Below are 54,391 nucleotides of genomic sequence, written 5' to 3'. Positions count from 1 at the left end.
CTCTACCGGCCGGTGGCGCAGACCCTCGGCGGATGGGATCGAGTTGTTCGATCTGCGGGCGGTATCGGTGAGGCGTTACCGCTATCGGGGTTACTCGATCCGCGGCCCCTGGACTTTGTCCGGCCCCGCCTGACGGCAGATGCCGTGGAGAGCCCGGTGCTCAGAGATGGGCACGCCGGGTTCGGCGAGCGGTCTGGGGAAACGGACCGGCGGCAACGCCGGCACCGCGCCCCAGGCCGACTCAACGACGCCCGACCAGCGGGCTTACCTGACCGCCATTGAGACCACCTACCCCGGGTGGCACATCGTCGTGGAGCGGGGGTGGTGGTGGGCCACCAAGCACACCCCGCCGACGCGGGAGCAGAAGGCCGCCGGAGTGCTCACCCAGTTCGCCCGCCCCGGGCCGCACGAGATGGTGGCCGCGCTCAACGTGCAACTCGGCATCCTCGCCCGCATGGGCGCGGCCTGACCCGCACGAGGAGGGCGGCGCAGAACACCACCCCGTTAGTTACCGATCAGCATGGAGTCGACATGACCACCCCGGCCACCGGGCCCGAGTACATCGCATCTCCCCGGAGCACGCCGCCGCCCGCGCCTTGGCAGGCGTGAGGCCCGGGGATGTGGAGCCTGATGCCGTCGTTCCGTCCCAGGAGGGGGGAACGCCGGTGGTGGCGCTCCGGTAACCCGCATGACAGGCTCATGGGCGCTTGCCATGATGGAATGACGCCGAGAGCTGGAGAAACACTGATGAGCACCGGTCTGGGCGCCCGCCCGAGCGCGACCACCTATGACGTGGAGAGACTGGTCGGCATGGCCTGGCAGGGCCAGATTCGGGTTCCGCACTTCCAGCGCGAACTGCGCTGGGGGCGTGAGGATGTCATCCGGTTGTTCGACAGCCTGGTCAAGGGCTATCCCATCGGCAGCCTTCTGCTCTGGGTGCGGCCTGCCGCCCCGCAGACCATCACCTTGGGGGCGCTTGAGATCAATGCCCCTAAGCTGGACCAATCGCTCTGGGTGGTCGATGGCCAGCAGCGGGTCACGAGCCTGGCCAATGCCCTGCACGAGGACGCCGCGCGGGACTCTCGTTTCGCCCTCGCCTACGACCTACGTGCGGAGGAGTTCGTCCCGCGTCCGGTGATCATGGCCTCACACGTGATTCCGCTGCCCACGTTGTTCGACCTGCGCCGTGTACTGACCTGGTTCGCGAAGAATCCCGAAGTCGCCGAGCTGCAGGATCGCGCGTTTCATTTGACCACGATCATTCGGCAGTATCCGGTCCCTGCTTACCAGGTCGAGCAGGAGGACACCGAAGTCCTGCGGGACATCTTCGACCGGATGAACAACTACGGGAAGCGGCTCAGCCGTGCGGAGATCTTTTCTGCGCTCAACGCCGGGCCGGAGGGCGGAAAGAGCCTCACCTTGGGTGAGATATCCGAGCATATCGATGAGGACCTGTCCTTCGGGCGAATCGACAATGACACGATCCTGTATGCGATCCTCGCCCGCCGCGGTCACGACGTACAGCGGGAGATCCGCCTGGAGTTCGACGATGAAAAGCGGCGCGGGGTCAGCGATTTTCCCGGCGAGGACCGTGATGCGGCCTTCAACGCGGGGGAGGAAGCCCTGCGAAGGGCCGTCACCTTCCTGCAGGAGGAGGCAGGGGTTCCGCATTTCACGCTGCTGCCGTTCCGCTATCTCCTGGTCGTTCTGGCTCGGGTCTTCGCGCACTTTCCGGAGCCGGATCCCACCAGTAGGCGGTTGCTGCGCCGCTGGTTCTGGCGCGCCGCGCTGGTCGGTCCGGAGATCTTTCGAGGCAGCGTAACCGGTGCCGTCCGAACACTATGCGCCAAGATCCATCCAGGCGATCTCATCGGATCGGTCCAGGATCTGCTGGATGCTGTGGACAGGCAGGCACCGCCGCCGCTCCCAGAGTTGCGCAGGTTCAAGACCAACGAAGCAGCGGGGAAGATCACCCTCTGTTCCTGGTGGGCGCTGGAGCCTCGGGACCCGACCACCGGCGAACTCATGGACATCGCTGATCTCGCCGAATGCCTCATCGATCGGCCCACTCCGGCCGATGCGGTGCGTTATATGGTTCCCCCCCGGCAGGTCGATGTGAAACAGCGGCTTTGGGCGGCCAACCGGGCCCTGGTGCCGGTGGTGAGACACGAATCGGGCAAGGAGATCGGCCACCTGCTGCTGCACCCGGCGCTGACTGTTGAAGGACGCGAGCTTGAAAAGACCTGGCTCGCCATCCTTGACTCTCACCTGGTCACGCTGGAGATGGTAGAGCTGCTTCGGAGCGGTGAAGTCGAGCGGTTCCTGATGGCCCGGCAGGAGGTACTGCTCGGCACCCTTGAGTCCTTCCTGAGTCGGATGTGCGAATGGGACTTCGAGGACACCCCACCGCTCGCCGGTCTGCTGCTAGAGGATCTCCCCGATGACGAGCCCGCTCTCTCCGACGAGGATGCGCATGGCCCTGCCTGAGACTCGGTTCGCGGTCCTCCTCGGCCCTCGGCGGGTTGGGACGTTGCTGCAGCGCGGGGATTACACGCGCTTCGCCTTCGTCGAGGAGTATCTACACGATCCGGGGCGGGCCATTCTGGGACTCCGGTTCGAAGAGGACTTGACCGGACGGCATGCGGCAGCGCTGCGGTTGCCGCCATGGTTCTCGAATCTCCTCCCCGAGGGTGTTCTGCGTGAGTGGATCGCCACCGATCGCGGGGTGTCGGCCGAACGCGAAATGGAACTCCTGATCCAGGTCGGTCACGACCTGCCCGGTGCCGTACGGGTGCTGCCCTGCACAGATGATGAAGACAGCGCCGAGCCGTACGCGCTCGACTGGGCCGATCTTTCGCCGGAGCGGGCCGATCGTGACAGCGGCCATCTGGAATTGCGATTCTCGCTGGCCGGAGTGGCGCTCAAGTTCTCCATGCTGGCGGAGGATCACCGTCTGACGCTGCCGGCGTTCGGAAGGGGCGGTGACTGGATCGTGAAACTGCCGGACCGCGCCTACCCGCACGTGCCGCTCAACGAGTACGCGATGATGCGCCTGGCCGGGATGGCCGGGATCGAGGTGCCGGAGGTCCGGCTCTATCGGCGTGAGGAACTGGACACCCTGCCTCCGGGCGTATGGCCGGGAAGCGAGGTGTTCGCCTACGCGGTACGGCGATTCGACCGCGACGATCGACGGGACGCCATTCACATTGAGGACCTTGCACAGGTACGCGGGGTCTATCCGAGGGAGAAATACCTCGGGAACTACGAGACGGTGGCAGCGCTGATCTACCGGCGCCGGGATACGGCATCGCTCAGGGAGTTCGCCAGGCGACTGGCCTTCAATGTGCTCATTTCCAACGGGGACGCACACCTGAAGAACTGGTCGCTCATCTACCGTGACCCGAGGGCGCCCACTCTGTCCCCTGCCTATGACCTGGTCTCCACCGGGGTGTACATGGGCGACGGTGAGACGCTGGGCCTGAAGTTCGCCGGCACCACGAGGTTCGACCGGATCACGGTACGGACGTTCGAAAGGCTGGAGCGTCGGCTCGGAGCGGCCGGTGCCGGGCTGGGTGATGTTGTCGCGGAGTTGGTGACGAGAGTTCATCGGATGTGGCCTGAGTGCGCTGAGCTGCTGAGCGGTACGCCCGGCATTCTGAAGGCCGTGAATGCCGGTATCGAGGCGCGCAGGCGTACTTTGCTGGCAACTCGATAGAGGCTTTTTATGCGCCGGTTGTGTATTCGTAGAGGTCGTAGGCGACCATTACCAGGCGGCCGGGGTCGGGGGCGTAGCCGAGGGTTGAGCCGAGGGGGCTGGTGACCTCTTGGTAGCCGATGATGTTGATGCCGGAGGTGGGGTCGATGGTGCCCATCCAGAGGGCGCCTTCTTCGGTGGAGGCGAACCAGCAGGGGCCGTCGGAGTAGGCGGCCCAGATGGTGGCGAAGTTGAACGCCTGCGGGCGGTTGGTGTCGACGATCAGGTTGGCCTGGCCGCGTAAGGTGATCTGCCAGGTCGTCGGGTCGATCGAGAAGTACCACAGGTTGTGGTCGCTGGAGCCGACCGAGCAATTGGCGACCAGCAGTTTGTCCCCGGTCACCGAAACGCTGTTGATGCCGCGTTGTGCCTGTGGATTGAAGACCGTCTGCGAGAGAATGCCGCCCGAGGGAATTTCGACGATCGACACGTAACCGTCTTCGGAGCCCGCCAGAATGCGGGCCTTGGTGGGCGAATCCGAGACGATCGCGATCGAATGCACGTCGTGCAGGCCCCATGGGTTGACCGGGGCGGGATTGCGTACGTCCACGGCTCGCAGGAAGCGCAGGCGCCGGCGGATGGGGTCGTGGTCCCAGATGGACAGGTGGCCGGAGGTGTGGCCGACGACCAGGGTGCTCGTGCCGGCCTGGACGGCGCGGGCGCCGGTGGCGACGCCGAGGGACGGGTCGTAGTCATAGGTGCCGCCGGGGCGGAGGTCGGGCCAGCCGCCGTCGCCCGCGTACCACAGGGCGATGGAACTTTCGTTGTTGGAACTGGCGAACGAGTGTCGGGGCAGCCGGGCGAGCATGCGTACGCCCTGGAAGGCGGGGCTGGCCACCGACTCGCTGATCAGCGGGCCCGAGACGGCCGAGTCGACGAACTTGAAGATGCTCATCGAACCGTCCCAGCGGCCTACCACGAAGTGGTCGGCGTCGAGCCAGGTGAGCTGCTGGGCCATTTCGTACGTGACGCCGTCGGCGGAGATGGGCAGCGCGGTCGTGGCCAGCGGCGGGCTGGGGAACGCGATCCCCCGCTCGATAAGCTCCTGCCGGGAACGGATCGCCGGAGGAACGGCTCGGTTCACCGCCACGGTCTTTTCCCATCGTTCGGCTTCGGCGCTCAACACAGAATCGGGGCAGCCGGTTACTGCCCGATCGGCACTCACGATAATCCTGGAAACCGGGAGCATCTCATGGGACCGGAACTCGCGGGTTCGCCGTTCTTCTGCTCGTGGAGCGGCGGAAAGGACTCCGCGCTGGCTATTCACCGCGCGGTACGGCAGGGCGGCGTTCCCGGGGCATTGATCACGATGATGACCGAAAAGGGGGTGCGTTCGCGTTCGCACGGTCTGCACCGGGACGTACTGGCCCGGCAGGCGGCGGCGATCGGCGTGCCGATCCGGTTCGTCGCCACCACCTGGGACGATTATGAGGACAAGTTCTGTGCCGAGGTGCGGAGTGTGGTGGCGGACGGGATCGGCCGTGGGGTGTTCGGTGACATCGACACGGAAAGCCACCGGGAATGGGAGCTTTCCGTATGTGCCCGGGCGGGCGCGACGGCCCATCTGCCGCTGTGGCGGACCGAACGCCCGGCCCTGATGCGCGAGCTCCTCGACAGCGGATTCCGGGCGGCCGTCGTCGCGGTCCGGGACGGACTCCTGCCGCCCGGCATTCTCGGCAAGGTCATCGACGCGGAAATGCTCGGGCTTTTCACGGATGCGGGCGTGGACATCGCCGGTGAGAACGGTGAATATCACACGGTGGTCATCGACGGCCCGATCTTCCGGACCCCGCTCCGGCTCGTCTTCGGTGAGACCGTCCTCCGGGACGGTGTCTGGTTCATTGACGCGGAGGCGGATGCCGGGTGAGGGGGGCGTCAGTTCTCATAGACCGGGTTCTTCGCCATCCGCTGCTCCGACACCAGCAGCCGGACCGTCCCCTCCTGCGCCGACTCCGCCGCCCACACGATCCAGTGGTCGCGTACGTCCGTCGCGCGGTCGTTGGGGTCTGCTGAGAAGCCGCCCTGGTCGGAGAGCCTGATGATCTGGTACTCCACGGCCAGGCCCCGCCGCCGCGCCTCGGCGGCCACCTCGCCCACCGTGCGCTCGATCGGGTCGTAGCCCTCCAGCATCTCGCCCTTCGCCTCGGCCGCCGCGTGGGCCCCGTACCGCTCGCCGGGCCTCGCCGGACGGCCGATGTAGACGACCCCCTTGCCGCCGAAGCCCTTGGAGACCGTCACGGTCAGCGCGCAGCCGGGGGTGCCGGGGGTGCCGGGGGTGCAGCCCTTGGGGGACAGGCCGCCGCCCAGTTTGTCCGCCTCGGTGGTGCCGGAGAATCCGTACCGGACGATGTCGCCCACCCGGCTCGGGGAGACGGGGATCAGTTGCAGGCCGACTTCGAGCCCCAGGGCCTTGAAGCCCTCGGAGTACTGGGTGTGGTCGGCGAACGGGTCCTTGATCGTGACCACGTACTCGTCGCCGTTCAGCCGGATGTCGATGGCGGCGTTGGCGTAGGAGGTCGCGGTGCCGGCGCGGTCCTGGACCAGGATGAGGCCGGTGACAGCGGCGGCGGGCGGCGGCGGCGCTCACGCGTTCGTCGCTGCGTTCGGTGAAGGGGGCCGTGACGGGGTCGGTTCCGGTGCGTTCGAGGATGCGCAGCTGCTGGACCTCGGTGCGTACGTACCGGCCGATCAGGTTGGAGGCGATCCCGTACAGCCACGGGCGCGCGTTCGGCCGGGCCAGGTCGTAGCCGCCGCGCCGGCGGAACGCCGTCAGGAAGGTCTCCCCGACGACGTCGTCGGCGGCGTCGCTACCGAGCCTGCGCCTGACATAGCGGGCGATGTCGGGCGCATGCCGCCGGAAGATCTCCGCGAACGCGTCGGGCTCGCGCCGGGACCGCTCGATGAGGGACGCGTCATCGTCCTCCACCCGGCCGCTCTCACTCATTGTGCGCCTTTCGGCTCTGCGTCAGGTCACCCGTTGTTGCCGCCAACGCCCGAAACGGTTCCATTGCCCGATGTGCGGCGGGGTGGCCGAGTGGCAGGTCTCCAAGATGTACGGCAGGGCCACCTAACCCCGCAGGCGGTCACCCCCGCGCCCTCTGCCCGGCGTTTCGCGGGTGTCGTGGCCGCTCGCCGTTCCGGCACCGGCTGTTCAGGGGAGGGGAGGGCCAGGGCGGCGGCGTCGGCAGTGGGGTGGCGGCGGCGTGGAGGGGGAACATGAGGGCGAGAGGGATGTCGCCGAGCCGAGGGGGAACGGGTTGTCCACCGACGAGGTTCCGCCCACGAATCCCGCCCCCGGCGAGGCGCGGGCGGCGAATCCCGGCCGTCGCGGGGTGCGGGTCACGAATCCTGGTCCTGGTGGGATCTTGTCTCCGGGTACTGGATCTGGCGAGGGGCTGTCCGTGGGCCTTGGTTCTGCCGAGGATGTGCCGGTGAGTCCCGGTTCTGGTGAGGTCGTGCGGGTGAATGCCAGTGCGGAGGAGGTGTCGGCCGTGGGCCCTGACTTTGGGGAGTCGTTGCCTGCCGGGCCCGAGTTCGTGGCGGACCCCTATGGTTTCTACGCCGAGTTGCGCCGTTCGCGGCCCGCGCATTTCGTGCGGCTAAAGAACGGCCTCTACGCCTGGCTCATCACCCGCTACGCCGATGCCCGGCTGGTGCTTTCCGATCCCCGTTTCAGCAAGGACCCCGGCCGTGCGCCCGCCGACTGGCAGGAGGCCGGGCGGGGCAAGCCGCTTGAGGATCGTTCGGGGTTGGGGGCGCATCTTCTGACGTTCGATCCGCCCGAGCACACTCGCCTACGGTCCGTCGTTTCCGGGTTCTTCCACCGGCGCAGGCTGGCGGCGAAACTCGGCGGCGTCATCGAGGAAACGGTGGAAACGCTGCTACAGCGGCTGGCCACCACCGACGAAGCCGACCTGATCGAGAGTTTCGCCGCCCCCATGCAGGCCACGGTGATCTGCGAAATCCTCGGCATTCCGGCCGCGCATCGCGCGGACTTCGGGCGGTGGTGTGATGATGTCGTGCTCTCCCGGGGGACCGGTGGTGCGGCGCGCGCCGCGGCGATGGGCAACCTGCTTGAGTACATCACCGGCATCGTCGCGGAGAAGGCCGCGGCGCCCGGGGACGACGTGATCAGCACGTTGGCCGACCCGGACGGCGAGCTGAGCCTGGACGAGGTCGTTCCGATGATCTTCCTGCTGCTCGTGGCCGGGTACGAGACCACGATCAACCTGGTCGGCAACGGAATGCTCGCGCTCATGGCGGACCCCGGCCAGCGGTCGCTGCTGCGCGACCGGCCCGACCTCCTTACGTCCGCCATTGAGGAACTGCTGCGTTATGACAGCGCCACCGAGTTCTCCACCTGGCGGTTCACGCTGGAGCCGGTCCAGATCGCCGATACCGTGATTCCCGCGGGGCAACCCGTGCTCGTCGCCCTGGCCGCCGCCAATCGTGACCCGGAGGCGTTCGCGGACCCCGACCGGCTCGACCTTCAGCGCGCCGACAATGCTCACCTGAGTTTCGGGCACGGCGTCCATTACTGCGTCGGCGCTTCCCTGGCCCGGCTGGAAGGGCGGATCGCCATCGGCGGGCTGATCCGCGCGTTTCCCGAAATGGCGCTCGCCGTCCGTCCGGAGGAAGTGGAGTGGAAATCGAGCCTGACGGTCCGGGGCCCGGTACGGCTGCCGGTTCGCCTTCGCCCCCGCTGAAGACGACCTGAAGACGACCTGAAGACGACCCGGAGACGACCCGGAGACGACCTGAAGGCGACCTGACGGTCAGGCGTACTGCGCCGCGAATTCGGGCGAGGGCGGGATCGGCGTGATGACGTCGATGAGCACTCCGTCAGGGGCGGCGACGATGAAATGCCGCTGGCCGAAGTCCTCACTGCGCAGCGGCAGTTTCGGTATCAGGCCCGCGTCGGCGACCAGGCGCTCCCATTCGGCGTCCACGTCGGCGACCTCGAAGTTCAGCAGCAGGCCCTGCACCGGCCGCCGGTACTCCTCGGGGATCGTGGGGTGGGTGTGGTCGAGAAGCGCCAGTTCGTAGGCGGGGTCGCCGGGGCGGCGCAGGCTCACGTACCAGTCCGCCTCGAAGATCGGCTCGAAGCCGAACAGGCCCGTGTAGAAGTCGCGTGACTCCGCGATGGCGCTCGTGCAGATCACCGGATAGAAGCCGGTCAGTCGCATGGTTCGTCCCCCTGTCGATAGTTCACATACCATCGGTATGTCACGCTACCGTAGGAACATACCAGCGGTATGTCAACCAGGGACGGCACGATCATGGGACCCACGAGCCGGGCGCACCAGCGTGAGCAGACGATCCGCACGCTGGTCACCGAGGCCAGGCGGCTGTTCGCCGGACGCGGGTACGGCGCGGTCGGGCTGGCCGAGATCGTCACCGCCGCCGGGGTGACCAAGGGCGCGCTCTACCACCACTTCGACGGCAAGGCGGGGCTGTTCCGCGCCGTCCTGGAACAGGTGCAGCAGGAGGTGGCCGCGCGGGTCGCGGCGGAGGCAGAGCGGCACGACGACCCGTGGGAGCAGTTGACGGCGGGCTGCCGGGCCTTCCTGGCCGCCGGTTCAGATCCGGAGGTCCAGCAGATCATGCTGGTGGACGGCCCGGCCGTACTGGGGTGGAGCGAGTGGCGGGCGATGGACGAGGCGGCCTCCGCGCGGCACCTGGGCGAGGTCCTGCAAGCGCTCATCGACGACGGGACCATCGCCTTCCGGCGCGTCGAACCGCTCACTCACCTGCTGTCCGGCGCGATGAACGAGGCCGTCCTGTGGCTCGCCCGCCCCGGCGGGCCACAGGACCGCCCCCGCGAACCAGGCGACCGCCCCCGCGACCTCGCCGACACCACGGCCGCCCTGACCCGCATGCTGGAAGCCCTGCGGGCCTGACCGGCGGTCAGCGGGCGAGCACCCCGGCTCCGGCCAGGGATTCGACAGGTGCCGGGCCGTCGGCCGCGCCGGGGTCGGGACGCCAGAGGGCGGGGCTGACCAGGCCGGGCGGCAGCGGCTCGAAGCCGGTGAACAGCTTCTCGATCTCCTGCCGGGTGCGGGCGGTGACGGGGGTGGCGGTCCGCCGGTAGACGGACGTGCCGGTGGTGACCTCGCCGGCGGGCATGGTGTCGGTGCAGGCGTGCGTCAGTACGAACCACGAGCCGGGGGCGCACGCGTCGCGCAGGGTCGCGACGATCCGCGAGGGGTCGTCGGCCCGGTCGATGAAGTGCAGCACCGCCACGGCCAGGATCGCCACCGGGCGGCCGAAGTCCAGCAGGTCGCGGACCTGTGGGTGGGCGAGTACGGCGGCCGGGTCGCGCAGGTCGCCGGGTACGGTGGCCAGCCCCTCGCCGCGCAGCGCCTCCTCGCCGTGCGCGATGACGTGCGGGTCGTTGTCGACGTAGACGACGCGGGCGGCGGGCCGGGAGCGGCGGGCGACCTCGTGCGTGTTGGGGGTCAGCGGCAGCCCGCACCCGAGGTCCAGGAACTGGTCGATCCCGGCCTCCGCCGCATGCCGTACGGCGCGCAGCCCGAACGCGCGGTTCGCGACCGCCGCCTGACGGACGGTGGGGTACTTGGACTCCAGTAGCGCGGCGGCGGCGCGATCGGCGGCGAAGTTGATGTCGCCGCCGAGTAACGCGTTGTAGATGCGCGCCGCGCTCGCCTGGTGGCCGTCGTCGGGGGCCTCGGTCACGGGCTGGTCCGTTCTGTCGGTGGCCGGGGGGAAGCGCCACCATGCTACTGAGCGGATCAGTCGTCGCCGGTGGTGATGATCAGACGGTACTTGGCGGAGGAGCCGTTCGCGCTGAAGGTGATCACGTACAGGCCCGCAGCGGCCGAGGGCGAGACGTAGAACACGACGTAGATGGGGTCGGGGTTGGACAGGCCCATCGTCACCCCGGGCGGGGCGCCGGAGACGGTGAGGAGGCCCACCGGCTCGTCGGAGTGCAGGGTCGTCTTGGTCGAGCCGCCCGGTGAGACGGTGCCCGAGGTGGGGGTGAGCCAGATTCCAGGGTGCGCGGCGGTGCGGGCGGGCGTCGCCGCGTCGGCGGTCGTGGTGGTGAGGCCAAGGCCGAGTACCAAGGCCGCGATCGTGGCCACATTGCGGAGAACTCGCATGTGAGGTACCTCCGTTGGCGCCGAATGTGCGTACGGACGCACTCACGATGACACCGGGCGGCGGCACCGCCTACCCCACGATCGCCCCATAACCGGCGGCTATGGCAGCACCTTCGAGCGACCTCTCCGCGCGGCCCCTCAGGCAACGTTGTCCACATTGTTGACGATGTTCTCAACTGCCAACTAACATCGTCTCTACCGAAGACGACGGAAGAACAGGTGTGCCATGACCGAGTCCTACCTTGGCGTGCTCGGCATCGCCGACGCGCTCGGGGTGAGCCGGCACGCGGTGCACAAGTGGCGCTCGCGCTATCCGGGCGATTCCAGCCACCCGTTCCCCACCCCCGACGTCGAGGTGGACGGGGCCCCCGGCTGGCGGCCGGCGCGGCTCGACGAGATCGTCCAGTGGCGCAACGGCCTGCCAGGACGCGGTACGGGCGGCGGCCGGCCCCCCGCCGCGCGCCAGGAGTACCTGCGGGCGGCGGCCGAACGCGGCCTGGAGCGCGATGAGGCGATCCGCGCGCTGGTGACGTTCACCGAGGAGTTCCCGGAGATGACCGAGCCGGAGATCTGCGGCTGGCTCGTCGACCACTGGCGCAACTGACCGATCTTGCAACACCTGAACCTAAGGCGATGACGCATGCCCGAAATCGGCGGGGAGACCGCACCGGGATTCGAAGGAGTGCGGGAGGCGTTCGCGGCCAACCTGGCCGGCGGACAGGAGATCGGCGCCGCCGTCGGCGTCTACCTGCACGGCGAGAAGGTGGTGGACCTGTGGGGCGGCGTGGCCGATCCCGGTACCGGGCGCCGCTGGGAGCGCGACACCCTCGCGGTCGTGTTCTCCACCACCAAGGGGGTCACGGCGGGGTGCGCGCACCTGCTGGCCCAGCGCGGCGAACTCGATCTCGACGCGCCGGTGGCGGAGTACTGGCCGGAGTTCGCGGCGAACGGCAAGGGACGCGTCCCGGTCCGCTGGCTGCTCACCCACCAGGCGGGGCTGCCGGTGATCGACCGGCCGATCACCCCGGCCCAGGCCATGGCCTGGGAACCGATGGTGACCGCGCTGGCCGCGCAGCGTCCGGTCTGGGAGCCGGGCACCGCGCACGGGTACCACGCGCACACGTACGGCTGGCTCGTCGGCGAGGTCGTGCGCCGGGTGAGCGGGCGCAGTATCGGCAGGTTCCTCGCCGAGGAGATCGCCGCACCGCTCGGCCTGGACCTGTGGATCGGGCTGCCCCAATCGGAACAGGACCGGGTCGCCCGGATCGTCGTGCCGCCGCCCACCCCTCTTGGAACCGGCCTGGACTCCGTCCCGGAGTCCGCCCGCGAGATGATCGCGGCCTTCACCGATCCGGCGTCGCTGAGCCTGCGGGCCATGTCCGTGGTCACGCCCATGCTGAACCACGACGACCCCGCCGAACAGCGGGCCGAGTTCCCCGCCACCAACGGCATCTGCACCGCCCGCGCCCTGGCCCGCTACTACGCCGCGCTGATCGGCGAGGTGGACGGGCACCGCGTCCTCACCCCCGGGACGCTGGCGGCGGCGACGGCCCTCCAGGCGAGCGGCAAGGACGAGATCCTGCGCACGCCTGTCCGCATCGCCACCGGTTTCGGCCTGCCGATGCCCGGCCTGTTCTGGCACGGCCCGGCCGCTTTCGGGTTCGGGGGGTACGGCGGGTCGCTCGGTTTCGCCGACCCGGCGACGGGGCTGGCCTTCGGATACGTCATGAACCACATCCAGGAGGGCGTGCCTGACCGCCGCGCCGCCGGCCTTCTGGCCGCCGTCCGGCGGGCGATCGCGACCCGGGCATAACGGTTGCCATCGCCGCCCGGCGTTGTCAATACTCGGCTGCCTGATAAGAAATAGACAATTTTCTTACCTGGCGGCCTGCATTTTCGCATGATGCGGATCAGAACTGTACGCCGAGCCATACCGAATGCTGAGAACGGGGTTGACTGACTTCGGGGCCCACGTAAAACTCTCAGCATGGGGCTAACGCAGATATGGCGCAAAGACTGGACGACCGGGTGGACGACGCTCGCACCCTTCAAACTGTACGGCGGATATTATCTGCTGTCGTACAAGAGCGGGGCGGGAAACGCCGATCTCAGTAAGTTCCGCAAGGACGGCGAGTACGACGAGGTGTGGCAGGCGGGCTGGACGACGGGCTGGACGACGCTCACCCCGTTCGAGCTGTACGGCGAGTACTACCTGCTCTCCTACAAGTCGGGGGCGGGAAATGCGGACCTGAGCAAGTGGAATAAGGACGGCTCCTACAGCGGCGTCTGGCAGCACACCTGGACCACCGGCTGGACCACGCTGACCCCGTTCGAGCTGTACGGCGAGTATTACCTGCTGTCCTATAAGAACGGATCGGGCGAGGCGAGCCTGGACAAGTTCGGTAAGGACGGTTCCTACGCGAATGTGTGGCGGCACGGGTGGAGCACGGGCTGGACGACGCTCGCCCCCTTCGAGCTGTACGGTGAGTATTACCTGCTGTCCTACAAGAGCGGGACGGGCGAGGCCAGCCTTGACAAATTCGGTAAGGACGGCTCCTATAGCAATGTGTGGAAGCAGGGCTGGACGACCGGCTGGACGAACGTCGTCCCGTTCAGGGCGGACGGCGAGTACTACCTGCTGTCCTACAAGAACGGCTCGGGCGAGGCGGACCTGAGCAAGTTCCACAAGGACGGCTCCTGGACCGGCGTCTGGCAGCAGGGCTGGACGACCGGCTGGACCACGCTGGCCCCGTTCGAGCTGTACGGCGAGCCCTACCTGCTTTCTTACAAGAAGGACGCCGGAACGGCCGAGCTGGACCGCTTCGACTTCTGACCTGCACCCCTGCATCAAGCTGCATCAAGGGCCCGGACCAGCCTTCAGCGGCCGGCCGGGCCCTTGGCGGTGAACAGGTAGTTGCGGTGGGCCGGGGACACGCCGGAGACCCGCTCCCAGGCGCCGTGCCGCCAGGCGCGCATGGCGTAGCCGTGGTCGGCGAGCCAGGACAGCAGGTCGGCGGTGTCGGTGCCGAATCTCGACAGGTTCACAAAATCCACCTGGCCGATCCCGGCGCTTTCGCACGATCCGTCGAGCGTGCGCATCGCCACCACGACCTCGATGTGCTCGCCGAACGCCCGATTCTGGCCGAGCCCAAATGCGGAGGGTGATCCGGGTTCAGCGCGGGGCGTCGCGGCGTTCCAGCTCCGAGGCGAAGTTCTGGAGGGAGGCGGCGCACTTGCGGGCCGCGTCGGCGACCGTGGTCGCGCAGTGCGTCGGTACGTTGGCCGCGAGTTTGTCCCACTCGGCCGACTCAAGGGCGTGCACGTCGAGCAGGGTGAGCACCCGCCGGCCCATCTCGCTCTGCCGCAGCGCGGGGTCGCGTTTGAGGGTCTGGACGATCGGCCGCAGCTCGGCGTCGATCTCGTCGCGGTCCGGCCTTCTGCAGGGAGGGGTGGGAGCGGGGGCGGCCCGGGGCGCGCCGCGCTGGCGGGGCGGCAGCGGGTCCTGGCCGCTGCGCACCCGCTCGCGTACGTCCTTGGCGGTGGACAGCGAGATCCCGGCCCTGGCGGCGATCTCGCGCAGCGAGGCCCCGGGCCGCTCGGCGAGCACCGCGCCCGCCCGCCTGCGACCCACGGCGGGATCGACCGCCCGGACCCTGCCGTCCCGGCCCACCCGGGCGTTCGAGTGCGGAACCTCCCCGGTCGAACGGCGCCGCAGCGCGCCCACCGTCTTGGCGGAGACACCCGCGACCGAGGCGATGGCCCGGTCCGACCAGTGCCAGTGGGTGGTGATGATCCGCTCCGCGGCGGCGTTGCGGTCGGCCTGGGTGAGCGGCAGGCCGTGCGCGGAGTTGAGGCCGACGGAGAGGACGAACGCGTCGTCCCGCGGCCCGTCGAAGAACACCGCCTCGATCTCCCGCTCGCCGCGCAGCGCGGCGGCCCTGAGCCGGTGCATGCCGTCGATCACCCGCATGGTCGGGCGGTGGACCACGATGGGGGGCAGCGGCGCGTCCTGCTCGGCGAGCAGCCGGACGTGCTCGGCGTCCTCACCGCCGCGGCGCGGCGAGTCGGCCGCGCGCAGCGAGGCGATCGGCAGCCTGCGCGGCTCGGAAAAGCGCTCGCCGATTATTCCGGATAACTGATTTCGGGAATTCGCCACGCGTGCCGGGGTTTCCGGCGGTGGAATTTGTGGTGACCTGGCCAACGAGTCTTTCGACATGTCTCCTCGCCTGTCGCGGAGGTAACGCAGTCGCCATCGTTGTGCGGGTCGCGGGGGTGTGACGCTGGATGTGACGCTGGGTGTGCGAAAGATCACTTATAAGGATGCTATGCCCGGGTCAGGAGTGGTGTCAACCGGGGTAATGGCGGTGCGCAGATGAATTCTTCCCCCGGATCGCGGAATAATCCGGTGGCCGCGCGCGGCTACGCCTCCTTGGTGGGCGCGGTCTGGAGTGCGGTGAGGATCGCGGCTTACGGTGGGCGGGAAATCGGACCCATTGGGAGGGCGAGATGAAAGAGGTTCCGGCGCGCGCGATCGATGGCGAGGCGTTCCGGGGTGCGCTCCGGCTGCACGCCGCGGGCGTGGTCGTGATCACCGCCGAGTCCGACGGCGTGCCGGTGGGCCTCACCGTGACCACGTTCACCTCGGCCAGCCTGAGCCCTCCTCTGGTGTCCTTCTACATCGACCGCCGGTCCGCCAGCGCGCCGGGCCTGAGTACGTCCGCGCATTTCGCGGCCAACATTCTCGCGGGCGGCCAGAGCGAACTGGCCACGCGGTTCTCCCGCAAAGGGGTGGACCGTTTCGCCGCCCCCACCAGATGGCACCTCGGGCCGCGCGGATTACCGCTGCTGGACGACGTCTCCGCGCGGCTGATCTGCTCGCAGCACGCGGCCACCGAGATCGGCGATCACATTCTGCTGGTGGGCCTGGTGATGGACGTTTCGGTCGATCCGGAAAGCCACCCGCTGGTGTACCACGGCCGCCGGTTCGGCGGCTTCCTCCCGCACCCGTCGCCGAACGGCACTTCCCGCCCCGCCGAGCAGAAGGCGTAGTAGAAAGTGGACTGAACATGGGCACCGAATCGGTCTGGTACGGGCCGGTGAGGTGACAGAGGATGCGCGCGTATGAGAACCGGGTCCGCCGAATGGCGTGATCCGGGGACGCCATCCTGGGGAGTGCCAATTGAGAAGATCATTATGCGCGAGCCTGATCGCGAGCCTGATCGCCGGTTTGGGGATCGTGATCGCCGTGGCCACGCCCGCCCACGCCGAGCCGCCGCCGCCGGAGATCAAGGAGAACGCCAGCGTCGCGAACCTCCGGTTCCAGCCCGCCATGGACTATGACGAGGACGGCTGTTACGCGTCCGTGGCCATCGGCCCCGACGGGACCCTGACCCCGGGTCTGCCCCTCGGCGGGGCGCTGAACGGCGCCTGCCGCGACGCGTCCGACCTGGACAACAGCAACATGTACGCGCGTTCCCGGTGTAACACCAACGGGTGGTGCGCGCACATGTACGACCTGTACTTCCAGAAGGACCAGACCACACAACCCGGCTGCGACGTCTGCGGGCACACGCACGACTGGGAGCACACCATCGTCTGGACCAAGGACGACAAGGCCGAGTACGTCGCCACTTCCCTCCACGGCGACTACGACATCAAGAAGGCCGCCGACGTCGAGTTCCTCGATGGCACCCACCCGAAGATCGTCTACCACAAGGACGGGGGGTTCACGCACGGGTTCCGCTTCGCCGATGCGAATCATCCATTGCAGAACCACTACCGCAGATGGCACCTCCCGGATCTGGTGAGCTGGGAGGGCTACCCCTCGACCAGAGTGCGGGACACCCTCGCCGGGCACAACTGGGGCAAGGCCACCTTCGGACTCAAAGACCAGGACGACACCTTCCGGAAGAACGTCGAAGAGGCCCACAAGGATCTGCCGTTCGACTTCAACCCCGGCGAACACCGCCTGCCGGCGGGCATGCCCGACCCGAACCTGCCGCCCGACGATGATGACGACGAGGAGAGGAAGGGCGCGGAGGAGCTGAAGAAGCGGGATCTGCGGATCATGCCGCTGGGCGACTCCATCACCTACGGCATCGGCAGCTCCACCCAGTCCAGCTACCGCGCCGACCTGTGGAACAAGCTCGACGGCAAGACCAAGAGCCTCGACTTCGTCGGCTCGATGCGGTCCGGGCGGCTGTCCGACCCCGACAACGAGGGCCACTCCGGCGCGATGATCGGCCAGATCGCGAACTCGGCCGACACGGCGGTCCCGCTGTGGCGGCCCAACGTGGTGCTGGTGCACGCCGGTACCAACGACATGGACCGCGGCGACGCCGGCGCGGCCCCGGACGCGCTGAAGGTCCTGGTCGACCAGGTCTTCGAGGACGCCCCGACGGCGCTGATCGTGGTGGCCAACCTGGTGCCGTCCAAGGATTCCCGGGTCCAGGGCAGGATCGACGCCTTCAACAAGGAGATCCCCGCGATCGTCGAGAAGCGGGTGGGGATGGGCCGGATGATCGCCCTGGCCGACATGAGCATGGTGACGTCCGGCGACCTCGTGGACTCCCTGCACCCGAACGACAACGGCTACCGCAAGATGGCCGACGCCTTCCACAAGGCCCTGCTCCGTGCGGCGGCCAAGGGCTGGATCAGCGACTCGCCTGGCACACCGCTGTGCAGCGACGCCCAGAACCGCTGGATTCCGCGCGGCCAGATCGCCTCCGGTGTCGAGTACGGCGCGGACGAGCGGGTCACCTTCGCCGACATCGACGGCGACCGGCGGGACGACTACCTGGTGGTCAACGACAAGACCGGCGCGGTACGGGCGTGGATGAACGCGGGCGGCGACCGGGACGGGCAGCCCGGCTGGGTGCCGCGCGGTCAGATCGCCTCCGGCGTCGGGCACGGCGACGAAGAGGTGATCGACTTCGCCGACATCGACGGTGACAAACGGGACGACTACCTGGTGGTCAACGTCAGGACGAAGGCCGTGCGCGCCTGGATGGACGCGGGCGGCGACCGGGACGGGCAGCCCGGCTGGGTGCCGCGCGGGCAGATCGCGTCCGGAGTCGAGGGCGAGGCCGGGCCCGCGTTCGCCGACATCAACGGCGACGCACGGGACGACTACCTGGTCGTGACCGATGTCAGCAGCGGCGCGGTGAGCGCTTGGACGAACATCGGCGGCGACCGGGACGGCAAGCCAGGCTGGATCCCGCGCGGGCAGATCGCCTCGGGCGTCCTTGAGCCGGGCGACGGGCTCCGCTTCGCCAACGTGGACTGCGACACGCGCGCCGACTACGTGGTGACCAAGTACCCCAGCGGTCGCGCGACCGCCTGGCTGAACCGCGGCGGCGACCGGGACGGCACGCCCGGCTGGGCGCCGCGCGGGCAGATCGCCTCGGGCGTCGGGATCGCGGAGAATGAGGGCCTGGCCTTCGCCGACATCGACGGCGACCAGCGCGACGACTACCTGATCTGGGACCTGCGCACGGGCAGCGTCCAGGCGTGGATCAACAACGGCGGCGACCCCGCCTGATCGGCCCTTCACAAGAATGCCTCGGCCCTCGGTGCGTTTCCGCACCGAGGGCCGATTCGGACAGGGATCAGGGGTGGAAGGTGCGGAAGTAGTCGGCGGGGAGCTTGTTGAGCCAGGCGGTGACCTGGCCGTTGGAGGTCATTCGGGCGAAGTCGGCCTTGCCGTCCCCGTTGATGTCCGGGAAGTGGACGTCGAAGCGGGCGGCGCCGGAGTCCTCGGCGATCTTGCCGATGTCCCGGAAGCTGGAGAAGAGTTCCCCGCGTACGCTGATCCAGGCTCTGGCGCCACCGCCGGGGGTGACCAGGATCCGGTCGTCCAGGCCGTCGCCGTTGAGGTCGGCGTGCCTGATCTCGCGGTCGCCATCACCGCCGTCGAAGATGCGCATGGGCTCGAACCAGGCCAGCTCGCCGTTGTTCTGGAAGTTCTGGTTGATCCAGACGGTGGTGGTGCCGTCCGGCCGGATGATCAGATAGTCGTCCCGGCCCCTGTTGGTGATGTCCGCGAAGCGGACCTTCGACCCTGGCGGGGGTGTCAGCTTGCCTCCTGTCTTGCCCTCGTTGTAGACGTTGGCGTCGCCGTCGTAGGGGATGGCGCACATGCGTTGGCCCATCGGTTTGGACCAGTCCCACCGGTAGACCTTCATGGTGCCGTCCGGTTCGACGAAGGCGCAGTCGGGGTGCCCGTCGCCGTCCAGGTCGGGGAACCGCAGCTTGTCACCGTCGGCTCCGGCGGGCGGCCGGAAGGGGTGCTCGCCTTCGGTGAACGCCTTCCAGCCCTGTCCGTCCGGACCGTTGTTCCAGTAGAACTGGAAGGAACCGTCCGCTTTGACCACCACCTGCTCGGCCTTGCGGTCCCGGTTGATGTCCGCCCACCACAGCTTGACCGCGTCGGAGCGAACGTCGGGCTGGATGAGGCCGAGCGGCTCCCAGCTCGGGCCCAGCTTGCGCGGCTCGTGTACCGGCTGACCCGGCCCGTGGAAGCTGTCGAAGTAGTCGTCCGGCAGCTTGTTGATCCACGCGGAGATCCTGCCGTTGGAGGTGATGCGGGCGAAGTCCGCCTTGCCGTCGCCATCGATGTCGGGGAAGTGGACGTCGTAGCGGGCGATGCCGGAGTCTTCGGCGATCTTGCCGATGTCACGGTAACGGCTGAATCCTCCCCGGGGGCCTTCGTTGATCCAGGCCCTGGCGCCGCCGCCGGGGGTGACCAGGATCCGGTCGTCGCGGTTGTCGCCGTTGAGGTCGGCGTTCCTGATCTCGCTGGGCTCGCCGCGGCTCGCGGCGACCCGGTTGAGCTTCTGCCAGTCCAGGTACGGCATGGTCCGGTCGGTCTTGAAGTTCTCGTTGAACCACGCGGTGGTGGTGCCGTCCGGCCTGATGATCAGGAAGTCGTCCCGGCCGCCGCCGGTGACGTCGGCGAAGCGGACCTTCACCCCGGCCGGGGGCGTCAGCTTGCCTCCTGTCTTGCCGTCGTTGTAGACGTGCGGGTCGCCCACGTACTGGATGGCGCACATCCGTTCGCCCATCGGCTTGGACCAGTCCCACCGATAGACCGTCAGGGTGCCGTCCGGTTGGACGAAGGCGCAGTCGGGGTGCCCGTCGCCGTCCAGATCGGCGAAGCGGAGCAGGTCGCCATCGGCGCCGGCGTGCGGCTGGAAGGGGTGCTTGCCCAGCGTGAACGGCTTCCAGCCGTTCCCGTCGGGGCCGTCGTTCCAGTAGAAGTCGAAGGAACCGTCCTTCCTGACCACGATCTGCTCGGCCTTGCGGTCCCGGTTGATGTCCGCCATCCACAGCTTGACCGCGCCGGGACGTCCCTCGGGCTGGATGACGCCGCGGCCCTCCCAGTACTGGCCCAGGTCGTGCGGGTCGTCCTCCGGATCGCCTCCACCGTCGTCTCTGGAGCCACAGGGGTTGGAGCCGGCGTCCGGTGCCTGGGGATTGGGGGGCCGGATCCACTTTCGGTCCCACGCCTTGGCCGCGGCCTCGACGAACGCCTCGCCGATCTTCGCGTAGCCCTGGTCGTTGGGGTGGACGCCGTCAGAGCCGATGTCGGCGTCGCCCAGCCGGGTGATGTCGGTGTACACCACCCGCAGGCCACGTCCCACCAGCCGGTTCACCAGGCCGGGGATCTGGGCGGTGAAAGCCTCGCCGCGCTCGTCGGTGGCGGCGTCGTGGTAGTGCTGGATTCCGGCCACCAGCACGGTGGTGCCGGGGGCGTCGCGGCCGACCTGTTCGATCAATGACTCAAGCCGGCCGATGGCGCCGCCCATCTCGTAGTTCTGGGTGACGTCGTTGCCGCCGGCGATCAACGTGATGACGTTGGGCTGGTAGGTCTCTACGGCGCAGTCCGCCTTGCCGGCGATCTCGTGGATCCGGAAGCCTCGCCACCCCTCCACGTCCCGGTCGGCCATGGTGCCGACCTTCACCGAGCCGACCCAGTCCACAGGAGGAGAGGAGCCGATCGGCGTGCTGCCGTCGAGCAGGGTCTGAAGCCCCCGACCGGCGACGTCCCGGTAACCGTTGCCGTGTGAACTGCCCTGACCCCAGGTGGTGGACGACCCCAGAGCCATGGGACGGAGCCGCATGCCCGGTCCGTCCGGCCTCCCGGCGCACGAGAGGTGTCGCTGATTCGAGGTCGCCATCCTCTGGACGGCGTCGGTGAGGCAGTCGCTGAGGACCTTCTGGCCGAACGCGTTCGGGTGGATGGCCTCCACCCAGTCGCCCGCGGAGGTGTAGCCCTGGACGAACCGGACCCACTCGGCCTCGGCCATCGGAATGGGATTGGCCAGCGATTCGCTGGACTTCGCCTGCCGGGTGGACTTCGAGCACAGCTCGTGCCCGGCGAACGCGTCTTTCAGGTCGAGAAAGGCCGCGCCCGTCTCATCGGCCGCCCCTCGCAGCATGTCTCCGATGCCTTTCATGGCACCGTCGTGCGTCCAATTCAGGTCGTCGTCGTAGAAGGGGCAGCCGCCCTGGATGTACCGGTCATAGTGGTCGCCCGGGTACCTCACCTCCTCGGCGGAGGGCAATGGAGACGGGTAGGACTGGATGATGAGCCGGTAGCTGGTCTCGTCCTGCCCGGCCTCGGCCATGGTGTCGCGAATGGTGGAAAGGACACGGGCGACGTCCCTGCCCACGTTGGGGAGCCGCTCCTTGAGAATCCTGTCGGCGGCGAGGTAGCAGGACCCGAAGAACTTCATGAACTGGTTGCCACACGACTCCACGATCTTGGCGAACCCGAGGTCGTTACCGCCGATGGACACCACGATCGTGTTCGCCTGGAACTCCCCGGCGAGGTCGGTGAGCTGCTCGATCTGCGGCCTCTCCCCCTTGAAGGACTCCGAGAGCAGGTGCTTGGTCTCGGCGCCCGAGCACGCGATGTTGAACATGCGGCTCTTCGGTACTCCGGCGATCTCGGCGCCCTTGATCTCCGCGACGTCCGAGCGGTGACACGCGTCGCTGCCGTCGCCGTTCTTCTCATAGACCTGTGTGCCGTCGGCGGCCCGGTCAGTGCCATAGGAATCGCCCCTGTCGGGGGCATTGGCATTGCCCTGCCAGCGCCCTGCCTCGCCGGAGATGTAGCTGTCCCCCATCGAGACGGCCATGGCCGGCACGTCGTCGATGGGACAGGCCTCCTCGGCGGCTGCGCGCACCGCGTCCGCCGGTGACGGTGACGGTGACGGTGACGGGCCGCCCACGCAGGTGCCGGGATTGCTGGCCGGGCCGAAGAAGACCGGATAGTGGTCGGACTTGTGCGTCGATTTCGCCCGGCTGGCGTGGTAGTTGTCGCCTGCGCCCTTGGCCACCATGTAATCGAGTTGGGCTCCGCCCTCGTAGGTCTTCGCGCCCTGCGAAATGATGCGCTCGCCGGGATCGAGGTCGGTGGCGACGCTCAATGCCATCTGGCTTACCGAAAAGCTGGTCAGCGCGTCACCTCTGAGGTTTCTCGTCGCCGCCCGCCAGGCAGTCCCATCTTCGGTGGGGTATCTGTTCCAGTCGCCCATCACGGCCCAGTCGCTGTCGAAGCCGGGCTGCCCGTGCAGGGTGGCGATGTCCTCAAGCAGCAGGTCCGCGTTGTTGTTGGCGCGTTTCGGCTGTGTGGTGGCGTGGATGGAGTAGTACCAGGCATCCCCCACCTTTACTCCCAGGGCGGGAAATGCCGTTTTGTCTTTCCGGTCCTTCTGTATGTTGAGGACGTGTACGTTCGCCGTCACGTTGGCGATGTTGTCAGTGGTGACGACCGCGAGACCTCGGTTGTTGGAATGGGTCCTGATCACAAAGGCGGTCGCGTTGATGTCGTTGGCAATGGTGTACTGCTCGACCCGCCATCGCTGCGGGGTCGAGGGTTTCCCGTCTCGGTTGAGGTAGGGCACGTCGTGATTCGTGGGAGTGAGGCCCATGAAATTCCCGTTGGCCACTTCCTGGAGAGCGGCGACGGTGACCCTGTTGTCACGCATCAGGGCGGGCACCGTGCGGGGGGTGTCCCCGCCTCCGGCCAGGTTCCAGGTCATCGCGACCTTCGTGACGGCCGCCTGGGCGGACGGTGTGGTCGGTACGATGACGAGCAGTCCGGCGACCAGCGTCAAAGCCAGCAGGTCGGCCGTTCGGCGTCGCCATCGTCCTAATAATCCAGACATTTGTCCCTTTCCGGGTAACGCGTTATGACAGCGTGGTTCTGGACTGGCGATGACGACGGGGAATCGCCCAGGCGCCGGCCCAAGCGGCGGGCACGGGCACAGAGCATGCTGGGAATGGGTGGGGTGGCGACGGGCTCCGCGCTGGAAGTGGGTCGCCGGGGCGTTCGGTCTGGCATCGCCGGCGGCCGGAGTGTTCGCGATCACCCTGCCGCTGATCGCAGCGTAATTCGGCCGGTATCCAGTCGACAGTCCACTTTCTGTCCACTTACGCCCGCGTGTCGTTATCATCTCGTGACATGGAAAGGCCGCGACCGGTTTCCGGCCGCGGCCTTACAAAGCGTCCTCGACGACAGGGATCACTGAGATTCCTGCATGGGGTAGATGCGCAGCCAGTCCACCTCCATCCAGGCGTCGCCGCGGTCCTTGCCGTCGGGGAACCAGTCGAGCTGGAGGCAGGCCGCCATCGGGCTCTGCGTGGAGTTGGCGGAGCGGAACCACTCCTGGCCGTCGATGTACCCGACCACGCCCTCGGGCGTGTTCTCCACCGCGTACGTGTGGTAAGCGGTCATGTCGAGTTCGCCGCTGACGCCCTCCTTGCCGCCCTCGGGGGTCTTCATGAACAGGTTCGGGCGCTGCCGTTCCGGGTCGTCGATGACCTCAAGGAAGGCGATCTCCTCGCCGGTCGCGCTGTCCACCCCGCCGCCGCCCTGCTGCGGCCACAGCAGTGCCACCGGATGGTAGGAACCGGCTCCCGCATAGAGCCGGATCCTGGCCTCCCAGCGGCCGTGGGACTGGACGTAGCGGGTGGCGAGCCCCGCGGTGGTGCCCTTGGCGGTGCCGTACAGGTAGAGCGCGCCGTCCCCGATGAACGCCTGGCCGGGGGAACGCCGGCCCTTGCCCGCGTGGCCCGCCGAGTCGTAGACGAACCAGTTCTCGCGGTCGAGCTGGGACTCGAAGTCCTCACACCAGATGGGCGCGCCCCAGTCGGGGTTCGCGCCCTCCGGGGTGGCGGTGCAGTCCGCCCGTCGTACGGCGGTGTCGCCCCGGGCGGCGGTGAGGCCGCCGAGGGCGAGGGTGACCGCCATGCCCACCACGGCGGCCCGCAGCACCGGGCGGGCGATCACGACGGCGGGTCCTGGGCGCGGGCGCACTGCGAGGAGATGCTGAACGTCCAGCACCCGGCCGGACGCGGCGGCACGGGGGCCGACGCGGTGCCGTCGGACACGGACGTGTCCTGCGATCCGTTACCGGAACGGGCGGCGGGCGCCGCGATCGGGGGAGCGAACGCCCAGCGCGGCGCGTTCGCGGCCTCGGCCTGCCGCTTGGGCAGCGCCAGCGGCGAACCGGAGTCGCCCAGGCCGGACGAGCCGCCCTGGTCGGCCCCGCTGGTGGTACGGCCGCGCCAGGGCGCGAGGCTCCAGCAGTTCGCGTCCTTGAACGGCACGCAGGCGCCATCCGGGCGGGCGGGCTTGGCCAGCGGCGGCAGCGGGAGGACCGGCCTGGTCCGCCGGTTCTTCTGCTGCGGGGCCGCGAGCTGCCGCGAGTCCGGCTGCTTGACGGGCGGCGCCTCGCCCACCTCGCCGGTCGGCGACGGCTTGGGGGCCGGGGGCTTCGCCGGCTCCTTCGTCGGCTCCTTGGCGGGCGGCTTGGCGGGCTCCTTGGGGGGTTCCTGCGTGGGCTTCTGGGGCGGCTTGGGCTTGTCCGTCGGACGTGGCTTGTCGGTGGGCTTCGGCTTGTCCGTGGGCTTCTCGTCGGGCTTTTCCGGCTTCTCGGGCTTCTCGGGTTTGTCGGTCTTTGAGGGGTCCGGCTTCGGGTCGGGGTCCGGCTTCTTGGTGGGCTGCTGCGTCGGACCCGGGTTGGGCTGGGCCGACACCGACGGCTTCGGCTCCTTGTCCTTGTCCTTCTCGTCGTCCGCGGTCGGCTCCGGCTTGGACGGCTCACTCGGCCTGGGCTGCGGCTTCGGCTGCTGCCGCTGCCGGGGGGCCTTGCGCTCGGGCGTGGCGTCGGGGTCGGGCGCGGCCTCCTCCGGCGTCTCCTCCGGGTCGGGTTCGCCGTCGTCGGTCACCTCGGGCTCGGGCTCTGGTTCCGGCTTGGGCTTGGGCTCCGGTTTGGGCTCGGGTTTGGGCTCCGGCTTCGGCTCGGGCTTGCGCTCCTCGAACGGCGGCGGCATCTTCTCCACGTCGATCGGGTCGTTCGGTGGAGGTTCGCCCGGTATGAGGGAGGCCGCGGCCTCCGGTACCGGCTGCGCCATGGCGACCCACGGATGCGTGATCACCGCGCCCGTGGTCGCCGAGAGCCCGGTCAGGACGAGCCCGGAGACCAGGGTGACGCGCTTTGAGGGACTGCGTTGGGCCATATAGCGTCCTCCTCGATCTGCGGATTCAGTGCGGTTCACCGGGTTCCCGCGATGGGCTTCCAGCCCGCCGCGCGGAACTCGGGGGTGCCGGGGGCGGCGACCTTCGGCACGACGACCTGCTGCGGATCAGGGATGTTGACCCAGTCACCGCGGGTGCCACCGCGTGCGTCCGGCCGCCATGCCATGAGCAGGCTCATGGCGTAGGGGCTTGAGTAGGCCGGGGCGTTCTGCCCGGCCTCCTTGGTGGCGGTCACCTGTACCAGTACGGAGACCTCCACCTGGTCCGCGGCGCGCGAGCGCCACTGGACGCCGATGGTGGTGGTGCGCATGCTCGCGCCGGGCGGGAGTGCGCCCTCCTCGGGCAGCCCGAGCGTCTTACGCCATTCGCGTACCACCGCCGCCGCCCCGTCGCGGGCGGCCTCCTGCTGGTCCGGCGGCGCGTACAGGACCGCGGCCTGCTCGGCCTGGTCCGGGTCGAGGGTCCAGGCCGCCTCCAGCGCGGCGGCGGCGGCCGAGGCCGCGCCCAGTTCGGATTTGGGGAAGCCGATCGGATAACCGCCCTCGCCGTGGAACCCGGACGGCTTCGCCAGCATGATCCCCGCGGGCTCGGTGCGCGCGGTCGCCGCCTGGGTCGGCGCCGGGTCGGACCGGAACAGGATCCACACCACGAACCCCGCGGCCACCGCCGCGACCAGGGCGATGAGCACCCAGCGCAGCGTGTGGCGGGGCGGGCCCAGTCCCCAGTCCAGTACCGGATCTTCGGTGATCTTCACTAACGACCCCGGCTCCCCTTGGAGAAGCCCAGCCCCACCGCGGCCGACAGGCGCAGGTACGCGGCCCTGGTCGCCGGACGCAGCCGTACCAGATCGACCTCCGCGCCCTCCTTCAGGTGCGGGTCGTACGGCACGCGGATCACCGCGCGGCAGCGCGAGGTGAAGTGGCGCTCCAGCAGTTCGATGTCCACGTCGGTCTTGCGCTCCACGGCGTTCAGCACCACGATCGCGTTCTTGACCAGGTCGGCGTGCCCGTGCGCGGTCAGCCAGTCGAGCGTGGCCGCCGCCGAGCTGGCGCCGTCCACCGCGACCATGGTGACCAGGACGACCTGGTCGGCGAGTTCGAGGGTCGCGCCCATCGCGCCGTGCAGCAGGCCGGTGCCGCAGTCGGTGATGCAGATCGAGTAGTAGCGCTCGATCAGCTTGGTGACCGTGCGGTAGTCCTCGGCGTTGAAGGCCTCACTGACCGCCGGGTCGGCGTCGGAGGCCAGTACCTCCAGCCGGGCCGCCGACTGCGAGGTGAACGCGCGGGCGTCGGCGTAGCGGGCGATGTGCGGGGCCTCGGCGAGGAAGGTCCGGATGGTCGCGGCGGTCTCGGACTTGACCTTGAGCCCGAGCGTGCCCCGGTCGGGGTTGGCGTCGATGGCGATCACCCGGTCGCCGCGCAGCGAGGCCAGCGTGTTGCCGAGCGCGGCGGTGGTCGTGGTCTTGCCGACCCCGCCCTTCAGGCTCATCACCGCGATCCGGTGGTGGCCGCTGGCCACCGGGATCTGCGCCTGCCCGATCAATGTACGCCGCTCCAGCTCGGCCGCCGACTCCGCGGGGTTGATCCGCCCGCCGGACAGCCTCCACAGGATCCGCCGCCACCCCCCGGCCGGTTCCGGCTGCCGGTTGGTGAGCAGGTGCTCGGCGGTGAGCGGCACGGACTCGGGGATCGGTTCCTGCGACGCGGCCGCGGATTTGGCCGAGCGGATCGGGGGGGAGGGCTCCGTCATTTCGCGTCCTTTCGCGGAGTCTTACCGGCTTGGAGGTCTTTGGGGGTGCGGGGGCGGGTCGCGTCGGTCAGCAGGTGCGCCACCGCACCGGGGTGGTGATCGTGTCGCCGTCTCCCTGGACGGTCAGGGGGGCGGTCATCGGCGTGGCCGCGCCGCACCAGTTGCGTACGCGCAGCGCGCGCAGCGAGATCACCGCCCGCTGGCCGGGCCGCAGGGTGCCGCTGGACGGCGTGGCCTGCAGGCCGGGCGCGGTCACCTCCCACTTGACGGCGCGGCCACGGGTGAGCGAGATCGCGATGCTGCCGCGGCCGTAGTCGTCGAGCGCCACCGAGCGCGGCACGGTGAGCCGCGCGGCCAGCCGGGGGCCGCCGTCGGCGCGGGACTCCACGGTGGGGACGTCGGCCGTGGGGACCTTTTCCGGCGGTGTCTCGGGGGCCGTCTCCGGGACGGTCTTCTCCGGGGCGGTCTTCTCAGGGGCCGTCGGCTCGGCCTGCTCTGTGGTGGCCGGGGGCACGGGGGCGGTGCTGGCGCCGAGGCCGGGGTCCGTGGTGATCTGGGTGGCCGCGGTCTGCTGGGTGGCGGTCCCGCCCGGAGTGAGCAGGCTCATCCCGAAGATCACGCCCGCCGCCCCGGCGACCAGGATGATCGACAGCTTGATCATGGTGGTCGGGACGCGGGGGCGGGTACGCAGCCCGGCCGTCTTCTCCCCGAAGATCGTCAGACCGGGGGGTTCGTTGCGCGCGCCCGGCCCCGCGCCCGTCCCCGGCATGGTGGCCTCGGGATCGGCGGCCACGGGGGCGTGCAGCATCAGCGGGGGATGCGGGGACTTGGTGGTCTTGGGGCGTTTGGCGGCCTTGGGGGGTTTGGGGCCGCGTACCGCGCGCATCGGGGCGGTGGGCAGCGGCGGGATCTCCCGCTCGGGCCGCCTGGGGGGCTCGGGGGCGGTGGGCTGCTTTTCGCCTGCGGCCTGCTTCTCCTCGCCCGCGGTACCGGTCCTGGCCAGTACGCCGCGCGCCCACGCCTGGGAGCGCAGCGCGTCGTACAGGGGGGTGTCCAGCGCGGACGACCCGGCGGCGGGCAGGCCGGCGGCGGGCGGCGAGGTCAGGCCGGGCTGGGTGGTGTCCGGTGCGGCGGTGTCGGGTGCGGCGTTGCCCGGTCCAGTGGCGTCCGGGGTCTTCGGCGCAGGCTTCGGGGCGGGCTTCGGCTCGGGCTCGGGCTTGGGCTCGGGCTTCGGGGGGATCTGGGCGGTTTGTTCTGCGGGTGGTTCTTCGGGGCGGGCCGGTTCTTCCGCGGCGGACTCCTTGCGTTCGGCGGCCACGGCGACCGGGGCGGACAGTGGCGCGGCCGTCGAGATCGGCGTGGTCAGCGGCTCCGGCGGGAGCGGCAGGGAGTCCAGGATGCGCTGCCTGGTACCGGCCGGGAGCGGTGGCACCGGCGGATGACAGATCATCTGCGGCACCGTGTAGCGGATGTTGATCGGCCGCTTGCACACCGGGCACGTCATCATGTGCGTGACCAGCGCCATCCGCGCCTCGTTGAACTCCTCGGGACTGCGCGGCCCCTGCATGATGGACGGCGCGTCGTAGGAGTCGCCGAACAGCCCTCCCGGGAACAGCGCGTCCGCCAGCGGCGCGAGCGCCGGGCAGGCGGCCCGGCCGTGGGCGAGCGCGTCCAGGCCGCTGACCAGGGTCTCGATCATGTCCTGGGTGCGGGTGGCGACCTTGGTGATCTCCGTGGCGGGCACGCCGAGTACGTGCGCCAGGTCGTCCGCGCCCAGCTCGTGCCGGTACATCAGGCGCAGCGCCTCGGTGCCCAGCGGGTCGGCGAGCGTCCAGGCGCGTTCGACCAGCCGCCCGTCCGGCATGCCCGGCGCACCGCCCGACTCGTACCTTTTGATCTGACCCGCGTGGTCCGCGCCGCCCGTCCCGGGACCGCCGTACATGCACGCCTTGCGGAGCACGGTCAGCAGCCTGCCGCGCGGCGACACGCCGCCCTGGCGGGCCGCCGGGTCCTTGTACGGCTCGGCCCTGGTCAGGCAGATCGTCAGCGTGGTGATCACCGCTGTCACCGCGCGCCCGGAGTCGAGATGGTGCCCGGCATAGTCGAGCAGGTGGGCACCGTGATCGCGTACCCACGACGGGCCTGGACCGAGGGCCACCCTGTCCGCGCCGGTCGGCGTGCTCATGACCCGCCGTATCCGGTCGGGCCTCGCTCGACCTGGTCGGGGGCGGGTGCGTTGAGATCGGGTCGATCGAGGTCGGGGGCCGGGGCGGGTTCGGGCGCGGGGTCGTCGCCGGGCGGGGTGTCGCCCTGCTCGGCCTCGGGGTCCTGGACCACGACGGTCAGGTCGCGTTCGGTCAGACCGGTGAACTTCGTCCAGTTGCTCACCTCGCCGGCCTCCGGCTCGACCAGCAGCCAGCGGACGAACGCGGGCAGACTGCACGAGTCATGCCGGATGCGGGCCCGCGCGTCCTCTTCGGGGTATTCGTGGCAGGCCGGGGTGCCGGGCGGGGCGATGGTGAGGTCCCAGAAGCCGTTCTCGTCGGTGTACTTCTTCGACCCGTCCAGGCCCAGCGCCTCGTAGGCCCGCCGCATCAGCGCGGGGTCCCGCAGCACGGGCAGGTCCTCGGGGTCGAGCCGCTGGACGAAGGGGTCCTTCGGGCCGGGGTTCGGCGGCACCGAGTCGGGGAGGCTCCCGTCGGCGGACGGCAGCGGGGTCGCGGTACGGGTGGGCGTCGGCTTCTTGGTCGTCGGCCGCGCGGTCGGCTTCTTGGTGGGTGTGGGGCGGCAGCGGGTCGGCGTCGGACTCGGCGTGGCGCTCGGGGTCGCGGTGGAGCCGGAACTGGGGCTGGGGGTCACCGTCACGGTGAGGGTCGGCGACGGCTCGGACGTGTCGTAGTCGTAGTCGTCCTCGTAGGGGGGCGGCTCGCGGTCCTCCGCGTCGAAGGTCACCACGGGGAAGGGCGGCGCGCACGGCGTCGGTCTGCCCGTGGGGGACTTGGTGGGCGTCCGCGTCACGGTCACGGTCGGGCGCGGGCCCCGGGTGGGCGTCAACGTCAGCGTCGGCACCACCGTCCGCGTCCGGGTCGGCGTGGCGGTCGGCTTCTGCGTGGGCGTACGGGTCGGCGTGACGGTCCGCGTCCGGGTGGGGGTCAACGTCAGCGTCGGCACCACCGTCCGCGTCCGGGTCGGCGTGGCGGTCGGCTTCCTGGTGGGCGTCCGCGTGGGAGTCGCGGTCGGTTTCCGCGTCGGGGTCGCCGTGGGCTTCCGCGTCGGGGTCGCGGTGGGCTTCCGGGTGGGGGTCGCCGTGGGTTTGCGGGTCGGCGTACGGGTGGGGTCGGCGGTCGGGCAGGGGGTGGTCCGGGGGGAGGTGCCGGACCGGGAGTTCGGGACCGCCGGGGTCAGCATCACCCCGTTGGGCGCGCGCTTCGGCGAGCAGTCCCGGCCCGAGGGCGTCGCGATCGGGCTGGGCAGCGGTACCGGGGTGGAGTTGCCCGGCCGTAAGCGTTCCGCCGCCGCGTCCACCACGACCGGCAGCGGCGTACAGCCGTCCTCCACCTTGCCGCCCGCCTTGCCGCCGGATCTGGCGGCGATCACCCGCCCGTCGGTCGTGGTGGTCAGGCAGACCCGTAAACCATTTCGGCGCGGCTTTTCGGACGGTTCCGGAGCCCCCGGACCCTCGGCCGAATCCGATGACTCGGGCAGCACGGACGGCTCCGGGTCGGACGGCTCGAAGGTCAGGCCGGGGTCCTCCTGCTCGTCCAGGTGGTAGGTGCCCGCCGCCAGCTTGATCTCGCCGTCGCCCGCCGTACGGCCGGCGATGACGCTGCCCACCCCGGCGCCCACGCCGAACACACCGATCGCGACGGCCACGGTGATCGTCGTCGCGCGGGAGGATCCCATCGTCGTGCCTCCTGTGTCGTGGACGTCAGGCGTCGCGGCTCTCCGAGATGGCAACCCCCCGTATTGCGCGTCTTTCGGAAATGACCGGGGCCGGGCCGCGCCGGGTAACGTTCCACGGCTCGCGGTCAGGGCAATGTCCGGGCATGGCGGCATGCCGACGTGGCTGCCGCGCGCGCGTGCCAGAGAAATCCAGTGCACACCGAGACATAAAACTAGATATTAGACTGACGGTTATCTCTTGGGAAGGTAAGGAAACCGATGAATAAGTCATCTACTGTGACAGGAATATAAATATTCCGAAAGCCGGGTATCGGCTAGCCGAAACCCCCAAGAGCCCATCTGACCAGCACTTATGCGCTCCGTGCGCGCTGCCCGCCCCAAACCCGATCCACGGTAACTCCGTCGCCGGCCGGAGGCCGCCGCCCGTCCAGGCCCTGCCTGCGGCCGTGCCGCACCGAGTGTTCGTCTGTCGTTCTCCCGTGCGGGGGTCCGTACTCCCCTGGAGGACGTACGCCGAGCCCACGCCATGAATCGGCGGGCGGCGAGAAGACGTGCTCTCCTCGCCGCGCCCCATTTGTCAAGCCCCGTAGTTGCGTTCGGGAAATACCGGTTGGTTATCGTTGCGGCCGGATAGGCGGGACAGGTAGGAGTCGAGCGCGGCCAGCGTGCCGGGCCAGGCGAGGGTGAAGCCCGCCCGGGTGTCCTCGTCGATCTCGCCGATCACCCGGTGCTCGACGGTGACGCTCGTCGTCTCACCGTCCGGGGTGAGGATCATCCGCCACTGGCCCGCGACCGGGCCGCGTACGCCCATCGACCCGTCCAGCACCAGCTCGCGCCCCGGGCTCAGCGCGCTCACCACGCCCCACAGGGTGCCCGGCCCGTCATCGAGCGTACGCCCTTCGGCCGTGGTCCCCAGCCGCCCGCCGAGGCGCGGCTCGAAGGCCAGCCGTTCGCCCTCCGGCCAGGTGCGCGGCCACCAGTCCGCGAGGTCGAGCAGCGCGCCCCAGGTGCGCTCGGTCCCGGCCTTGACGGTGTGCTCGGCCCGGACGTCCAGCCCGTACTCCACGCGCGCTCCCAAGTTCCGCCCGGGTCCTTCCGGGTGCCCGGCCGTCTCCGCCGGGTGTGCCGTCACGCCGGCCAGCGGCCGGACCCAGCGCTCGTACGCCACCCGCAGCGGGACCGGGTTGAGGTGGTTGAGCCGTTCCCGGCCGCGCCGCTCAATGGTGATCAGACCGGCGTCGGCCAGCACGCCCAGATGCTTCATCACGGCGAACCGCGTCGTGGGGAACACCGCCGCCAGCGCCCCGGTACTGCGCGCGCCGCCGCGCAGCTCGTCGAGGATCGCCCGCCGGGTGGGGTCGGCGAGCGCGCGCCAGATCGGTTCTTCGTCGGGAACCACTCTCGGACTCATATGTGACTTCCTGGTCACTTGTGAAGGTGATGTCGATCGCGAGCATGACAACGAATCGGGGCCGGTCAGGAGCGCTGATAGACCGTCGCCCCGCGTACCACCGTGCGGACGCACACCGGCGCGCTCACCGAACCGTCGTCCGGCTTGCCGTCCACCAGGTCGGCCATCGGGGCCGCCGCGTCCCAGACCGCGAACGTCGCGAGCATCCCGGCGGCCAGCACCCCGCAGTCGTCCATCATGCTCGCGCGCCAGCCGTTCACCGTGTGCGCGGCCAGCGCGGCGGCGGGGGTCATCCGGTGCGCGGGGGTGTGGTGCCGGACCGCGGCGAGCACGCCCGCCCACGGGTCGATCGGCGTCACCGGGGAGTCGCTGCCGAAGGCCACGCCGACGCCCGCCTCGGCCAGCGAGGCGAACGGATTCATCGCCGCCGCGCGCTCCGCGCCGACCCGCTCGCCGTACATGCCGTGCACACCGCCCCAGCAGGCGTCGAACGCGGGCTGCACGCTCGCCCACACGCCCAGGTGGGCCATGTGCGCGATCAGGCCCGCGTCGATCATCTCGACGTGCTCCAGGCGGTGCCGCCCGGCGCGGATGACCTCCAGGCCGACCTCCTGGGCGGCGGCCTCGAAGCCCTCCACGGCCGTGCGCACGGCCGCGTCGCCGATGACGTGGAACCCGGCCTGCAGCCCGGCCCGCGCGCAGGCCACGATGTGCGCGGCCACGGCCTCCACGCCGTGGTAGAGCGCGCCGGTGTCGCCGGGACGGTCGGCGTACGGGCGGCTGAGCGCCGCCGTGCGCGACCCCAGCGAACCGTCCAGGAACAGGTCGCCCGCCGCCCCGGCGCAGCCGTGCCGGGCCGCGGTCTCGGTGCCGCCCAGCTCGCCCCAGTAGCCGATCACGTCGGGACCGGGCTCGGTACGGCCCAGGTCCAGCATGCTCGCCAGGTCGTCTTCACTGGACAGCACCGGACCGGCCAGTTCGTGCAGGCAGCCGACGCCCAGCGCGGCGGCGCGGGCGCGGGTCAGCCGCTGGGCGTCGCGGCGCTGCGCGGCCGACAGCGAGGCGTGCGCGAGGGCGCGCAGCCGTTCGTGCGCGGCCTGGCGGAGCAGGCCGCTGTCGTCGTAGCCCGCGTCGCCGCGCACCTCGGGGTCGGCGGCGAGCAGCGGCGAGGACACCGCGCCCGAGTGGTGGTCGGTGCGGGCCAGGTAGATCATCCGGCCGGGGGCCGCCGCGTCCAGGTCGGCCGCGGTGAGCGGACGCCGTTCCGGCCACAGCGAGTCGTCCCACCCGCCGCCCAGGATCGTGCCGTGCGGCTGCCCGGCGGCGTGCGCGGCGAGGCGCGCCAGGGCCTCGGCCCGGCTCGGGCACCCGGTCAGATCCAGGCCGGACAGCGCCAGGCCGGTGGAGGTCGCGTGGACGTGCGCGTCCACGAATGCGGGGGTCACCCACGCGCCGTCCAGCTCCACCACGCGCGCGGCGGGCACGTCACCGGTGTCGTCGCCGACCCACACGATCCTTTCGCCCTCGGTGAGCATCGCGCTGCCGCCGTCCGGCGCGTGTATCCGGCCGCCCCGCCACAGCGTGCGCTCCCCGCGCTCCGCCGCCGCGCCGACGCGTGGCTTCGGCGCGGGCATCCGCGAAAGGACGGTCCGTTCGTGTTCCCTTGTCACTTCGGTTCTTCGTCTCCCCGGGTCAGTGCTGGGATTCAAAGTATGTCGAGTGGGAGCACGAGAACAGGGAATTCAGGATCTGGTGGGCGGCGGTCTGATCACGAAGCCGGACGCTCGTGACGATCTCCCTCCAACCGGCGTGTCGCACCCGTGCGGATCGGTGGATCAGTACGCCACGGCGACGTACTGCTTGATCGTATTCTGGTCGGTCAGCATGCCGAGCATGGCGTGCGCGAGGTCCGCGCGGGAGATCTTCAGCCCGCGCGGCAGGTTCGCGCCGAGCGCGGTCCGGTAGGCGTGCGTGGCGGGCTTGTCGGTGAGCTGCGGCGGGCGTACGACGGTCCAGTCGAGGTCGCTCCCGGCCAGCACCGCCTCCATGCGGGCGAGGTCGGCGTACTCCTTGCGCAGGATCGTCCTGAGCAGCGGGGTCAGGACGTTCCGCATGATCGGCCCCTCGCCGGGCGCGTGCCGCGGTACGGGCCTGCCGGGGGCGGACACGCCGGCCACCGGCGCGGCGCTGATCGCCATGATCCGCCGCGTGCCCTGCGCCCGCATGGCGTCCACGATCGCCTGCGTCCCCCGCCACGCCACGCCCTCCTGTCCGGGCGCCGACCCCAGCCCGGACAGCACCGCGTCGGCCCCCGCCACGGCGGCCTCTAACGCCGCCGCGTCCGGCCGCCCCAGATCGGTGGTCACGTGCCGGACCTCCCGGTCCAGCTTCGCCGGATTGCGCACGACCGCCGTCACGTCATGCCCGGCATCGATCGCCTGCCCGAGCAGATGCCTTCCGACGCCACCCGTGGCGGCCACAATCGTGATCTTCATCTCTTCCCCGTTCCCCGGACGACCTCTACGCCGCGCACCCTAGCCCCCTGCCCCGCCAGGTGGCTCAGAGGAGGTCCAGGCGGGCGAGTTCGGTGCGGGTGGTGACGCCGAGTTTGGGGAAGGCGCGGTAGAGGTGGTGGCTGACGGTCTTGGGGCTGATGAAGAGCTGGGCGGCGATCTCGCGGTTGGTGGCGCCGGTGGCGGCCAGGCGGGCGACCTGGAGTTCCTGCGGGGAGAGGAGGGCGATCAGGTCGGGGGCGCCGGCGGTGACGGTCTCGCCGGCGGCGCGGAGTTCGGCGCGGGCGCGTTCGGACCAGGGGTGGGCGCCAGCGCGGTCGAAGGTCTCCAGGGCGGCGCGCAGGTGGGCGCGAGCCTCGTTCTTACGGCGGGCGCGGCGCAGCCACTCGCCGTGGAGCAGGTCGGTACGGGCCCGCTCGAAGGGCCGGTTGGCGTCGGCGTGGGCCTCGGCGGCGAGGTGCCAGTGGCGTTCCGCCGTGGCGTCGTCATCGGCGAGCAGGGCGTGGCAGCGGTGCAGCACGGCCTGCGCCCACGGATGGCGGGCGGCCGTCGCCCACGGCTCGAACCGGGCCAGCGCCCCGGCGGCCCGGTCCGGCAGGCCCAGCCGGACGGCGGCCTCGATCTGGTCCGGCGCGAAGTAGATCGGCATGATCTGGTGCCGCAGCGGCCCCCGGGCGGCGGTGTCGAACCGGGCCAGCGCCACCTCGAACCGGCCCAGCCCGAGGTCCAGCAGCCCGAGCGCCCACTCCGCCCAGCCCACGAGCGTCATCACCGGGTGCAGGCCGACGTGCGCGATCGTGCGTTCGGCGAGTTCGCGGCATTCGTCCTCGGCGCCCCGGACGGCGGCGGCCATGGCCATCACGCTCTCGAAGTGCGCGACGCGGTGGGTCTGGCCGATGTCGGTGGCGAGCCTCCGCCCCTCGGCCGCGGTGGTGACGGCGTCGCGGAACCGGCCCAGGTACATCTGGTGGATCGCCAGCACCGCCTGGGCCAGCGGCAACAGCCCGATCAGGCCGTCCGCCCGGCACTCCTCGATCACCGACTGGGCGATGGCCAGGCCGTTGTCGAAGTCGCCGGAGATCCCGGCCAGCGAGCAGATGCTGATCCGCAGCGCCGCCCCACCGGACGGGATCGCCATGGCCACCGCGATCAGTTCGCGGAACGGCGGCAGCGCCCGGTCCAGGTCGCCCGCCAGGAAGTCGGCCATCGCGCGGGCCGCGCGGGTGAACCCGTCCAGCCCGTCCTGCGGGGTCAGCGGCAGGGCGCCGAGCCGGGCCTCGGCCTCGGCCAGGGCGGTGGGGTCGCTGAGGTACCAGGCGTTGCGGACGGCGTCCAGCAGGAGGAGCGCCGCGCCCGCGCGGTTCAGGTCCGCGATCGAGGCGGCCCCGTCGAGCAGGATGCGGTGGGCGTCGTGCACCGCGCCCCGGTCGAACGCGATCCGCCCGCGCAGCCCCGCCAGCCTGGCCCGGGTCTGCGGGTCGTCGCAGAGCCGCCGCGCCTGGTCGGCCAGTACCTGCGCCTGTTCCAGGGCTCCGGCGTCGGCGGCGGACTCGGCCGCGAGCGCCAGCCGCCGGGCGCGTTCGGCCAGGGCGGGGGTGAGCCGGGCGGCCCGTTCCAGGGCCGCGGCCGCCGCCGCGTGGCCGCCGCGTTCGCGGGCCCGGCCCGCCGCCCCTTCCAGCGCGGCGGCGATGGTCTCGTCCCGGCCGGGTACGGCGGCGGCCAGGTGCCAGGCGCGGCGGTCGGCGTCCTGTTCGCCGCCGAGCGTGTCCGCCAGCGCCCGGTGTACGGCGACGCGCTGGTCGTAGGCCGCCCGCCGGGCCGCCGCGGTACGCATCAGCGGATGGCCGAAGGCCAGCCGCCCGCCCGCGGTGGACAGGAACCCGGCGCGCTCGGCCGGGCCCAGCGCGCCCGCGTCCGCCCCCAGGGCCTCGGCCGCGCGGACCACGACGCCGATGTCCCCGGCGTCGTCGAGGGCCGCGATCAGCAGCAGGGTCTGGGTGTCCGGCGGAAGTACGGCGATGCGGGCCTCGTAGGCGTCCTGGATGCGGCGGGGCAGCGGCAGCGGCTCCCCGTCATCGTGCAGGTCATCGCGCAGCGCGTCGGCCATCCGGGGGAGTTCGATCAGCGCCAGCGGGTTGCCGCCGCTCGCGGCGAGGACGCGTTCCCGCGCGGCGGGCCCCAGCCCGGGTGCGTGGTCGCGGAGCAGTTCGAGGGCGGGCCGCCGGGGAAGGCCCTCGATGCGCAGTTCCGGCACGCCGGGCGAGTCGAACCCCTCCCTGGCCGCGAACAGCATCGCGATCCCCTCCGAGTGCAGCCGCCGGGACGCGAACAGCAGCGCCTCGGCCGACGAGCGGTCCATCCACTGGGCGTCGTCGATCAGGCAGAGCAGCGGGCCGTCCTCGGCCAGTTCGGTGAGCAGGGACAGCGCGGCCAGGCCGATCAGGAAGCGGTCCTCGGCGGAGGTGCCGGTGTCCGCCAGGCCGAACGCCCCCGCGAGCGCCCTGGCCTGCGGCGCGGGCAGGCCGCCGATCCGGTCGAGGGCCGGGCGGAGCAGCAGGTGCAGCGCCGCGAAGGGAAGCTCGGCCTCGGTCTCGACGCCGGTGCCGCGCAACTCCCGCAGGCCGCCCTCCCGCGCGGCGCGGGCGGCATGGGAGGCATGGGAGGCATGGGAGGCATGGGAGGCATGGTCCAGTAGCGCGGACTTGCCCATGCCCGGTTCGCCGCGAAGGACCAGAGTGCCGCTCTGACCTTCCTTCGCGTGCGCGATCAGCGCCTCGATCTGTGCCTGTTCACGTTCTCTGCCCCGCAGCATGATCGGAATCTAACGTTTTCAGATGATTCGCCAGTCAATTGTCTGATACCGCACGGACGCCCTGCCTGCCTACCGTCGGACCACCGGGCGATCGAAGGAGTGACCGGTGGATGCTCTGATCTTCTTACTGCTGTTCGTGGGCCTGTGCGGCTGGCTCGACCGCTGGGCCACCCGCGAGCCGGGGGAGGGCCGCTGATGTTCGTCGGACACTTCGGGGTGGCCGCCGCGGTCAAGGCCGCCGAACCCCGCGTACCGCTGTGGTCGCTGATGCTGGCCACGCAGTTCCTCGACGTGATCTTCATCGGACTGTACATGGCGGGCGGCGTCGAGTCCTTCCGGGCCGTCACCTCCGGCACCTACGGCGAGGCGCTGATCGACGCGGGCTACACCCACTCACTGCTCGGCGCGCTGCTGCTGTCCGCCCTGTACGGCGGCGTCGCCGCGTGGCGCTGGGGCCGCAAACCGGGACTGGTGCTCGGCGCGCTGGTGTTCAGCCACTGGCTGCTGGACCTGCTGGTCCACCGGGCCGACCTGCCCCTGCTCCCCGGCAACGCCGGTGATCTGCCGCTGCTCGGCCTCGGCCTGTGGCAGACCCCGTGGGCCACGGCCGTGATCGAGGGCGTCCTGCTGGCGGCGGGCGCGGTCCTGTACTTCCGTTCGGTACGCCGCCGCGCCACCGACACCCGGCGCGCGCTGGTCGCCGGTGCCGTGATGTCACTCCTGCTCGTGGCGGGTCTCGCCGTCGATGTCCTCAGCTAAGGAAGGCCACGACATGTTCGTCGACGTACCGGGCGGCCGCCTGGCCTACGACTCCGCCGGCGAAGGACCGCTCGTCGTGTGCCTGCCCGGCCTGGGCGACACCCGCGAGGCGTACCGGCGGCTGCGCCCGCTGCTGGTCGAGGCCGGGTACCGGGTGGTGACCATGGACCTGCGCGGCCACGGGGAGTCGTCCGCCGGATGGGACGACTACTCCCAGGCCGCGGTGGGCCGCGACGTCGTCGCCCTGCTGGAGGTACTGGACGCGCCCGGCGCGGTACTGCTCGGCAACTCCTACTCCGGCGGCGCCGTCGTCCGCGCCGCCACCGACGCACCCGAGCGGGTGGCCGGAATCGTCCCGATCGACGGGTTCATCCGGGCCATCCCGCTCAACGCGGCCCTCCGCGCGCTCGTCCGGCTGATCGCCGCCTCGCCGCGGCTGTGGAGCCTGTACTACAAAATGGCCCACCCCACGGCCAAGCCCGCCGACCTGGCCGCGCACCGCGCGAAGCTGGTCGCCATGCTGCGCGACCGCGAACGGCATGAGGCCATGCGCGCCATGCTGCTCAACCGCGCGCCGGACGCCGAACAGGTGCTCTCCGAGGTCCGCTGCCCGGCCCTGGTGCTGATGGGGGCCAAGGACCCCGACTTCCCCGACCCGGCGGCGGAGGCCCGGACCCAGGCGTCGCTGCTGCGCGGCCAGGCCGTCGTGATCGACGGCGCGGGCCACTACCCGATGTCGGACCACCCGGAACGCACGGCGGAGGCGCTGCTGCCGTTCCTGAAGAACGTCTTCTGACGTTCTCGGCTCGCGTCAGGCCATGGGGAGCTTGCGCACGCCGGTCATGGTCGGCGCGATCAGGAACTCCGGGACGTCCGTCGGATCGACGCGCAGCTCCGGGAAGCGGTCGAGCAGCAGGTTGAGCGCCACGCGTCCCTCCAGCCGGGCCAGCGGCGCGCCCATGCAGAAGTGGATGCCGCGGCCGAAGGCGACGTGCGGGTTGGGGTCGCGGAAGGGGTCGAAGACGTCCGGGTCGGGGAACTGCCGGGGGTCGCGGTTCGCCGGACCCGGCCAGATCATCATGAACTGGTCGGCCGGAATGGTGACGCCGCCCAGCTTCGCCTCCGTGTTGGTGATCCGGGTGAGCCCGGCGAACGGCGTGAGGTACCGCAGCGACTCCTCGATCACCGCGGGGACCAGCGAACGGTCCTCGCGTACCCGGGCCAGCAGCTCCGGGTGGGCGTCCAGCAGCAGCACCGTGTTGCCGAGCAGCATGGTGGTGGTGATGTGCCCGGCGAGCAGCAGTACCATCGCGAAGTTGACGACCTGCTGGTCGGGCAGGCGCTCACCGTCCACCTCGGCCTCGACCAGCTTGGTGAGCAGGTCGGCGCGCGGGTTGCGCCTGCGGTCGGCGGTGTGCCCGGCCAGGTACGCGGTCAGCTCGTGCCACGCCTGGAGCGACGCCCCGCCGTCGTTCGGCCGCAGGTCCTCCTCGGCCAGCGAGATCTTCTGGTCGGTCTCGAACATCGCGTCCGCCCACTTCTTGAACAGCGGGCGGTCGCCTGCGGGTACCCCCAGCAGGTCGGCGATGACGATGACGGGGAGGGGGTAGGCGAGCTCGGAGACCAGCTCCCAGCGGGACCGGCCCGCCACGGCGTCGAGCAGTTCGCCGGTGAGGGTGGTGATCGCCGGTTCGAGCCCGGCGATCACCCTCGGGGTGAAGGCGTGGCTGGCCAGCTTGCGGAGCTTGCCGTGCTCCGGGGGGTCCATCTGGGTGAGGAAGCCCTCCAGCGAGATGGTGTCGCCGGTCTCGGGCATGATGCGCGTGATGTCGGAGGAGTACGTCGCCGGGTCGGCGAACACCTCCTGCATCTCGGGATATCCGTAGACGTGGCACACCCCGGTGTCGGCCTCCAGCACCACCGGCGCCTCCGGCCTGCGGCCGTGCAGCCACCACTTGTCCTGCGGGAACGCGTACCGCTCGCTGATGTGGGCCATCGGTCTCCTCAGTCGTAGATCCACTTGCGGTAGGGCGGGATCAGCTCTTCGAAAATGGCGATGTACTCGGCCGCCGCGGCGGCCAGCGCCTCGGGGGCGGGCTCGCCCGCGGGTTCGAAGGCGTTGCGCATGGTGAACGCCAGGGCGTCGGCCTTGGCCTCGGCGCTGAGCGCCGAGGTGTCCGGGTTGATGGCCTCCAGCAGGTAGAAGGACGCCGACACGGCACTGACCGTGTGCTCCCGGTGCGGGATGTCCGTGCGGGTCAGCCCGAACCGGTCCACGACCGCGAAGAACCGGTCGGAGGCCAGCAGGTCGTGACTGCGCAGCGGGTGGCGGGTGAGCTTGCCCAGGTACTCCACGTTGCCGCTGAACAGCGCGAACAACAGGGGCCTGCGCACGGTGGCCAGGTACGACTCCCGGGCGAACGTGCTCGGACGGACGGTGGCAGGATCGCGGCGCAGCATCGCGATCAGGTCTTCGATCAGCCAGATGGACTCGCGGAGCAGCAGCGCCTCGTACAGCTCGTGCTTGGTGCGCCAGTGCAGATAGACCGTGCCCTTGCCGACGTCGGCCGCGGCGGCGATGTCCTCCACCGTGACCTTGCGGTAACCCAGGCGCAGGATCAGTCCGCGTGCCGCGTCGAGAATCCGGTCCGCTCGCTCATCCATCCCGTACCGTCCTTTGACCAATTAAGAAATCCAGTCATTGGTCACACTAGCTCGCCGGGGGACGCCCGGACAAGGCCGGCAGGATGTGGGCGTGGCCGAGTTCGGCGGCTGGACCGGTCCGGAACGGACACCGGCGAGGGGCTCATGGCCTGGCCGGTCCGGTACGGGCTGGACCTCACCGGGGTGCTCGGCCTGCCGGCGGCCTTCCTGATGCCGGCCATGACCGGGCCGTGGAGCCAGGTCTGGCCGCGGTGGACCCTCGTCCTGGCCGGTCGCCGTCGGCTTGCTCGCCTTCGGCGTCTCGGGGCTGGGGGGGCGTCGCCGCCGCGCTGTCCTACCAGCGCAGAACCCGTCCGATGTGCGCGGTACGGCTGGGCGCGGCGGCTACATCAGAGGCACACGGCCAGTGATGCCGTCACCCGACACTCAGCTCCAGAGGCCGAACTTCTTCACCGCCCCCACCTCGGTACTGATGTAATGCCAGGCCCGAGCGCGCCAGATGTCCTTCGACGGGCTGAGGCTCTGCGCGGTGCCATTCGAGGTGTAGAGGGAATCGGTGGCGCCGTCGTAGTACTGCCACTCGATCCCGCCGCCGAGCGGCGCGTTGGTCCAGACCCAGACCCACGACTCGGCCCCGTTTCCCGGGTTGTTGTCGAACTGGCCCTGGGTGTGTTGCGTGGTGACGGTGGTGGCGGCCGACGCGGGCGGCGCCGTGACAGCGGTGCCGCCGACGGCCAGTGCCAATGCGACAGCCACCGTCAAAACCGAACGTTTCACGCTCATCCTCCTCCTGTCCGAGGCTGGACGATGAAAATCGTCCCTTGAGGCAAGCCTGGCCGCCATCGCGGGGCCGACGCGTACGTCAAATGACTGCAAGGGGCTCCGCTTCGCGTCGGTCACAAGGGCTTGTGCTCAACCCGGGTTGAGTTGCGAAGGTTTCCGTCTGAGGCGTTCGGGGGGAAACGTGAGCGAGGCCGGAGTGCGGCGGCGGGAGCGGCTGGTGATGGCGCTGGCCTGTGCCGGGTCGTTCGTCGTCATCCTGGACGCCACGATCGTGTCCGTGGCGCTGCCCGGCATCCGCGCCTCGCTCGGGTTCTCCACCGCCACGCTGCCCTGGGTGGTCAACGCCTACACGCTGACCTTCGCCGGGTTCCTGCTGCTCGGCGGCCGGTGCGCGGACGTGTTCGGACGGCGGGCGGTCTGGCTGACCGGGATGACGATCTTCACCGTCGCCCGGGTCGCGGGCGGGCTGGCCACCGGCCCGGAGGCGCTGCTGGCCGCGCGGGCGGCGCAGGGGCTCGGCGCGGCGCTGCTGGGGCCGGTGACGTTGTCCCTGCTGACCGCGACCTTCACGGAACCGGCACGGCGGGCCCGGGTGCTGGGCGCGTGGAGCGCGGTGGGGGCGGTCGGCGCGGCGGCCGGGCCGGTGATCGGCGGAGTGCTGACCCAGTGGGCGGGCTGGCGGTGGGTGTTCTTCGTGACGGTACCGATCGGGGTGTTCGGCCTGGTGGGCGCGGCGCGCGGACTCCCCGGGCAGGACGCGCCCGGCCGTCGTCCCCGGCTGGACCTCGTGGGCGCGGTACTGGCCACCGCCGGGCTGACCGGTGTGTCATACGGTGTCCAGCAGGCCGGCGGCCGGGCCGTTCTGGGCGGCGGGCTCGCGCTGCTGGCGATCTTCGTGGTCCACCAGGCGCGGTGGGCCCGCGAGCCGCTGCTGTCCGTGGACGTCTTCCGGCTGCGCGCGGTGAGCAGCGGCAACGTGGTGATGTTCCTGCTCGGGCTGGGGTTCTTCGCCAGCCCGATCCTGCTGTCGCTGTACCTCCAGGACGTCCACGGCTGGTCGCCGCTCCAGGCGGGCCTGGGGTACCTGCCGGTCGGCGTCGCGATGTTCGCCGGGGCCCAAACCGCCGGACGGCTCACCCTGCGCTTCGGCCCGCGCCGCACGACCGCCGCGTGCTGCCTGATCGGCGCGGCGGGCGCACTGGGCGTGGCGGCCTTCCTCGGCGTTGACGGGTCCTACACGCTGACGGTCGTGGTCTCGGGCGGGATCTTCGGCTTCGGTACGGCGGCGGCCTTCACCCCGATCACCATAGCCGCCACCAGCGGCGTCCCCGCCACCCAGAACGGCCTGGCCGCGGGCCTCCTGAACACCGTGCGCCAGACCAGCGGCGCCATCGGCCTCGCCGCCCTCGGCATGATCTCCACCGCCACCGCCTCCACCTGGGCCACCACCCACCCCCACCCCCTCGGCCCGGCCGCCCCCGCCGCCCTGGCCCGCGGCCACACCATCGCCTTCCTCATCTCCGCCGCCTTCCTCACCCTGGCCGCCCTCACCGCGACCCTGACCATGCCCCGCTCTCGGTGACGGGGCGGCACTGATGGTGGAAGCCGCGATTCAACGCGGAGTCGATATCGGCGATCTCATTCCGGGAGGGCCGATTCACACCATCGTCCATCCCTTGGTGTTCGAGCCATGAATTGACCTCTACCCACAACCAGACCTGAGCGCGACCGGCGGTTCCTTCGGGCTTGGGAAAAGGGAATGCGGCGCTGTGCCGCCGTTGGCCGGTCATCCACAGATGCACGTTCTGGCGAGTCGTCCCGGCGCGTTCGGCGATCTCCGGTATCCCTACCAGATCCCGGTGCAGCCGCATCGGCCGAAGGCCGGGCACCTGCTCGGCGATCCGCCCGGCGGCACGCATCGCCGCGTCGAACGCATCGGCCCCCTCGGCGGCGATCTCCACAAGGTCCAGCCCGCCGCCCCGGAACAGCATGGCGTCAAGCCCACGCTCCAGGGCCTCAACGGCCGCCACATCATCGACGGAAGCACCCTCTACCACGAAGCGGAACTCATACTCCATCACGCCTCCCTGCACATAGGGTCGCAGTGTTGTTGACGTTCGTCAACAGCTCCCTGCATCATTAGTGATCCATCCCGGTAAGTGCCCTTCGGGGGTCATCCGCATCTTTTGGACACTGTTGAGCGGCATTGTTGATCCACCGGATGGTGCGTCCAGGGTTGGCAGGAGTGCTCCCCACTGGGATGGTCGTACACATGTTCTGGCAAGGGCAGTACAGCCGAAAGCCATGACCTTCGCGACGAAGGCTCCACCCCAGGCTCACCCAGTGCCGCAGGGTCTTCCGGATGTCTTTGTCGGTATGCTCCGACGGGTCTGCGGTCTTTCCCGCCATTGCGTGGCCCCTCCCCTATTCGGTGAGGGCCTAGTTTGCCAGCTCATTGCATTCGGGCCGGTGTGTAGGGCGAAATTCCGGCGCTAATCCCAATTGACGGTATAGGTGTTTTTGCCGTACTTAATGCCCGCTGGCGGGTCAGAGGGGGAGGGGGACGGTGGCGCGGAAGGTGGGGCATTTTTCCAGAGCGTCGCCGTGGGAGCAGGTGAGGAGGTGGGTGAGGTAGTCGCGGGCGGTCTGGAGGCGGGTCAGGTGGGCGTCCAGGGTGGCGATGCGGCCGTGGACGGTGTCCTGCCAGGGAGCGGTGCCGCCGCTGCGGTGCAGCAGGGCGTCGATCTCCTCGATGGACATCAGGCCGGTCTCCCGGAGCAGCTTGATCAGTGCGACCCGGTAGAGCTGTTCGGTGTCGAAGTGCCGTCGCCCGGACCGCCGGTGCGGCGTCAGCAGGCCGCGCCGCTCCCAGTAGTGCAGCGTCGAGATCGGCACCCCGAAACGCTCGGCCACCTCCCGCACCGGCGTGAGATCGTCCATCTCCGCATTCTCCCGCATAGCGGGTGAACAGCGGATAGCGTCGGAGTATGCGTCTTCATGTGGGCTGCGCGATGTGGAGTCATGCGCCCTGGCGGGGGCGGTACCTTCCGCATCCGCTGCCGCAGGGGGAGCGGCTGCGGGCGTACGCGACCTGGTGCAACGCGGTGGAGGGGAACACCACGTTCTACGCCACCCCGGCGAAGGACACCGTGCGGTCGTGGGCGGGGCAGACCGGCGAGGACTTCCGGTTCATCGTCAAGCTGCCCAAGACGATCACGCATGTGCGCTGCCTGACCGGCGTGGACGAGGAGTTGCGCGGGTTTCTGGACACCATGGAGCCGCTGGGTCCGCGGGCGCACGCGTACTGGGTGCAACTGCCGCCCTCCTTCGGCCCGTCCGACCTCGGCGTGCTGGCCGCCTTCCTGCGCGGGGCGCCCCGCGACCTCCACTATGCCGTCGAGGTGCGCCACCGGGTCTTCTTTGAGGACGAGCGCGCCGCGCGGGCGCTGGAGAGCGTGCTGGCCGGGGTGGGGGCCGAGTGGGTGCCGTTCGACACCGTCGCCCTGTTCAGCGGCCGGCCGACCAGCGACGCCGAGCGGGACGCCTGGTCGAAGAAGCCGCGTGTGCCGCGCCGGTCGCGGGCGCTGACCGACCGGCCGATCATCCGCTACCTCGGCAGAGACGACAGCGAGCTGACGGTGGAGGGCTGGAAGTACTGGGTGGAGACGGTGACCGGATGGCTGCGGGAGGGCCGCAGCCCGACCGTGTTCATCCACACCCCCGACAACACCGAGTCGCTGCCACTCGCCCGCCGTTTCCACGACGAGGTGCGGGCGCGGGTGCCCGAACTGGAACCGCTGCCGGACACCGAGCCCATCGAGCCGCTGACCCTCTTCTGACCTGCTGATCTCTGAGCTGGGAGGGCGTGGCTGGTGCCTGGCGCGGTCCACGCCCTCCGCCGCTCAGCCGGGCTCAGCAGGCGTGGAAGCCGCGCTCGTAGCCCAGTTCGTAGCCGCGCACCCAGTCGCCGAAGCCGCGACGGCTGCGCGGGTTGCGGTCGGTGTTGGCCAGGCAGTCGGCGTAGCCGTCGCGGTAGCCGACCCGGAAGCCCTCCTTGCACTCCTTCTTGCATGCCTTGGCGGCGGCGACCGCGGCCACCGGCTGGGCCGCGGTGATCTCCGCCGCCTGCGCCGCCCCCGCCGCGCTGACGGGCGCGAGCAGAGCCGCGCCGAGGATGACCGAACCGAGGAGCGTTCTGCGGACGTTCATGATGCCCCCATACTGTGGACGCTGAGTTGTCGAGCGACTTCACTGTGTCACTTAACGCAGGTCGCGGGTATCAGGGAATCCACGTACATGGACCCTGACCCGACCCCTACGGCCCCCCGAAAATCGGTGCGTAATGCCGGAATGGCCCTGCTATGGTCGCAATTCAGATCGGCCGCGGGACTCCGGTGCGACTTCCGGAACCCGTCTGTACAACGATGTTTTCGCTGTTCGCTCCCTCATTCCCCGGCCGATCGCCACCCTTGGGGAGCCGATGGACGAGACCTTCGCGGACCTGATCGAGTCCGAGGACGTACTGCTGTTCGCCAACGCGGCGATCAGCGCGACCGGCCAGCGGGAGTTTCGCGACGGACGGCACGCCCAGCGGCTGTCCCTGGACTTCCTGCACCGCTACATCCACGGCAACTATCCCGACCTCTACGCGGCCACCCTCGCGCTGGACATCAACGACCACAACGCCGCGCTGATCATCCGTACCGTGCTGCGCGAGCAGGGCGGCGACGGCGAGCTGATCGCCTGGCGGCTCGCCCGGATGAGCCCGCCGCGGGCGTACCGGCTGTTCCGCGACCTCCGCGGGGACGGCACCAACAACCGCCGCACCCGCGCGATCATCCGCGACTGGCTGGCCGCGCGGCCCGACCTCGCGTTCGACGCCGTCAAGTACCGCACCGCGCTCAAGGCCGCGATGCGGCACGCGCACTTCCGGCCGCCGGGCGAGCTGGGCGACTTCCTGTTCGCGCCCGCCCGTCGTACCCGGTTCGAGACGCCGATCCTGGAGAAGTGGCGGCGCGCGCACTATGAGACGCAGGCGCTCTATGACCTGCCGTACACCGTCGCGGAGGGGTTCGCGGCGCGGCGCGGGATCGCGCGGGAGGTCTTTCTCGACCGGATCGCGCACCGGATGACCAGGCTGGAACGGCTGCGGCTGGCCGGGCGAGCGGCGCGCGACGGTGTGGACACCGCGGCCGACCTGGCGGCCATGCCGCTGGTACGGCTGGCCTCCTACGTGCTCGCGCTGCCCGTTTCGACCAGGATCGAGCGGCGCGCGGAGCTGACGGGCGCGCTGCGCGCCTCGGCGGCGCGTACGGCGGGCCCCCGGCGCGGTACGTGGGGGCGGCTGACGGCCGTGCTGGACGACAGCTTCTCGTCGTACGGCTCGCCGGTGAAGCGCCGCCGCCCGCTCGCGGTCGCGCTCGCCTGCCACTACCTGCTGGAGGCGCTGGCGGGGGAGTACCGGGCGCGGTGGCTCAGCGGGCGCGCCGACCCGATCCTGGCGCGCCCGGCCGGGCCGACGCCGCTCGGCCTGCGGATCATCGACGCCCTCGACGACCACCCGGACCGGCTGGTCATCGTGTCGGACGGCTGGGACAACGCGCCGCCCGGTCTGGCCGCCGAGGTGCTGCGGGTGTGGCGGCGCAGGCTGGACCCGGCGGGGGAGGTCGCCATCACCCACCTGAATCCGGTTTACGACGCCGAGCGCTTCGAGGTCCGCCGCCTGTCGCCGGCCGTGCCGACGGTGGGCATCCGCGACGCGGAGGACCTTCCGGCGCTGGTGGAGCTGGCGGCGTTCGCGCTGGGCCGTACGGGGTCCGCGGAACTGCGGGCGTACCTGGCCGACCGGGCGGCGGCGGTGCGGCGATGACCGGGATCGACCTGGCCGGGCTGGTCACGCGGCCCGCGCAGACGTGGGGCGCGGTACGGCTGGTGCCGCTGGTACGTGAGCGCCCGATCGAGGACCTGCGGCTGGACGCCACGGTGCTCGGTGACGAGGTGTCCATCGTCGACCTGCCCGACAAGTCCAGCTATATCGCGTACGTCCCGCACGCCTTCGTGGCGTCGTGGACCCGCGACGGCTCACCCGCCGCCTCCTACGGCACCTCGCTCGGCCCCGCCGAGGAGCACCTGGCGATCAGGACCTGGCGGCGGATGGTCCGCAGGGAGGACAAGGGCCGGTTGCGCTTCCTGCCGCTGCACCTGGCCCTGGAGGGCTACCTGGCGCTGCACTTCGGCGGGCCGGTGATCGCCTGGGAGGAGTACTCGCGGCACGCGGTGACCCGCGGTCTGTCGCCGCGCGCGGAGGAGGCGTACACGGGCGCGCAGATCCGCGGGCTGGACGACGCGCTGCGGGTCTTCGAGTTCCATCCCGGGCAGTGCGGGCTGCTGCTGTACGTCGCGGACGCGCTGGCCGCCGCCTTCGTCGTACCGCACCCCGAGGACTACCGGGCGCTGCACCCCACGCTGATCCGCGACCTGTACGGCGAGCTGATCTACGAGTACGCGCTCTTCCACTCCGCGCCCTCCTTCGACGCGGCGATCGACGAGCGCGCGGTGTCGTCGGTGGCGGATCTGCGCGCGCAGGCCGTACGGCTGGAGCGGGAGTGGGCCGGGTTCCACGACACGGTGATGGCCGCCGGGCTGACGTCCGGACCCGTGACGGCCACGCGCGTGTACCGGCTCGGTCCGTACACCCTGCGGCGGTTCCTGCCCACGTTCGAGCGGCGGCGGGAGAACCACATCGGCGAGACGATCACCGACGAGGCCGGGCGACTGGCCTACCTGAAGACGTTCCGGCTGTCGGAGGCGCAGGTCAGGCGCGGTCACCTGCTCACCAGGCTGGCCGCGCACGACTGGAACCTGCCGGACACCGCCGCGGCCTTCGGCACGGACGTGGCGGCGCTCGGCCTGCGCCTGGAACGCGCGGGCTTCGGCCACCTGCTACGGCAGGACGTACTGGACGCCTACCGCAAGTCCGTCCGCCGCTGAACGGGCCGTTTGCGGCGTGGTGAGCACGGGCTGCCGCGGCGGGGCCGAATCCGCGGGCTCCGACGCGGCGTGCCAGTACAGCACCGCCACGATGACGAAGCCCACGACACCGAGGACCAGGAACGCGATGAGCAGCCCGGTGGTGAGGCGCGGCGGGCGGGAGTGCTCGGATGGGTTCACCGAATGTCTCCAAGCGGTGGGATTCCGGCGGCCAGGTTCTTGCGGTTGCGGTTGCGGTGGTGGCTGAGGTGATCCGGGTGGTTACTCAGCCGACGACTGCTTGACGTTCTCGCTGCCCCCGGGGTTGGCGCGCTGTCCACATCCGGCCGTCGCGGGCACTTACCAAAAGGTGGGTATCTGACTTAATAGTGGGTACTTGCGGCTGAGGCACCGCGTCGGGAGTCTGGCAGGGACATCTTCATCCGTACCTATCAGGGGGACTCGACATGGCCACTGGTGACCGCGCGCCCGTCACGATCATCGGGCTGGGGCCGATGGGGCAGGCGCTGGCCGGGGCTTACGTCGCGGCGGGCCATCCGACGACGGTGTGGAACCGTACGCCGGGCAAGGCGGACGACCTCGTCGCGCGTGGCGCGGTACGCGCCGCGACGGCCGCCGAGGCGGTCGCGGCGAGCCCGCTCGTGATCGTCTGCCTGCTCGACTACGACGCCGCGCACGCCGTACTGGACCCGATCGCGGGCGCGCTGAAGGGCCGCACGCTGGTCCAGCTCACCGCCGACACGCCGGGGCGGGCCCGGCGGTCGGCGGAGTGGGCGGCGGCGCACGGCATCGACTACCTCGACGGCGCGATCATGACGCCGACGACGACCATCGGCGGGCCGTCCGCCGTCCTGCTCTACAGCGGGCCCGCGGACGTGTACCAGGCCCACAAGCCCGTCCTGGACGTCCTCGGCGGCACCGCGACCCACCTGGGGACCGACCCCGGGCGGGCCGCGGCCTACGACCTGGCGCTGCTCGACCTGTTCTGGACGAGCATGTCCGGCCTGATGCACGCCTTCGCGCTGGCCAGGGCGGAGGGCATCACGGCCAAGGACTTCGCGCCGTTCGCCGCGGGGATCGGCCACCTGATGCCGATCATGATCGACACCGCGGTCGAGCCGGTGGACTCCCGCCACCACCCGTCGGAAGGGTCCGCCATCACCTCCAACGCCGCCACGCTCGACCACATCATCCACGCGGGTGAGGAGCGCGGGATCGATGTGAGCGTCGTGCGCGCGATCAAGGCGAGCACGCAGCGGGCCATCGACGCGGGGCACGGCGGCGACGCGTTCAGCCGGCTGGTGGAGGTGTTCTCGGAGCAGGGCGCGTAACGGTCGTCGCCGCCCGGAACGGCCGCCAGGCGGCGACCGTGACGACCAGCATGCACGCCGACGCGATCCAGAAGGGCGCGGTCAGGCCGAGGGCCTGGGCGAACAGGCCGCCGAGCAGCGAACCCAGCGCGGCCCCGCCCAGGTCCATCAGCGAGTAGACGCTGACCACCCGGCCCTGGAGCCGGTCGGGGACGGCGCGCTGCCGTACGGTGTTCACCACCACGTTCCAGACCATGGTGTGGACGCCGAAGACGATCAGGATCGCGCCCGCCGTCCAGGGGCTCGTGGTCAGGGCGAGCGTCAGGTGCGTGACGCACTCCACGACGAGCCCGGCGCGGAGCAGGGCGGCGGCGCCGTACCTGGCCGCCAGGCGGCTCGCGACCGACGTACCGATCAGGCCGCCGACGGCGAACGTGGTCAGCAGCGTGCCGTACCCGAGTCCGGACAGGCCGAGGCGGTCCCGCGCGTACAGCACGAAGATCGAGAAGGCGGCGCAGAACACGATGTTCATCGCGCCCAAGCACAGCGCCAGGGCGCGCAGCAGGCCGTTGGCCCACAGCGCGCGCACGCCTTCGGCGATGTCGTGCCGTACGGCGGAGCGCTTCGGCTCCCGGTCTGCTGCCGGGCGTGGGATGGGCCGCATCGCGGCGACGATCAGCGCCGAGGCCACGAAGGTCAGGGCGTTGACGCCGAACGCGAGCGCGGTCCCGGCCACGAACAGCCACGCGCCGAGCGGCTTGGCCGCGAACTGGTCGACCACCGTGAACGTGGCCCCGAGGCGGGCGTTGGCCCCGGGCAGCAGCTCGTCAGGGACGACGGCGGGCAGCCGGGCCTGGGAGGCCGTGTCGGCCAGCGTCTCGCCGGTGCCGAGCAGGAAGAACGCCGCGTACACCAGCGGGATGGTCACGGCGTCGAAGGCGATGGACAGCGCCAGGGCGGACATGACGACCCCGCGCAGCAGGTTGACCACGACGATCAGCCGTTGCCGGTCGACGCGGTCCACGTAGACGCCGCTGAGCAGGGAGAACAGCAGCCAGGGGAGCTGCCCGGCGAATGCCGCCCCGGCCACCAGGGCGGGGTCGGCGGTCAGCGAGGCGACGAGCAGGGGGCCTGCCACCGAGCCGACGCCGTCGCCGAGGTTGGAGATCGCGGAAGCTGTCCACAGCTTGTGGAAATCGGCGCCCAGCTTGGCCGTACCGGCCTGGGGGGCGCGATCGCGCGCACGCAAAAGAGGACTCCTCGCAGAAGAAGAGAAGAAGAACGGTCCGGACGAACGAAAGACCGCTCCCCTCCCGGGAGCCGCGTGCTTGTCAGTGCCTGCTTGTCAGCCGGTGGGGCCGGGAAGCGGAGCGGTGCGTACGACCTTTCGGCTGTGCATGGGACCTCCTGGTCTCCGGGCCGCGTAACCTCGTCCGACAGACGGTATTCAGGGGTGCTTCACGGCGGCAACGCCTTTTCACCGGGGGCGGGGGCCGGTCGGGGCGGTCGGGGCCGGTCTCTGAGATTTCTTTGCAGTGGGCCGCATAGCGGCGGGCTCGCCATCGCGTCTATAGGGGCGTGGCGCTGAAGGCGTGGCGCTGAGGGGCGTGCCGCCGAGGGCGTACCGCACTGTGGAGGTTGACTGTGGACGACGACGCCGAGAGGGCGTTCCGCGAGTTCGTGACCGCGCGCTCGCCCGCTCTCATGCGCGTGGCCTATCTGCTCGCGGGCGGTGACCAGCACGCGGCGGAGGACCTGCTGCAGTCGGCGCTGGCCCGCACCTTCGCGAAGTGGCGGTCCATCGAGTCGCCCGAGGCATACGTCCGGCAGGCGATGTACCGCCAGCAGGTCTCCTGGTGGCGGCTGGCCTGGCGGCGCAACGAGATGGCCGTGGCCGAGCCGCCCGAGACGTCCGGGCCGGACGAGGCGCACAGCGCTGAGCTGAAGATCGTCGTCCGGCGGGCGCTGGCCCGGCTCACCCCCCGGCAGCGCGCCGTGCTGGTGCTCCGATACTTCGAAGACCTGCCGGAGTCCACGGTGGCGGCGCAGCTCGGCTGCACGGTCGGCACGGTCCGCAGCACCGCGCACCGCGCCCTGGCCCGGCTCCGTGAGCTGTCACCGGAGCTACGGGCTCTCGACGACCCCTACACGATCTTCGGGGAGGCGACCGCATGACCGTCGAAGACGTTCTGAAGGAGGTCCTGCGCGAGTGGTCGGAGGAGTCGAAGATTCCGCCGGACCTGGCGGGCCGGGCCATGCGGCGGCGTTCCCGGCGGCGCCGGGGCACGGTCATGGCGTTCGCGGGAGCGGTCGCGGCGGCCGTCGCGGCGGTGATCGTGGTGCCCGGCGCGCTCGCGGGCGGCGGCTCGCCGTCCGACCCGGTCACGGTGATCGCCGGACCGCCCTCGTCCTCCGCTTCGCCGGGCCAGGCCCGCGACCTCGCGGTGAGCGCCGACCCCGACGTCGAGCCCCCGGAGGGCCGCCTGATCGCGGCACAAAACGTGGCCGTCTTCGCCTACGACGTCACCACCACCCAGAAGATCGGCGGTGACCGCACCGAGGTCCGCTCGACGTGGTACCTCTACGACGACGCCGCGGGGCGCTACCGCAAGACCCCGTGGACCTACCTCGACGTCGCACCGGGCGGCGGCCAGGTCGCGGTGCTGGAGAAGTTCGGCGCGCGCCGGGTCGGCATCACCGGCCGCTCCGGCGGCAACGTGCGCTGGCTCGACCTGGACCAGCGGCCGAGTTCGGTCAAGTGGTCACCCGACGGCAAGCGCCTGCTGCTGACGGTCTACGATGCCGACCCCGACGCCGACGATTCAGGCAACGGATCCACGGCCCGCCGCACCGGCTTCCTGCTCCTCGATCCGGAGACGGACGAGTCCCGGTTCATCCAGGCGTCCGCCGACACCTCCGGCCACGGGCGGGGCGCCGACCTGCAGTGGACCGCCGACGGCGCCCTCCTCTGGGACACCACCGGCTTCGAGGGCGAACGCGCCTACCTTGACCTCCAGGGCCGCTCTGCGGCCAAGCCCGCGCACACCACCAACCAACCGGCCGGCCGCTCCCCGGACGGCCGCCGCCTGGCCGTCAACGCCTCCGAAGACCGCGCCTGGACCGGCGTCCAGGACATCACCACCGGCAAGCTCACCCCGATCCGCGCCACCAAGGACCACCTGGTCATCGAGCTCTCCGCCTGGGCCGACAACGACCACCTCGTGGCCTGGGCCTGCGAAATCGACGATCCCACCGGCTGCGAAGAGCCCACCCGCAGCCGCCTCGTCCTCCTCAGCACCGACGGCACCACCTTCCAACCCCTCACCGACTACCGCGAACCCGAACCCACCGAAACCTGGACCCCCCACTTCACCCCCCGCTAACCGACTCCACCTAGGCCATGATCCGGCCCAGCCGGGCGCGCAACCAGATCACGATGCCGGCGATCTGGTTGCGCAGCCTGTCCTATCGGCTGACCCCGGCACGGTACTGCTCGCGCCGGTTCATCAGGCGTTCGATCTAGCGACCCCGGTCGACGGCAGGTGCCCGGCCCCCCGTATCGGCCTTCGGCCGGCCGGCGGGGCGGCGATGCAGCACCCGGTTGGCGGCCGGACTGCAATCCTCGTCGTCGGCCGATGCCGCCAGGCCGGGGTATACGGATGCGGCCGAGCAGGACCAGAAGGTCCCGGATGTCAGCGCCCCGCCCCGGCTCACGACGGTGCCCAGCTTGCGGCCCGGCCCATCGGCAATGGAGTGAATCTTCGAGGTCAACCCGCCCCACGCCCGCCACCACTTCGCTGGGCACGGGTCTGGCCATACCAGTACCTCGGTCGCTTCCCCCGCCATGGGGCTTCGCCATGGGGCTTCGCCATGGGGCTTCGCCATGGGGCTTCGCCATGGGGCTTCGCCATGGGGCTTCGCCATGGGGCTTCGCCATGGGGCTTCGCCATGGGGCTTCGCCATGGGGCTTCGCCATGGGGCTTCGCCATGGGGCTTCGCCATGGGGCTTCGCCATGGGGCTTCGCCATGGGGCTTCGCCATGGGGCTTCGCCATGGGGCTTCGCCATGGGGCTT

Annotated in this window: 47 protein-coding genes and 1 pseudogene; 21 read left to right on the top strand and 27 right to left on the bottom strand. The window is 70.6% G+C overall.

Annotated elements, in window-relative coordinates; all coding sequences use genetic code 11:
- Window positions 1-166 precede the first annotated feature (166 nt).
- The 3 genes from DP939_RS42670 (at window position 167) to DP939_RS42660 (ending at window position 3,715) form a co-directional block, all read left to right on the top strand.
- Window positions 167-469 (top strand): hypothetical protein, encoded by a 303-nt coding sequence (locus DP939_RS42670; protein ID WP_113986556.1) that lies wholly within the window; start codon window positions 167-169, stop codon window positions 467-469.
- Window positions 470-747: 278 nt separating this feature from the next.
- The gene (locus tag DP939_RS42665) at window positions 748-2,487 is read left to right on the top strand and encodes a DUF262 domain-containing protein (protein ID WP_113986555.1); all 1,740 of its coding nucleotides are present in this window, start codon (window positions 748-750) and stop codon (window positions 2,485-2,487) included.
- Window positions 2,474-3,715 carry a type II toxin-antitoxin system HipA family toxin gene (locus tag DP939_RS42660; RefSeq protein WP_113986562.1) on the top strand — a complete coding sequence of 414 codons (1,242 nt, stop codon included), beginning with the start codon at window positions 2,474-2,476 and terminating at the stop codon, window positions 3,713-3,715. The genes DP939_RS42665 and DP939_RS42660 overlap by 14 nt, the downstream gene beginning before the upstream one ends.
- 7 nt (window positions 3,716-3,722) lie before the next feature.
- On the opposite strand, the gene DP939_RS42655 is transcribed toward DP939_RS42660, so the two are convergent.
- Window positions 3,723-4,844 (bottom strand): hypothetical protein, encoded by a 1,122-nt coding sequence (locus DP939_RS42655; protein ID WP_147268364.1) that lies wholly within the window; start codon window positions 4,842-4,844, stop codon window positions 3,723-3,725.
- 102 nt (window positions 4,845-4,946) lie between these two features.
- On the opposite strand from DP939_RS42655, the gene DP939_RS42650 reads away from it, so the two are divergent.
- Window positions 4,947-5,621 carry a Dph6-related ATP pyrophosphatase gene (locus DP939_RS42650; RefSeq protein ID WP_113986553.1) on the top strand — a complete coding sequence of 225 codons (675 nt, stop codon included), beginning with the start codon at window positions 4,947-4,949 and terminating at the stop codon, window positions 5,619-5,621.
- Between the two features lie 8 nt (window positions 5,622-5,629).
- Here DP939_RS42650 and DP939_RS48410 read toward each other — a convergent pair whose 3' ends face one another.
- On the bottom strand, window positions 5,630-6,220 hold the full coding sequence (locus DP939_RS48410) for a hypothetical protein (protein WP_225878884.1): 591 nt from the start codon (window positions 6,218-6,220) through the stop codon (window positions 5,630-5,632).
- A gap of 214 nt (window positions 6,221-6,434) precedes the next feature.
- Window positions 6,435-6,698 (bottom strand): annotated as a pseudogene (locus DP939_RS48405) (RNA polymerase sigma factor); the annotation flags it as partial.
- A gap of 457 nt (window positions 6,699-7,155) precedes the next feature.
- Here DP939_RS48405 and DP939_RS42640 point away from each other — a divergent pair.
- Complete coding sequence (locus DP939_RS42640; protein WP_199565784.1) at window positions 7,156-8,460, top strand: cytochrome P450 family protein; 1,305 nt, start codon at window positions 7,156-7,158, stop codon at window positions 8,458-8,460.
- 69 nt (window positions 8,461-8,529) lie between these two features.
- On the opposite strand, the gene DP939_RS42635 is transcribed toward DP939_RS42640, so the two are convergent.
- On the bottom strand, window positions 8,530-8,940 hold the full coding sequence (locus DP939_RS42635; RefSeq protein ID WP_113986551.1) for a VOC family protein: 411 nt from the start codon (window positions 8,938-8,940) through the stop codon (window positions 8,530-8,532).
- A gap of 93 nt (window positions 8,941-9,033) precedes the next feature.
- Between DP939_RS42635 and DP939_RS42630 the strand changes: the two genes are divergently transcribed.
- Entirely contained in the window at window positions 9,034-9,654 is a 621-nt protein-coding gene (locus DP939_RS42630) for a TetR/AcrR family transcriptional regulator (RefSeq protein WP_113986560.1), read from the top strand.
- 7 nt (window positions 9,655-9,661) lie between these two features.
- Here the strand turns inward: DP939_RS42630 and DP939_RS42625 are convergent, their stop codons facing one another.
- Window positions 9,662-10,450, bottom strand: coding sequence for an SAM-dependent methyltransferase (locus DP939_RS42625; protein WP_113986550.1), 789 nt, complete (start codon window positions 10,448-10,450; stop codon window positions 9,662-9,664).
- Window positions 10,451-10,506: 56 nt separating this feature from the next.
- Entirely contained in the window at window positions 10,507-10,875 is a 369-nt protein-coding gene (locus DP939_RS42620) for a hypothetical protein (RefSeq protein WP_147268363.1), read from the bottom strand.
- A 226-nt stretch (window positions 10,876-11,101) separates the two neighbouring features.
- On the opposite strand from DP939_RS42620, the gene DP939_RS42615 reads away from it, so the two are divergent.
- The 3 genes from DP939_RS42615 to DP939_RS42605 all read left to right on the top strand — a co-directional run bounded on the left by DP939_RS42615 (window position 11,102) and on the right by DP939_RS42605 (window position 13,708).
- Window positions 11,102-11,479: a hypothetical protein gene (locus DP939_RS42615; RefSeq protein ID WP_113986548.1), complete on the top strand. Its 378-nt coding sequence runs from the start codon at window positions 11,102-11,104 to the stop codon at window positions 11,477-11,479.
- A 36-nt stretch (window positions 11,480-11,515) separates the two neighbouring features.
- Window positions 11,516-12,688 carry a serine hydrolase domain-containing protein gene (locus DP939_RS42610; protein WP_113986547.1) on the top strand — a complete coding sequence of 391 codons (1,173 nt, stop codon included), beginning with the start codon at window positions 11,516-11,518 and terminating at the stop codon, window positions 12,686-12,688.
- Window positions 12,689-12,862: 174 nt separating this feature from the next.
- Window positions 12,863-13,708 (top strand): hypothetical protein, encoded by an 846-nt coding sequence (locus DP939_RS42605; RefSeq protein WP_113986546.1) that lies wholly within the window; start codon window positions 12,863-12,865, stop codon window positions 13,706-13,708.
- 44 nt (window positions 13,709-13,752) lie between these two features.
- On the opposite strand, the gene DP939_RS46575 is transcribed toward DP939_RS42605, so the two are convergent.
- Window positions 13,753-13,920, bottom strand: a complete 168-nt coding sequence (locus DP939_RS46575; protein ID WP_158578981.1) for a hypothetical protein — start codon at window positions 13,918-13,920, stop codon at window positions 13,753-13,755.
- Window positions 13,921-14,047: 127 nt separating this feature from the next.
- Entirely contained in the window at window positions 14,048-15,031 is a 984-nt protein-coding gene (locus DP939_RS42595; RefSeq protein ID WP_199565783.1) for a ParB/RepB/Spo0J family partition protein, read from the bottom strand.
- A 350-nt stretch (window positions 15,032-15,381) separates the two neighbouring features.
- Between DP939_RS42595 and DP939_RS42590 the strand changes: the two genes are divergently transcribed.
- Both DP939_RS42590 and DP939_RS42585 read left to right on the top strand, forming a co-directional pair.
- Complete coding sequence (locus DP939_RS42590; protein ID WP_113986544.1) at window positions 15,382-15,924, top strand: flavin reductase family protein; 543 nt, start codon at window positions 15,382-15,384, stop codon at window positions 15,922-15,924.
- A 130-nt stretch (window positions 15,925-16,054) separates the two neighbouring features.
- Window positions 16,055-18,415 carry an NPP1 family protein gene (locus DP939_RS42585; protein WP_113986543.1) on the top strand — a complete coding sequence of 787 codons (2,361 nt, stop codon included), beginning with the start codon at window positions 16,055-16,057 and terminating at the stop codon, window positions 18,413-18,415.
- A gap of 67 nt (window positions 18,416-18,482) precedes the next feature.
- Here the strand turns inward: DP939_RS42585 and DP939_RS42580 are convergent, their stop codons facing one another.
- The 11 genes from DP939_RS42580 to DP939_RS42530 form a co-directional block, all read right to left on the bottom strand.
- Window positions 18,483-23,048, bottom strand: coding sequence for an FG-GAP-like repeat-containing protein (locus DP939_RS42580; protein ID WP_158578980.1), 4,566 nt, complete (start codon window positions 23,046-23,048; stop codon window positions 18,483-18,485).
- 356 nt (window positions 23,049-23,404) lie between these two features.
- Window positions 23,405-24,172: a glycoside hydrolase family 16 protein gene (locus DP939_RS42575; RefSeq protein ID WP_147268362.1), complete on the bottom strand. Its 768-nt coding sequence runs from the start codon at window positions 24,170-24,172 to the stop codon at window positions 23,405-23,407.
- Window positions 24,169-25,404, bottom strand: coding sequence for a hypothetical protein (locus DP939_RS42570; RefSeq protein ID WP_113986540.1), 1,236 nt, complete (start codon window positions 25,402-25,404; stop codon window positions 24,169-24,171). Before DP939_RS42570 ends, DP939_RS42575 begins: the two co-directional genes overlap by 4 nt.
- Before the next feature lie 35 nt (window positions 25,405-25,439).
- Window positions 25,440-26,177 (bottom strand): hypothetical protein, encoded by a 738-nt coding sequence (locus DP939_RS42565; protein ID WP_113986539.1) that lies wholly within the window; start codon window positions 26,175-26,177, stop codon window positions 25,440-25,442.
- Window positions 26,177-27,172 carry a MinD/ParA family ATP-binding protein gene (locus DP939_RS42560; RefSeq protein WP_113986538.1) on the bottom strand — a complete coding sequence of 332 codons (996 nt, stop codon included), beginning with the start codon at window positions 27,170-27,172 and terminating at the stop codon, window positions 26,177-26,179. Before DP939_RS42560 ends, DP939_RS42565 begins: the two co-directional genes overlap by 1 nt.
- Window positions 27,173-27,239: 67 nt before the next feature.
- Entirely contained in the window at window positions 27,240-29,357 is a 2,118-nt protein-coding gene (locus tag DP939_RS42555; protein ID WP_113986537.1) for a hypothetical protein, read from the bottom strand.
- On the bottom strand, window positions 29,354-31,075 hold the full coding sequence (locus DP939_RS42550; RefSeq protein WP_113986536.1) for a hypothetical protein: 1,722 nt from the start codon (window positions 31,073-31,075) through the stop codon (window positions 29,354-29,356). The genes DP939_RS42555 and DP939_RS42550 overlap by 4 nt, the downstream gene beginning before the upstream one ends.
- Before the next feature lie 577 nt (window positions 31,076-31,652).
- Window positions 31,653-32,486 (bottom strand): helix-turn-helix domain-containing protein, encoded by an 834-nt coding sequence (locus DP939_RS42545; protein ID WP_113986535.1) that lies wholly within the window; start codon window positions 32,484-32,486, stop codon window positions 31,653-31,655.
- Between the two features lie 65 nt (window positions 32,487-32,551).
- Window positions 32,552-34,120 (bottom strand): amidohydrolase, encoded by a 1,569-nt coding sequence (locus DP939_RS42540; protein WP_113986558.1) that lies wholly within the window; start codon window positions 34,118-34,120, stop codon window positions 32,552-32,554.
- 201 nt (window positions 34,121-34,321) lie between these two features.
- On the bottom strand, window positions 34,322-34,981 hold the full coding sequence (locus tag DP939_RS42535) for an NAD(P)-dependent oxidoreductase (RefSeq protein WP_113986534.1): 660 nt from the start codon (window positions 34,979-34,981) through the stop codon (window positions 34,322-34,324).
- A 64-nt stretch (window positions 34,982-35,045) separates the two neighbouring features.
- On the bottom strand, window positions 35,046-37,811 hold the full coding sequence (locus DP939_RS42530; protein WP_199565782.1) for a LuxR C-terminal-related transcriptional regulator: 2,766 nt from the start codon (window positions 37,809-37,811) through the stop codon (window positions 35,046-35,048).
- Window positions 37,812-38,006: 195 nt separating this feature from the next.
- Between DP939_RS42530 and DP939_RS42525 the strand changes: the two genes are divergently transcribed.
- Together DP939_RS42525 and DP939_RS42520 are read left to right on the top strand one after the other, a co-directional pair.
- Window positions 38,007-38,570: a permease gene (locus tag DP939_RS42525; RefSeq protein WP_113986532.1), complete on the top strand. Its 564-nt coding sequence runs from the start codon at window positions 38,007-38,009 to the stop codon at window positions 38,568-38,570.
- A 13-nt stretch (window positions 38,571-38,583) separates the two neighbouring features.
- Entirely contained in the window at window positions 38,584-39,366 is a 783-nt protein-coding gene (locus DP939_RS42520; protein ID WP_158578979.1) for an alpha/beta fold hydrolase, read from the top strand.
- A gap of 15 nt (window positions 39,367-39,381) precedes the next feature.
- On the opposite strand, the gene DP939_RS42515 is transcribed toward DP939_RS42520, so the two are convergent.
- The 3 genes from DP939_RS42515 to DP939_RS42505 form a co-directional block, all read right to left on the bottom strand.
- On the bottom strand, window positions 39,382-40,566 hold the full coding sequence (locus tag DP939_RS42515) for a cytochrome P450 (protein WP_113986530.1): 1,185 nt from the start codon (window positions 40,564-40,566) through the stop codon (window positions 39,382-39,384).
- Window positions 40,567-40,574: 8 nt separating this feature from the next.
- Window positions 40,575-41,234, bottom strand: a complete 660-nt coding sequence (locus DP939_RS42510; RefSeq protein WP_113986529.1) for a TetR/AcrR family transcriptional regulator — start codon at window positions 41,232-41,234, stop codon at window positions 40,575-40,577.
- Window positions 41,235-41,660: 426 nt separating this feature from the next.
- Window positions 41,661-42,017: a hypothetical protein gene (locus DP939_RS42505; protein WP_147268361.1), complete on the bottom strand. Its 357-nt coding sequence runs from the start codon at window positions 42,015-42,017 to the stop codon at window positions 41,661-41,663.
- Window positions 42,018-42,198: 181 nt separating this feature from the next.
- Between DP939_RS42505 and DP939_RS42500 the strand changes: the two genes are divergently transcribed.
- Window positions 42,199-43,599: a DHA2 family efflux MFS transporter permease subunit gene (locus DP939_RS42500; RefSeq protein WP_199565781.1), complete on the top strand. Its 1,401-nt coding sequence runs from the start codon at window positions 42,199-42,201 to the stop codon at window positions 43,597-43,599.
- Here the strand turns inward: DP939_RS42500 and DP939_RS42495 are convergent.
- Both DP939_RS42495 and DP939_RS42485 read right to left on the bottom strand, forming a co-directional pair.
- On the bottom strand, window positions 43,565-44,095 hold the full coding sequence (locus DP939_RS42495) for a hypothetical protein (RefSeq protein ID WP_147268360.1): 531 nt from the start codon (window positions 44,093-44,095) through the stop codon (window positions 43,565-43,567). The genes DP939_RS42500 and DP939_RS42495 overlap by 35 nt on opposite strands.
- Before the next feature lie 469 nt (window positions 44,096-44,564).
- Complete coding sequence (locus DP939_RS42485) at window positions 44,565-44,957, bottom strand: MerR family transcriptional regulator (protein ID WP_113986525.1); 393 nt, start codon at window positions 44,955-44,957, stop codon at window positions 44,565-44,567.
- A gap of 47 nt (window positions 44,958-45,004) precedes the next feature.
- Here DP939_RS42485 and DP939_RS42480 point away from each other — a divergent pair, with 47 nt between their 5' ends.
- On the top strand, window positions 45,005-45,856 hold the full coding sequence (locus DP939_RS42480; RefSeq protein WP_113986524.1) for a DUF72 domain-containing protein: 852 nt from the start codon (window positions 45,005-45,007) through the stop codon (window positions 45,854-45,856).
- Between the two features lie 73 nt (window positions 45,857-45,929).
- On the opposite strand, the gene DP939_RS42475 is transcribed toward DP939_RS42480, so the two are convergent.
- Complete coding sequence (locus DP939_RS42475) at window positions 45,930-46,226, bottom strand: hypothetical protein (protein WP_113986523.1); 297 nt, start codon at window positions 46,224-46,226, stop codon at window positions 45,930-45,932.
- Between the two features lie 271 nt (window positions 46,227-46,497).
- On the opposite strand from DP939_RS42475, the gene DP939_RS42470 reads away from it, so the two are divergent.
- The gene (locus DP939_RS42470) at window positions 46,498-47,886 is read left to right on the top strand and encodes a hypothetical protein (protein WP_113986522.1); all 1,389 of its coding nucleotides are present in this window, start codon (window positions 46,498-46,500) and stop codon (window positions 47,884-47,886) included.
- Window positions 47,883-49,007, top strand: a complete 1,125-nt coding sequence (locus DP939_RS42465) for an ARPP-2 domain-containing protein (protein WP_113986521.1) — start codon at window positions 47,883-47,885, stop codon at window positions 49,005-49,007. The genes DP939_RS42470 and DP939_RS42465 overlap by 4 nt, the downstream gene beginning before the upstream one ends.
- Here the strand turns inward: DP939_RS42465 and DP939_RS42460 are convergent.
- Window positions 48,960-49,187, bottom strand: coding sequence for a hypothetical protein (locus tag DP939_RS42460; protein ID WP_113986520.1), 228 nt, complete (start codon window positions 49,185-49,187; stop codon window positions 48,960-48,962). The genes DP939_RS42465 and DP939_RS42460 overlap by 48 nt on opposite strands.
- A gap of 266 nt (window positions 49,188-49,453) precedes the next feature.
- On the opposite strand from DP939_RS42460, the gene DP939_RS42455 reads away from it, so the two are divergent.
- Window positions 49,454-50,338 (top strand): NAD(P)-dependent oxidoreductase, encoded by an 885-nt coding sequence (locus tag DP939_RS42455; protein ID WP_113986519.1) that lies wholly within the window; start codon window positions 49,454-49,456, stop codon window positions 50,336-50,338.
- Here the strand turns inward: DP939_RS42455 and DP939_RS42450 are convergent.
- Window positions 50,298-51,566: an MFS transporter gene (locus DP939_RS42450; RefSeq protein WP_113986518.1), complete on the bottom strand. Its 1,269-nt coding sequence runs from the start codon at window positions 51,564-51,566 to the stop codon at window positions 50,298-50,300. The genes DP939_RS42455 and DP939_RS42450 overlap by 41 nt on opposite strands.
- A gap of 395 nt (window positions 51,567-51,961) precedes the next feature.
- On the opposite strand from DP939_RS42450, the gene DP939_RS42445 reads away from it, so the two are divergent.
- Genes DP939_RS42445 through DP939_RS48965 form a run of 3 tightly spaced genes read left to right on the top strand, consistent with a single transcriptional unit; the run spans window position 51,962 to window position 53,840 of the window.
- Complete coding sequence (locus tag DP939_RS42445) at window positions 51,962-52,492, top strand: SigE family RNA polymerase sigma factor (RefSeq protein WP_113986517.1); 531 nt, start codon at window positions 51,962-51,964, stop codon at window positions 52,490-52,492.
- Entirely contained in the window at window positions 52,489-53,700 is a 1,212-nt protein-coding gene (locus DP939_RS42440; protein ID WP_113986516.1) for a hypothetical protein, read from the top strand. Before DP939_RS42445 ends, DP939_RS42440 begins: the two co-directional genes overlap by 4 nt.
- Before the next feature lie 17 nt (window positions 53,701-53,717).
- Window positions 53,718-53,840, top strand: coding sequence for a hypothetical protein (locus DP939_RS48965; RefSeq protein ID WP_263972385.1), 123 nt, complete (start codon window positions 53,718-53,720; stop codon window positions 53,838-53,840).
- Window positions 53,841-54,391: the final 551 nt, after the last annotated feature.

This window comes from Spongiactinospora rosea, from assembly GCF_003315795.1.
Classification (GTDB): domain Bacteria; phylum Actinomycetota; class Actinomycetes; order Streptosporangiales; family Streptosporangiaceae; genus Spongiactinospora; species Spongiactinospora rosea.
This window is presented reverse-complemented; position numbering and strand designations above follow the sequence as displayed.

Excerpts from the sequence above, each read along its gene's own strand:
- DP939_RS42670 (WP_113986556.1), top strand. The coding sequence starts at position 167 with ATGGGCACGCCGGGTTCGGCGAGCGGTCTGGGGAAACGGACCGGCGGC.
- DP939_RS42665 (WP_113986555.1), top strand. The coding sequence starts at position 748 with ATGAGCACCGGTCTGGGCGCCCGCCCGAGCGCGACCACCTATGACGTG.
- DP939_RS42660 (WP_113986562.1), top strand. The coding sequence starts at position 2,474 with ATGGCCCTGCCTGAGACTCGGTTCGCGGTCCTCCTCGGCCCTCGGCGG.
- DP939_RS42650 (WP_113986553.1), top strand. The coding sequence starts at position 4,947 with ATGGGACCGGAACTCGCGGGTTCGCCGTTCTTCTGCTCGTGGAGCGGC.
- DP939_RS42635 (WP_113986551.1), bottom strand. The coding sequence starts at position 8,940 with ATGCGACTGACCGGCTTCTATCCGGTGATCTGCACGAGCGCCATCGCG.
- DP939_RS42630 (WP_113986560.1), top strand. The coding sequence starts at position 9,034 with ATGGGACCCACGAGCCGGGCGCACCAGCGTGAGCAGACGATCCGCACG.
- DP939_RS42620 (WP_147268363.1), bottom strand. The coding sequence starts at position 10,875 with ATGCGAGTTCTCCGCAATGTGGCCACGATCGCGGCCTTGGTACTCGGC.
- DP939_RS42615 (WP_113986548.1), top strand. The coding sequence starts at position 11,102 with ATGACCGAGTCCTACCTTGGCGTGCTCGGCATCGCCGACGCGCTCGGG.
- DP939_RS42610 (WP_113986547.1), top strand. The coding sequence starts at position 11,516 with ATGCCCGAAATCGGCGGGGAGACCGCACCGGGATTCGAAGGAGTGCGG.
- DP939_RS42605 (WP_113986546.1), top strand. The coding sequence starts at position 12,863 with ATGGGGCTAACGCAGATATGGCGCAAAGACTGGACGACCGGGTGGACG.
- DP939_RS42590 (WP_113986544.1), top strand. The coding sequence starts at position 15,382 with ATGAAAGAGGTTCCGGCGCGCGCGATCGATGGCGAGGCGTTCCGGGGT.
- DP939_RS42580 (WP_158578980.1), bottom strand. The coding sequence starts at position 23,048 with ATGTCTGGATTATTAGGACGATGGCGACGCCGAACGGCCGACCTGCTG.
- DP939_RS42570 (WP_113986540.1), bottom strand. The coding sequence starts at position 25,404 with ATGGCCCAACGCAGTCCCTCAAAGCGCGTCACCCTGGTCTCCGGGCTC.
- DP939_RS42560 (WP_113986538.1), bottom strand. The coding sequence starts at position 27,172 with ATGACGGAGCCCTCCCCCCCGATCCGCTCGGCCAAATCCGCGGCCGCG.
- DP939_RS42555 (WP_113986537.1), bottom strand. The coding sequence starts at position 29,357 with ATGAGCACGCCGACCGGCGCGGACAGGGTGGCCCTCGGTCCAGGCCCG.
- DP939_RS42550 (WP_113986536.1), bottom strand. The coding sequence starts at position 31,075 with ATGGGATCCTCCCGCGCGACGACGATCACCGTGGCCGTCGCGATCGGT.
- DP939_RS42545 (WP_113986535.1), bottom strand. The coding sequence starts at position 32,486 with ATGAGTCCGAGAGTGGTTCCCGACGAAGAACCGATCTGGCGCGCGCTC.
- DP939_RS42540 (WP_113986558.1), bottom strand. The coding sequence starts at position 34,120 with ATGCCCGCGCCGAAGCCACGCGTCGGCGCGGCGGCGGAGCGCGGGGAG.
- DP939_RS42535 (WP_113986534.1), bottom strand. The coding sequence starts at position 34,981 with ATGAAGATCACGATTGTGGCCGCCACGGGTGGCGTCGGAAGGCATCTG.
- DP939_RS42530 (WP_199565782.1), bottom strand. The coding sequence starts at position 37,811 with ATGCTGCGGGGCAGAGAACGTGAACAGGCACAGATCGAGGCGCTGATC.
- DP939_RS42525 (WP_113986532.1), top strand. The coding sequence starts at position 38,007 with ATGTTCGTCGGACACTTCGGGGTGGCCGCCGCGGTCAAGGCCGCCGAA.
- DP939_RS42520 (WP_158578979.1), top strand. The coding sequence starts at position 38,584 with ATGTTCGTCGACGTACCGGGCGGCCGCCTGGCCTACGACTCCGCCGGC.
- DP939_RS42515 (WP_113986530.1), bottom strand. The coding sequence starts at position 40,566 with ATGGCCCACATCAGCGAGCGGTACGCGTTCCCGCAGGACAAGTGGTGG.
- DP939_RS42510 (WP_113986529.1), bottom strand. The coding sequence starts at position 41,234 with ATGGATGAGCGAGCGGACCGGATTCTCGACGCGGCACGCGGACTGATC.
- DP939_RS42505 (WP_147268361.1), bottom strand. The coding sequence starts at position 42,017 with ATGAGCGTGAAACGTTCGGTTTTGACGGTGGCTGTCGCATTGGCACTG.
- DP939_RS42495 (WP_147268360.1), bottom strand. The coding sequence starts at position 44,095 with ATGGAGTATGAGTTCCGCTTCGTGGTAGAGGGTGCTTCCGTCGATGAT.
- DP939_RS42485 (WP_113986525.1), bottom strand. The coding sequence starts at position 44,957 with ATGGACGATCTCACGCCGGTGCGGGAGGTGGCCGAGCGTTTCGGGGTG.
- DP939_RS42480 (WP_113986524.1), top strand. The coding sequence starts at position 45,005 with ATGCGTCTTCATGTGGGCTGCGCGATGTGGAGTCATGCGCCCTGGCGG.
- DP939_RS42475 (WP_113986523.1), bottom strand. The coding sequence starts at position 46,226 with ATGAACGTCCGCAGAACGCTCCTCGGTTCGGTCATCCTCGGCGCGGCT.
- DP939_RS42470 (WP_113986522.1), top strand. The coding sequence starts at position 46,498 with ATGGACGAGACCTTCGCGGACCTGATCGAGTCCGAGGACGTACTGCTG.
- DP939_RS42465 (WP_113986521.1), top strand. The coding sequence starts at position 47,883 with ATGACCGGGATCGACCTGGCCGGGCTGGTCACGCGGCCCGCGCAGACG.
- DP939_RS42455 (WP_113986519.1), top strand. The coding sequence starts at position 49,454 with ATGGCCACTGGTGACCGCGCGCCCGTCACGATCATCGGGCTGGGGCCG.
- DP939_RS42440 (WP_113986516.1), top strand. The coding sequence starts at position 52,489 with ATGACCGTCGAAGACGTTCTGAAGGAGGTCCTGCGCGAGTGGTCGGAG.
- DP939_RS48965 (WP_263972385.1), top strand. The coding sequence starts at position 53,718 with ATGATCCGGCCCAGCCGGGCGCGCAACCAGATCACGATGCCGGCGATC.